57 protein-coding genes (1 of these 57 running past the window's edge) are annotated in these 57,671 nt (G+C 42.0%); 7 read left to right on the forward strand and 50 right to left on the reverse strand.

Annotated features, from left to right (window positions below; all coding sequences use genetic code 11):
* The first annotated feature begins 26 nt into the window (after nucleotides 1-26).
* Nucleotides 27-158 carry a hypothetical protein gene (locus AC0VX7_RS14990; RefSeq protein ID WP_285289116.1) on the forward strand — a complete coding sequence of 44 codons (132 nt, stop codon included), beginning with the start codon at nucleotides 27-29 and terminating at the stop codon, nucleotides 156-158.
* A 47-nt stretch (nucleotides 159-205) separates the two neighbouring features.
* Here AC0VX7_RS14990 and AC0VX7_RS14995 read toward each other — a convergent pair whose 3' ends face one another.
* Entirely contained in the window at nucleotides 206-976 is a 771-nt protein-coding gene (locus AC0VX7_RS14995; protein ID WP_475424888.1) for a sporulation protein, read from the reverse strand.
* A 166-nt stretch (nucleotides 977-1,142) separates the two neighbouring features.
* The gene (locus tag AC0VX7_RS15000) at nucleotides 1,143-1,316 is read right to left on the reverse strand and encodes a YozD family protein (RefSeq protein WP_023627690.1); all 174 of its coding nucleotides are present in this window, start codon (nucleotides 1,314-1,316) and stop codon (nucleotides 1,143-1,145) included.
* Between the two features lie 135 nt (nucleotides 1,317-1,451).
* On the opposite strand from AC0VX7_RS15000, the gene AC0VX7_RS15005 reads away from it, so the two are divergent.
* The gene (locus AC0VX7_RS15005) at nucleotides 1,452-1,622 is read left to right on the forward strand and encodes a hypothetical protein (RefSeq protein ID WP_215036489.1); all 171 of its coding nucleotides are present in this window, start codon (nucleotides 1,452-1,454) and stop codon (nucleotides 1,620-1,622) included.
* Here the strand turns inward: AC0VX7_RS15005 and AC0VX7_RS15010 are convergent.
* From AC0VX7_RS15010 to AC0VX7_RS15085, 16 genes are all read right to left on the reverse strand, one after another.
* On the reverse strand, nucleotides 1,619-2,317 hold the full coding sequence (locus AC0VX7_RS15010) for a hypothetical protein (protein WP_475424889.1): 699 nt from the start codon (nucleotides 2,315-2,317) through the stop codon (nucleotides 1,619-1,621). The genes AC0VX7_RS15005 and AC0VX7_RS15010 overlap by 4 nt on opposite strands.
* Before the next feature lie 181 nt (nucleotides 2,318-2,498).
* Complete coding sequence (locus AC0VX7_RS15015) at nucleotides 2,499-2,720, reverse strand: YozE family protein (RefSeq protein ID WP_215036487.1); 222 nt, start codon at nucleotides 2,718-2,720, stop codon at nucleotides 2,499-2,501.
* A gap of 192 nt (nucleotides 2,721-2,912) precedes the next feature.
* A complete protein-coding gene (locus AC0VX7_RS15020) occupies nucleotides 2,913-3,104 on the reverse strand; it encodes a hypothetical protein (protein WP_023627685.1) in 192 nt (63 codons plus the stop codon).
* Between the two features lie 130 nt (nucleotides 3,105-3,234).
* Complete coding sequence (locus AC0VX7_RS15025; RefSeq protein WP_475424890.1) at nucleotides 3,235-3,516, reverse strand: YokU family protein; 282 nt, start codon at nucleotides 3,514-3,516, stop codon at nucleotides 3,235-3,237.
* An 11-nt stretch (nucleotides 3,517-3,527) separates the two neighbouring features.
* A complete protein-coding gene (gene kamA / locus AC0VX7_RS15030; protein WP_475424891.1) occupies nucleotides 3,528-4,961 on the reverse strand; it encodes a lysine 2,3-aminomutase in 1,434 nt (477 codons plus the stop codon).
* Between the two features lie 174 nt (nucleotides 4,962-5,135).
* Nucleotides 5,136-6,530, reverse strand: coding sequence for a sigma-54 interaction domain-containing protein (locus AC0VX7_RS15035; RefSeq protein WP_475424892.1), 1,395 nt, complete (start codon nucleotides 6,528-6,530; stop codon nucleotides 5,136-5,138).
* 47 nt (nucleotides 6,531-6,577) lie between these two features.
* A complete protein-coding gene (ablB, locus tag AC0VX7_RS15040; RefSeq protein ID WP_475424893.1) occupies nucleotides 6,578-7,444 on the reverse strand; it encodes a putative beta-lysine N-acetyltransferase in 867 nt (288 codons plus the stop codon).
* A gap of 62 nt (nucleotides 7,445-7,506) precedes the next feature.
* Nucleotides 7,507-8,928 (reverse strand): aldehyde dehydrogenase family protein, encoded by a 1,422-nt coding sequence (locus AC0VX7_RS15045; RefSeq protein WP_475424894.1) that lies wholly within the window; start codon nucleotides 8,926-8,928, stop codon nucleotides 7,507-7,509.
* Nucleotides 8,929-8,940: 12 nt separating this feature from the next.
* Entirely contained in the window at nucleotides 8,941-10,224 is a 1,284-nt protein-coding gene (gabT, locus tag AC0VX7_RS15050) for a 4-aminobutyrate--2-oxoglutarate transaminase (RefSeq protein ID WP_475428164.1), read from the reverse strand.
* A 172-nt stretch (nucleotides 10,225-10,396) separates the two neighbouring features.
* Nucleotides 10,397-11,683 carry a peptidase gene (locus tag AC0VX7_RS15055; protein ID WP_475428165.1) on the reverse strand — a complete coding sequence of 429 codons (1,287 nt, stop codon included), beginning with the start codon at nucleotides 11,681-11,683 and terminating at the stop codon, nucleotides 10,397-10,399.
* Nucleotides 11,679-12,344, reverse strand: a complete 666-nt coding sequence (locus AC0VX7_RS15060) for a 3-oxoacid CoA-transferase subunit B (protein WP_475424895.1) — start codon at nucleotides 12,342-12,344, stop codon at nucleotides 11,679-11,681. The genes AC0VX7_RS15055 and AC0VX7_RS15060 overlap by 5 nt, the downstream gene beginning before the upstream one ends.
* On the reverse strand, nucleotides 12,329-13,021 hold the full coding sequence (locus tag AC0VX7_RS15065) for a CoA transferase subunit A (protein ID WP_475424896.1): 693 nt from the start codon (nucleotides 13,019-13,021) through the stop codon (nucleotides 12,329-12,331). The genes AC0VX7_RS15060 and AC0VX7_RS15065 overlap by 16 nt, the downstream gene beginning before the upstream one ends.
* Complete coding sequence (locus AC0VX7_RS15070) at nucleotides 13,022-14,383, reverse strand: aspartate aminotransferase family protein (protein WP_475424897.1); 1,362 nt, start codon at nucleotides 14,381-14,383, stop codon at nucleotides 13,022-13,024.
* Nucleotides 14,384-15,528: 1,145 nt separating this feature from the next.
* Nucleotides 15,529-16,509, reverse strand: a complete 981-nt coding sequence (locus tag AC0VX7_RS15075) for a S66 family peptidase (protein WP_475424898.1) — start codon at nucleotides 16,507-16,509, stop codon at nucleotides 15,529-15,531.
* Nucleotides 16,510-16,573: 64 nt separating this feature from the next.
* Nucleotides 16,574-18,040, reverse strand: a complete 1,467-nt coding sequence (locus tag AC0VX7_RS15080; RefSeq protein WP_475424899.1) for an NAD(P)/FAD-dependent oxidoreductase — start codon at nucleotides 18,038-18,040, stop codon at nucleotides 16,574-16,576.
* A gap of 191 nt (nucleotides 18,041-18,231) precedes the next feature.
* Nucleotides 18,232-18,372, reverse strand: coding sequence for a YjcZ family sporulation protein (locus AC0VX7_RS15085; protein WP_215036605.1), 141 nt, complete (start codon nucleotides 18,370-18,372; stop codon nucleotides 18,232-18,234).
* A 304-nt stretch (nucleotides 18,373-18,676) separates the two neighbouring features.
* Here AC0VX7_RS15085 and AC0VX7_RS15090 point away from each other — a divergent pair, with 304 nt between their 5' ends.
* Together AC0VX7_RS15090 and AC0VX7_RS15095 are read left to right on the forward strand one after the other, a co-directional pair.
* Nucleotides 18,677-19,771, forward strand: coding sequence for an SGNH/GDSL hydrolase family protein (locus AC0VX7_RS15090; protein WP_475424900.1), 1,095 nt, complete (start codon nucleotides 18,677-18,679; stop codon nucleotides 19,769-19,771).
* Between the two features lie 63 nt (nucleotides 19,772-19,834).
* Nucleotides 19,835-20,428 (forward strand): DUF502 domain-containing protein, encoded by a 594-nt coding sequence (locus tag AC0VX7_RS15095; RefSeq protein ID WP_475424901.1) that lies wholly within the window; start codon nucleotides 19,835-19,837, stop codon nucleotides 20,426-20,428.
* 268 nt (nucleotides 20,429-20,696) lie between these two features.
* Here the strand turns inward: AC0VX7_RS15095 and AC0VX7_RS15100 are convergent, their stop codons facing one another.
* The 4 genes from AC0VX7_RS15100 to rsgA form a co-directional block, all read right to left on the reverse strand.
* The gene (locus tag AC0VX7_RS15100; protein ID WP_475424902.1) at nucleotides 20,697-21,197 is read right to left on the reverse strand and encodes a PTS sugar transporter subunit IIA; all 501 of its coding nucleotides are present in this window, start codon (nucleotides 21,195-21,197) and stop codon (nucleotides 20,697-20,699) included.
* Between the two features lie 32 nt (nucleotides 21,198-21,229).
* Complete coding sequence (gene msrB, locus AC0VX7_RS15105) at nucleotides 21,230-21,664, reverse strand: peptide-methionine (R)-S-oxide reductase MsrB (RefSeq protein ID WP_475428166.1); 435 nt, start codon at nucleotides 21,662-21,664, stop codon at nucleotides 21,230-21,232.
* The gene (gene msrA, locus AC0VX7_RS15110; protein WP_475424903.1) at nucleotides 21,664-22,203 is read right to left on the reverse strand and encodes a peptide-methionine (S)-S-oxide reductase MsrA; all 540 of its coding nucleotides are present in this window, start codon (nucleotides 22,201-22,203) and stop codon (nucleotides 21,664-21,666) included. The genes msrB and msrA overlap by 1 nt, the downstream gene beginning before the upstream one ends.
* A 146-nt stretch (nucleotides 22,204-22,349) precedes the next feature.
* Nucleotides 22,350-23,396 (reverse strand): ribosome small subunit-dependent GTPase A, encoded by a 1,047-nt coding sequence (gene rsgA, locus AC0VX7_RS15115; protein ID WP_475428167.1) that lies wholly within the window; start codon nucleotides 23,394-23,396, stop codon nucleotides 22,350-22,352.
* Nucleotides 23,397-23,750: 354 nt separating this feature from the next.
* On the opposite strand from rsgA, the gene AC0VX7_RS15120 reads away from it, so the two are divergent.
* Nucleotides 23,751-24,512 (forward strand): DUF4397 domain-containing protein, encoded by a 762-nt coding sequence (locus AC0VX7_RS15120; protein ID WP_475424904.1) that lies wholly within the window; start codon nucleotides 23,751-23,753, stop codon nucleotides 24,510-24,512.
* A gap of 151 nt (nucleotides 24,513-24,663) precedes the next feature.
* Here the strand turns inward: AC0VX7_RS15120 and AC0VX7_RS15125 are convergent, their stop codons facing one another.
* The 10 genes from AC0VX7_RS15125 to ilvA form a co-directional block, all read right to left on the reverse strand.
* Nucleotides 24,664-25,248: a YpmS family protein gene (locus AC0VX7_RS15125; RefSeq protein ID WP_475424905.1), complete on the reverse strand. Its 585-nt coding sequence runs from the start codon at nucleotides 25,246-25,248 to the stop codon at nucleotides 24,664-24,666.
* A 35-nt stretch (nucleotides 25,249-25,283) separates the two neighbouring features.
* Nucleotides 25,284-26,096, reverse strand: coding sequence for an SGNH/GDSL hydrolase family protein (locus AC0VX7_RS15130; protein ID WP_475424906.1), 813 nt, complete (start codon nucleotides 26,094-26,096; stop codon nucleotides 25,284-25,286).
* A 175-nt stretch (nucleotides 26,097-26,271) separates the two neighbouring features.
* Entirely contained in the window at nucleotides 26,272-26,856 is a 585-nt protein-coding gene (locus AC0VX7_RS15135; protein ID WP_475424907.1) for an SCO family protein, read from the reverse strand.
* A gap of 98 nt (nucleotides 26,857-26,954) precedes the next feature.
* Nucleotides 26,955-27,926: a nucleoside hydrolase gene (locus AC0VX7_RS15140; RefSeq protein ID WP_475428168.1), complete on the reverse strand. Its 972-nt coding sequence runs from the start codon at nucleotides 27,924-27,926 to the stop codon at nucleotides 26,955-26,957.
* Between the two features lie 76 nt (nucleotides 27,927-28,002).
* Nucleotides 28,003-29,628, reverse strand: a complete 1,626-nt coding sequence (locus AC0VX7_RS15145; protein ID WP_475424908.1) for an ATP-binding protein — start codon at nucleotides 29,626-29,628, stop codon at nucleotides 28,003-28,005.
* A 162-nt stretch (nucleotides 29,629-29,790) separates the two neighbouring features.
* Complete coding sequence (locus AC0VX7_RS15150; RefSeq protein WP_475424909.1) at nucleotides 29,791-30,633, reverse strand: DegV family protein; 843 nt, start codon at nucleotides 30,631-30,633, stop codon at nucleotides 29,791-29,793.
* Nucleotides 30,634-30,841: 208 nt separating this feature from the next.
* Nucleotides 30,842-31,093: a DUF2535 family protein gene (locus AC0VX7_RS15155; RefSeq protein WP_215036563.1), complete on the reverse strand. Its 252-nt coding sequence runs from the start codon at nucleotides 31,091-31,093 to the stop codon at nucleotides 30,842-30,844.
* Nucleotides 31,094-31,348: 255 nt separating this feature from the next.
* The gene (gene tatC, locus AC0VX7_RS15160; protein ID WP_102263310.1) at nucleotides 31,349-32,122 is read right to left on the reverse strand and encodes a twin-arginine translocase subunit TatC; all 774 of its coding nucleotides are present in this window, start codon (nucleotides 32,120-32,122) and stop codon (nucleotides 31,349-31,351) included.
* 102 nt (nucleotides 32,123-32,224) lie between these two features.
* The gene (locus AC0VX7_RS15165; RefSeq protein WP_023627655.1) at nucleotides 32,225-32,428 is read right to left on the reverse strand and encodes a twin-arginine translocase TatA/TatE family subunit; all 204 of its coding nucleotides are present in this window, start codon (nucleotides 32,426-32,428) and stop codon (nucleotides 32,225-32,227) included.
* Nucleotides 32,429-32,600: 172 nt separating this feature from the next.
* Nucleotides 32,601-33,869 (reverse strand): threonine ammonia-lyase IlvA, encoded by a 1,269-nt coding sequence (ilvA, locus tag AC0VX7_RS15170; protein WP_475424910.1) that lies wholly within the window; start codon nucleotides 33,867-33,869, stop codon nucleotides 32,601-32,603.
* A 159-nt stretch (nucleotides 33,870-34,028) separates the two neighbouring features.
* Between ilvA and AC0VX7_RS15175 the strand changes: the two genes are divergently transcribed.
* Entirely contained in the window at nucleotides 34,029-34,250 is a 222-nt protein-coding gene (locus tag AC0VX7_RS15175; protein ID WP_215036566.1) for a hypothetical protein, read from the forward strand.
* Nucleotides 34,251-34,519: 269 nt separating this feature from the next.
* Here the strand turns inward: AC0VX7_RS15175 and AC0VX7_RS15180 are convergent, their stop codons facing one another.
* From AC0VX7_RS15180 to AC0VX7_RS15265, 18 genes are all read right to left on the reverse strand, one after another.
* Nucleotides 34,520-35,251, reverse strand: coding sequence for a lysophospholipid acyltransferase family protein (locus AC0VX7_RS15180; RefSeq protein ID WP_475424911.1), 732 nt, complete (start codon nucleotides 35,249-35,251; stop codon nucleotides 34,520-34,522).
* A gap of 183 nt (nucleotides 35,252-35,434) precedes the next feature.
* Nucleotides 35,435-35,923 carry a dihydrofolate reductase gene (locus tag AC0VX7_RS15185; protein WP_475424912.1) on the reverse strand — a complete coding sequence of 163 codons (489 nt, stop codon included), beginning with the start codon at nucleotides 35,921-35,923 and terminating at the stop codon, nucleotides 35,435-35,437.
* Nucleotides 35,920-36,714, reverse strand: a complete 795-nt coding sequence (locus AC0VX7_RS15190) for a thymidylate synthase (protein WP_475424913.1) — start codon at nucleotides 36,712-36,714, stop codon at nucleotides 35,920-35,922. Before AC0VX7_RS15190 ends, AC0VX7_RS15185 begins: the two co-directional genes overlap by 4 nt.
* 157 nt (nucleotides 36,715-36,871) lie before the next feature.
* Nucleotides 36,872-37,573: an anthrax toxin lethal factor-related metalloendopeptidase gene (locus AC0VX7_RS15195; RefSeq protein WP_215036570.1), complete on the reverse strand. Its 702-nt coding sequence runs from the start codon at nucleotides 37,571-37,573 to the stop codon at nucleotides 36,872-36,874.
* Nucleotides 37,574-37,796: 223 nt separating this feature from the next.
* Nucleotides 37,797-38,900 (reverse strand): toxic anion resistance protein, encoded by a 1,104-nt coding sequence (locus AC0VX7_RS15200; protein ID WP_475428169.1) that lies wholly within the window; start codon nucleotides 38,898-38,900, stop codon nucleotides 37,797-37,799.
* 4 nt (nucleotides 38,901-38,904) lie between these two features.
* A complete protein-coding gene (locus AC0VX7_RS15205) occupies nucleotides 38,905-40,542 on the reverse strand; it encodes a YceG family protein (protein ID WP_475424914.1) in 1,638 nt (545 codons plus the stop codon).
* A 541-nt stretch (nucleotides 40,543-41,083) separates the two neighbouring features.
* The gene (locus tag AC0VX7_RS15210) at nucleotides 41,084-41,872 is read right to left on the reverse strand and encodes a TerC family protein (RefSeq protein ID WP_475424915.1); all 789 of its coding nucleotides are present in this window, start codon (nucleotides 41,870-41,872) and stop codon (nucleotides 41,084-41,086) included.
* Between the two features lie 175 nt (nucleotides 41,873-42,047).
* Nucleotides 42,048-42,629: a YpjP family protein gene (locus tag AC0VX7_RS15215; protein WP_475424916.1), complete on the reverse strand. Its 582-nt coding sequence runs from the start codon at nucleotides 42,627-42,629 to the stop codon at nucleotides 42,048-42,050.
* Between the two features lie 422 nt (nucleotides 42,630-43,051).
* Nucleotides 43,052-43,828 (reverse strand): class I SAM-dependent methyltransferase, encoded by a 777-nt coding sequence (locus AC0VX7_RS15220; RefSeq protein ID WP_475424917.1) that lies wholly within the window; start codon nucleotides 43,826-43,828, stop codon nucleotides 43,052-43,054.
* 494 nt (nucleotides 43,829-44,322) lie between these two features.
* Nucleotides 44,323-44,757, reverse strand: a complete 435-nt coding sequence (locus AC0VX7_RS15225; protein ID WP_475424918.1) for a BrxA/BrxB family bacilliredoxin — start codon at nucleotides 44,755-44,757, stop codon at nucleotides 44,323-44,325.
* 82 nt (nucleotides 44,758-44,839) lie between these two features.
* Nucleotides 44,840-46,552, reverse strand: coding sequence for a dihydroxy-acid dehydratase (gene ilvD / locus AC0VX7_RS15230; RefSeq protein ID WP_475424919.1), 1,713 nt, complete (start codon nucleotides 46,550-46,552; stop codon nucleotides 44,840-44,842).
* 189 nt (nucleotides 46,553-46,741) lie between these two features.
* Nucleotides 46,742-47,869, reverse strand: a complete 1,128-nt coding sequence (locus tag AC0VX7_RS15235; protein WP_475424920.1) for a conserved virulence factor C family protein — start codon at nucleotides 47,867-47,869, stop codon at nucleotides 46,742-46,744.
* A 203-nt stretch (nucleotides 47,870-48,072) separates the two neighbouring features.
* Complete coding sequence (locus tag AC0VX7_RS15240; RefSeq protein ID WP_475424921.1) at nucleotides 48,073-50,838, reverse strand: tetratricopeptide repeat protein; 2,766 nt, start codon at nucleotides 50,836-50,838, stop codon at nucleotides 48,073-48,075.
* A gap of 318 nt (nucleotides 50,839-51,156) precedes the next feature.
* Nucleotides 51,157-53,040, reverse strand: a complete 1,884-nt coding sequence (locus AC0VX7_RS15245; protein WP_475424922.1) for an ABC-F family ATP-binding cassette domain-containing protein — start codon at nucleotides 53,038-53,040, stop codon at nucleotides 51,157-51,159.
* Nucleotides 53,037-53,681 carry an HD domain-containing protein gene (locus tag AC0VX7_RS15250; RefSeq protein WP_475424923.1) on the reverse strand — a complete coding sequence of 215 codons (645 nt, stop codon included), beginning with the start codon at nucleotides 53,679-53,681 and terminating at the stop codon, nucleotides 53,037-53,039. The genes AC0VX7_RS15245 and AC0VX7_RS15250 overlap by 4 nt, the downstream gene beginning before the upstream one ends.
* A gap of 309 nt (nucleotides 53,682-53,990) precedes the next feature.
* A complete protein-coding gene (locus AC0VX7_RS15255) occupies nucleotides 53,991-54,839 on the reverse strand; it encodes a DegV family protein (RefSeq protein ID WP_475424924.1) in 849 nt (282 codons plus the stop codon).
* 215 nt (nucleotides 54,840-55,054) lie between these two features.
* The gene (locus AC0VX7_RS15260; protein WP_475424925.1) at nucleotides 55,055-55,585 is read right to left on the reverse strand and encodes a hypothetical protein; all 531 of its coding nucleotides are present in this window, start codon (nucleotides 55,583-55,585) and stop codon (nucleotides 55,055-55,057) included.
* A gap of 151 nt (nucleotides 55,586-55,736) precedes the next feature.
* A complete protein-coding gene (locus tag AC0VX7_RS15265) occupies nucleotides 55,737-57,425 on the reverse strand; it encodes a formate--tetrahydrofolate ligase (RefSeq protein WP_475424926.1) in 1,689 nt (562 codons plus the stop codon).
* A 180-nt stretch (nucleotides 57,426-57,605) separates the two neighbouring features.
* On the opposite strand from AC0VX7_RS15265, the gene metA reads away from it, so the two are divergent.
* Nucleotides 57,606-57,671, forward strand: the beginning of a protein-coding gene (gene metA, locus AC0VX7_RS15270) for a homoserine O-acetyltransferase MetA (RefSeq protein ID WP_475424927.1). 843 nt of this gene lie beyond the right edge of the window; 66 of the gene's 909 nt are visible here — the first part of the coding sequence; the start codon lies at nucleotides 57,606-57,608; its stop codon lies off the right edge, out of view.

The raw sequence follows: 57,671 nt of genomic DNA on the forward strand, positions 1-57,671 counted from the left end.
AAAACGAAAGAGAAGGTGATGAAGCAATGGGCAAGAAACACCGCAACCGAATCAATTCACCAAAGAAAAACAATCATATACCTCCAGAAGCAATCGTTGCTGAACAGGAAGCCCACGGCAAAGAATTTTCTGCGACAGGAAGAAAGAAACAAGGATAATAAATAGCCGATGAAGCAGTTTGCTTCATCGGCTTTTTCCGTGCTTATTAGCAATAACTCTCAATCGTGTTCTGTAACTTCTGCTTCAAAGACGGAAGGTCAGAAGCATGGATATTCATCCTTACATAAGTTTCATCCGTCCCCATCGCTTCTGACAAGAAACCTCCAAGTCCCCTGGCCCTGCGGTCAACTTGCATCAAGACTTCCATTTCGTTCTCACTGTTTGGATAGAAAATTACCTCTAGTTCATCCAGTCGTCCTCTAAATGAACCTGATGTCGGCACGAATTCAAACTCCTGGACGAACGGCATATTTCTCCGGAGATGTCTTGGCGCTTGCTCACACTCAGCTTCCCTCAGCCGGAAGCCAAGGTCACTAATTGCGTTAAATACTCCATACATCAACTGATTGGGCACTACTGTCAAATAATCCTTATCGCTTGGATCAACGGCATTTTTGATATCAAGCCCTGTCGACACCCAAACCTTCGTCCTACCCATCGATAATGGCATTTCCAACGGAAGCCTGAAGGTAAAAGGAATTTCCTTTGTTTCATTCTCTTTGATTAAGAATGACTGTGTAAGTTTAAAACGATCAATTTGGGCTGTGGCAGTAAACTTTTTATCATCTGCTTCTCTTATGTAAGTTGTATGTAAACTCAAATAGATGTCATCGATATTCTGCTCTGTGCTTCCCCCGCGAATTTCCACAATCCCACGTACTTCTTCTCCTGGCATCACTCGGTCTTTTTCCAGCTTCGTATCAACCTTAGCTGCACCTATGCCGACACTGGCAAAAACCTTATTAAAAAATGACATACCATTTGCCTCCCTGATTTTACATTTTTCTTTCATATAAATATATACGATTATAAGTTGAGAGAGTTTCACTGAACAGAATGTTTTTTTAATGTACTTTTTAGCTCCTTACCAAAATATAAAAAGGCAGATTCATCAGAACCTGCCATTACAAAGTGCACCTTACCTAGTCTATATCTTCTTCCTCATCGATAATACATTTTTCGATCAGATATTCAAATGTGATATCTGCCATCTCTTCAAGTTCTTCCTCTGTGGGAACGTATCCCCTTTTTACAAGTTCATGAAAGAAAAATTCAGCAATCTCTTCTGTATCGATAACAACCTCAATCTCTTTCACAGATTCGCCCCCCTTTATTCCAAATGTATGTGAAGCACAGATGTTTAATGCCAAGCTAAACCAATTTTCTGAAAATTGTTCTATTGTTTTTGGACAAGCATAGAATGGAATAAATCAAATTAGGAGTGATCTGGTATGCAGCGACTTGGTATTCTTGCCGAAATGTTTGTTGAGGATGTGAACAAAGAAGATAGTATGGTTGTTGAATTGTTTGGCACCATAGTGAATTTCCTATTTAAAGTTTTCCAATTGGCGGGAATTCCTTTTCTTGTTTATGTGCTGCTTGAATTTGCAGGATTATTCTAAACGTGGCTTTTTCCATCATTATTAACAAGCATTGAAAGTTTGCGTAGAATGACTCTCATGACATGTGCGTATTCTTCATCTTTGAACCATTTATATAAAATTCGGTAATCATTATATAAATCGAGAAGATTATCGATCGTCATCCTCTTCTGATGAATTTTCCGCAACTCTTCTTTTTCACCTGCTCTTGGCTGATGAGACTTTTTCTCAAGGTTGACGGATGGCTTTACTTCTTTATTTGCCGAAAACAAAAGACCCAGCTTCTGGATAACTGTATCTGCACTGTCCGAGTCAGCAACAAGTGTTAGTTCTTCTTCCCCGGCTTCAAGCCATTCTCCATCTTTAATCCTAGAAAGTTCATAAATGACATCCTCCCAGGCATCTTCCTTATATCTCCAGATTTCTGTACGAAAACCGACAACCTTAAATAGATCTGAACCATATCCCTTTACCTGCACTAAGTCTCCGAAAAAATATTTATATTCGATGTCGATTTGCTCCTTTTCAAGCAGCTTCCCATCGTATTCAGAGAGCATCTGCAAACTGGTTTCCAAATACAAGCCCTCGCTCTTATTTATCTCGTATACATGAAGGCCGTCAAGCCATTTTATATTTGTCACTTTCCCCACAGTCCCATAAATAGTGATCACGACTGTATCACCGATGTTAAACTTAGGTTTTTTCCGTTTTTCCATTTCCTCCATCCTCTCAACGATGAGTCGTGAATTGTGATTACAACAGTATATGCACTTTTCTGAAAATCGCTACGCCTAGATGGGGAAGAAGCTTTTATTTCTTGCCGCGAGTCGGTTAAAAAAAACTGTCCTGTAAAAAAAGGCATAAAAAAGACTCCCGCGGGTAAGCCGCAAGAGCTTATTAGCTTTCTGTTATTAAATATTCCTCCCAGGCGTCGTCAAAAACAGCCATACTTTCTGGATAATGTCCGTTTAATTCCAGGTAAGAACTTATTTCATCGTAATCCTCCGAATTTTTAGGGAACGAGAGGTCATCATATGCGGAATTGGCAAACCTGCTGATTGCATCCTTCGGTTTGGTGGTCCGGTATTTCATGAGAAAATGGTAAAAGCTTTTATACATATATGAACGCCTTCCTATTGTTAAAATTAGTTTGTCCATACTATAACGGATTTGTTCAGGGTACGTCCACTTTAATGCAAAGAATAGAGCACCTTCCCGATTAGGTAAGGTGCCCCTTTTTTATACTAGGCTGTTGTGTTTCCTTCCAGGCGCTTCGCTTTCCGCGGGCTGAGCAAGGCGCTTGCGCTTTTCTTATTGCCATCTGGCTGATTTCGCCATCTCCAGCAATGCCCATATTATATTGAACATTAAGATCGCCACGGTGATTGGCACGGCATGGAGCCAGTTCATCCCGAATTTCTCAATGATCAGCCTTACATAATATCCGCAAAAGAATAAGACAACCATTGCCGCTACCAGCATGATAGATAAAGCGATAGACATTTACTCTCCCCATTTCCAAAATAAATACTCCCCACTCTATTATAAAGAGAAGGGAGTAACTGGATAAAAAGGAAGTGTGAAACTTTTGTGAACAGCATTCTAATTCAGGTTATTTATATCACACTAACTTTTAAGAGGAAAAATCAAAGTAATTTCGCTTCAACAATCTTGGCTGTGCCATCAGTTCCTCAAAGGTAACCAATTTACCGAGTTTTTTCGTATCGATTAAAAATAATTGATCTTCGATTTCCTTTGTGATCAACTCTGTCTGGTAGGTCATGTCGCAATCGAGACAATGGATGGCAGGTGTTTCATTAATTTGAATTGCTTTTGTTCCGTCCGGAAGCTCCCAATATACCTTGTCAGTTACAGCTTTGGTATTTTCACTGCTGCACCACTCGCATTTCCCCATCTTTCAACCTCCTATTCCTTTGTGGATGGGACTGCGCCTTGCCCATCAGCTGCTTCAGTTGTCGTTTTTTGCTGCTGTGCCACAAATTTCTTTTCCTTCAGCTCATCACGTTTTTCTCGCTTATCCTTCAGGGATGCATGTGCAGGGTCTTCCTCATACTTTTCCCTGCGGTCGATCCTGCCAAGTCCTTCAGGAATCAGGTTGAATTCACTGTCGTTCATAATTGCTGCGATTCCAGCGTTTGATTTTTTCTTTTCATAATCTGGGTAGACTTGTTTGAAGTAACCTTCCGCTCTGCCTGGAACATAATTTTCAGGTTCTGGGTAAGAGGTGATTACTCCCTCAAAGTTGCGGAGGACGACTTTTTCCGGGCTCTGGGATATCAGGTAATTTGGCTGCAAGGAGATTTTCCCGCCTCCGCCTGGCGCATCAACTACGAATGTCGGGACTGCGTAACCAGATGTATGTCCTCTTAAGCCTTCTATAATTTCAAGTCCCTTTGTGACCGGCGCACGGAAATGGCCAATTCCTTCTGACAGGTCACATTGGTAAATATAATAAGGGCGAACACGAATTTTCACGAGGTCATGCATGAGCTTCTTCATGATCGGGACACTGTCATTGATTCCTGCAAGAATGACGGATTGGTTTCCGACAGGAACTCCTGCGTTGGCAAGCATTTCACAAGCCCGCTTCGATTCTTCAGTAATTTCAATTGATGTATTGAAATGTGTATTAAGCCAGATTGGATGATATTTTTTGAGGATTGAACAAAGATTCTCGGTAATTCGCTGCGGGAAAACAACGGGTGCCCGGGTTCCAATCCTGATGATTTCAACATGGTCGATTTCTCTCAGGTTCTTTAATATATATTCGAGAATATTATCATTGATCAGCAGGCCATCACCGCCAGATATCAATACATCGCGGACCTCAGGAGTATTCCTTATATAGTTGATTGCGGCATCAAGCTGTTTCTTCGCAACACCCATACCGATTTGTCCGGAAAATCTTCTCCTTGTGCAATAGCGGCAATACATCGAGCATTGGTTGGTCACAAGGAAAAGCACCCTGTCAGGATATCTATGTGTTAAACCAGGTACTGGTGAATCCTCGTCTTCATGAAGTGGATCTTCAAGATCATATTTCGTTTTGTGTATTTCCTTGGAGATTGGCACTGACTGCATTCTGATTGGACAGCGCGGGTCGTCTGGATTCATTAATGAAGCGTAGTAAGGTGTTATATTGAGCGGGATTGTTTTCGTCGAGATCCGGACACCCTCTTCTTCTTCGGGTGTGAGATTAATAACTTTCTTTAAATCATCCAGTGTCCTGATTGTATTTGTAAGCTGCCACAGCCAGTCATTCCATTGTTCCTCTGTAACGTTCTTCCAAAGCTCAATATCCTGCCAATGTCTCGAAGGCTTATATAATGTCTGTTTCATCCCATTTCCCCCTAGCTATTTTATATCTATTTATAATGCAAGTTCCATGCCAAAAGTGACGGATTATTCTGAATTCGGTCAATCCAGCTTCCTGCAGGGGTTCGAGAAAGATCAGCGAATTATAATCGGCATAAAAAGAAAATAACCTGCTGAAAAATCGGCAGATTAGAAAATTTATATATTTAACTTTTTTATTTTATATTGAAGTGTTTGTCTTGGGATATCAAGCAGGACGGCTGCTTTCTGGACATTGCCTCCAGAAGCATTCAGCGCATCATTGATCAATTGGATTTCAAGCTCTTTTAGATTCTCTCTCAAAACAAAGGAAGTACGTGTTTCTTCACCGGGTTCTGGCTGGATGTTTTTCATCATCATTGGAAGGTCTTGTCCAGTCAGCATACTGCCTTCACACACATTCATCATGTATTCAATTGTGTGCTTCAGTTCCCTGACATTACCTGGCCATTGGTGTTTAAGAAAAATGGCTTTAACTTGATCATCCAGGCCAGAAACATGCTTTCTCAGCTGCTTGTTATATTGACTTATGAAGATATCGGACAAATAAAGGATGTCTTCTTTCCTATGTCTTAAGGGCATCAGTTCGAATGTCAATACATTCAGGCGGTAAAACAGATCCGTGCGGAGCTGGTTTGCTTCCATTGCCACAGTAGGGTAAACATTCATCGCAGAAATCACCCTGACGTTTACAGAAGTGACATTCGAACCGCCGATTCTTCTGACAGCACCATCCTCAATGACACGAAGAAGCTTGGCCTGAAGGTCGAACGGCATCGAATTCAGCTCATCAAGGAAAAGTGTCCCACCGTTTGCGAGCTCGAACAGTCCAGGCCTGTCCACTGCTCCCGTATAGCTTCCCTTTGATGTACCAAACAGGATGCTTTCAAGCAGGTTTTCCGGAATAGCCGCACAGTTTTGCGCAATAAAAGGTCCCGCTGCCCGACTGGAGGCGTTATGGATGGATTGGACGAAAAGCTCCTTGCCGGTCCCGCTTTCCCCATACACAAGAATCGGAGAATCAGATTTTGCCAGTTTCTCTGCCTTCTTTTTAACCGTCATGAAATGCTTATTGTTTGTAAGCAGGTCCCTGAACATATAGCCTGCTTGCTGTTTAACGGCTTTCCCGCCACGATGCTTAAGACTTTTTTGAATTTCGACCAGACGTTCAGAAAGCTGCTTAATCTGAGAATAATCCTTTGCAATTTCAACTGCTCCAATCAATTCTCCCTGTACGAAGATTGGCAGGGTGGTATTGACAGTGTCGATTTTCCGCCCATGCAAATTGACGAAGGACTGGGTTTCATTATAGATCGGCTTCTTCGTTTCGATTACTTTCAATAGAGTGCTGGACTGATTGTTCAGTGAAGGGAATACATTAAGGAGCGGTTTCCCAACCACTTCGCTGATTCCCAGTCCATCGTGCTTGGCAGCAACTTCATTATAAAAAATGGTAATGCCTTCTGTATTCACGACATGGATCGCCTCGTCGATGCATTTCAATATTGCGCTCAGGATTTCTTCCGTTACATTTGATACTGAATTCAATCTCATCACACTCCCATATTGAGTATATGACAGAGTGCCGAAAAACTGTCTTATCACTGCCCAAAATTTGGCGATTTTGCCAAATCTTTTACCCATACATTCATGTTTTCAATTTTATCATAGATATACACATTGTTCACCAGCCTGCCTCGGTATGCATAACCCAATTGATGCAGGGCTGCGTTCATCCCGAATGATAAAGCCCTGGCAATGGAGTATGAGCAATAAATGCCATTTTCAATTAGTTCATCCTCAAGGCGGGCCAATAGCACCTTCATCAAGCCGTGCTTCCTGTGCTCTTTTAATGTCGCGCAATCAGTCATCTCTGCATTTTTATAAAAAGAGTTCACTTCGGCTGATGCTGCGCTTACGATTTGACCATCATGGACAAAGCCGAAATACATACTTCCTTCTTGCATTGTTTTCACGATATACTCTGGATTATTCAAGGGTGTGGGGTAAATTTGGAAAACCGCTTTGTATAAATCAGATAAGCCTGCTGCATCTGTTTCGGTCATTTTTTTAAAAATATAATCCTTTGGAGGACTGATTTTCTGTGCCGGTTCTGCCAAATGGTAAACACTTTTGATGATTCCGTCCTCTTGCAGCCAATGCGGTGAAGTCTTTCTATCGTCGCTGAAAAACTTCGAAAAGAACATACAATCAGAGCCCAGGAAAAATCCATCAATACTTGCCTCAAAACTAAAACCTCGTTCAAGCAGCAGATTAAAATGTTCTCTTCTACCTTTGATAATCAATTTATCAGCATTTTCACTCTCTACAAGCTCTTCAGCTCGATCCAATACGTTTGATAAACTCCCTATATAGTCTTCTACTCTGACCCGCTTATTCTGTTTATCAAGATAAACGGTCATGTTATATTCCTTTTCCGATAAAACCATTGTTTTCCCTAAATGCATCTTCATGCCCCCTTTAAAATTCCCATCGTGTGAAAAGCCTGGCCTTAGGCCAGGCTGACAATTCAATCTAGTTTGATTGAAACAAGCTTCAGTTCGGTCATTTCTTCTAAAGCGTATTTAATCCCTTCTCTGCCGGTTCCACTCATTTTGACGCCGCCATATGGCATATGGTCTACTCGGAACGTCGGTATTTCATTGATCATTACCCCGCCAACATGAAGGTTTTTTGCCGCTTTCATCGCTTTTTGAAGATCATTTGTATAGACCCCTGCCTGCAGCCCGAACTTTGAGTCATTGACCTGATCGATTGCATCATCGAATTCCTTGAAGGTGTTGATATGGACCACCGGAGCGAATACTTCCTCACAGGAAATTTTATCAGTAAGCTGCGCATTTAGCAGCACAGTTGGCTTCAGAATTTGTCTTTCACTCTCTCCGCCATATACCAGCTCCGCTCCATTCTCTACCGCGTCCTGAATCCAGGCCTTTGCTCTTGTCACATCATTTCCGCTGATCATTGCAGCTAAATCTGTTTGCTCATCCAGTGGATCTCCCACTTTCAGTTTTCCAGCTTCTTCAACAAACAATGATACAAATTCATCAGATATCCTTTCGTGTACGAAAATTCTCTGGATAGAAATGCAAACCTGCCCCTGATTTGAAAAGGCTCCAGTAACGACTCTTGGCATCACTTTTTTTAGGTCGGTTCCTTCATCGACAATCAATGCTGAGTTAGATCCTAGTTCGAGTGTTACACGTTTTAATCCTGCATGTTCGCGGATCTGCTTCCCGACTTCAGGGCTGCCGGTAAAGGTGACCATTTTTACCCGCTCATCGTCAATGAGCACATCACCAACATTTTTTCCGCTGCCAGTCACTACATTTAGAGCACCCGCAGGGAGTCCTGCCTGATGGAAATAGGAAGCAATTTTATAGGCGGATAACGGTGTCTGGCTGGCTGGCTTAAGGACTACCGTATTTCCGGAAGCGATTGCAGGCCCGACCTTATGGGCCACAAGGTTCATCGGAAAGTTGAAAGGTGTGATTGCAGCGATTACTCCCAGCGGCTCCCTTACAGTATAGGCCACTCTTCCCTCGCCTCCAGGAGCTGCATCCATCGGGATTGTTTCACCATGGAGCCTCCTAGCCTCTTCTGAAGCAAATGTATAGGTCATGATGGTACGGTCTACTTCACCACGGGCAGCTTTTAATGGTTTGGAGGATTCCTCCGCGATCAGACGGGCACACTCTTCCCTGTCCTCCTGGATTAATTCAGCCACTCTCCGAAGAATATCTGAACGCTTATGGGCATCCATCTCTGCCATCTTCCTTGCTGCTCCAGCAGCTGAATCGATCGCTCTTATCACATCTTCCTTGCTTGCCTCAGCTACTTCGGCAATATTCTGTCCATTAAAAGGATTAGAAAGCGGACGATATTTTTCTGTTTCCACATTCTCTCCATTAATCCATAAACTCTGTTTCATTTTCTTTCCCCCCTACCTCTGGCAGCATTCAGTAATTACTGACTCAAGTACATTGAAGCCTTCCTCAATTTGATCATCTGTTATAACAAGAGGAGCTAAAAGCCTGATTACATTCCCATAAAGGCCAGCACTCATTAAAATTAATCCTCGTTGATGTGCTTTTGTAAGTATTTCCCGAACGATTTGTCCGTTAGGTTGATCATTATCATCGAAAAATTCGATCGCACACATAGCTCCCAAGGAACGGATATCACCAATCTCCGGGAAACGGTCTGTCAGTTTGCCGAACCTTTCCTGAAACTTCTCGCCGAACGAGTTCGCCTTATCAAGAAGTTTTTGCTCTTCTATCATTTTAACGACTTTTATTGCCGCTACACAACCGAGAGGACTTCCGCCAAAGGTTCCGCCAATTTCTCCTATACCTGCAGAATCCATAATTTCAGCCTTTCCTGTGACCGCACTGATTGGCAGCCCGGCAGCAATCGATTTGGACATTGTCATCAAATCAGGAACGACATCGTAATGCTCCATCGCAAACATCTTTCCTGTCCTGCCAAAACCGGTTTGGATTTCATCTGCAATAAAGAGAATGCCATACTGTTCACAGATCCTCTTCACACCTTGAACAAAGTTTTTGGATGGAATATTAAAACCGCCTTCACCCTGGATCGGTTCCATAATGACTGCAGCAATTTCAGTGCCTGGCACCTCGCTAAGGAAAAAAACCTCAAACTTTTTCAGCATAAATGCATCCAGTTCATCAGGTGCCATGCCTTTTTCTTGAGAATACACTGGGTATGGCCATTTATATGTTTCTGGTGCGAATGGCCCGAACTGGTACTTGTAGGGTTTCACTTTGCTGGTCAGGGACATTGCCATATAGGTCCTTCCATGAAAGCCTCGTTCAAATGAAATGATTCCTTTCCGTCCTGAATACTTCCTGGCTATTTTAATCGCATTTTCTACCGCTTCAGCTCCGCTGCTAAGGAAAAAAGTTTTTTTATCATGAGTCCCTGGTGTGATTTTATTGAGCAACTCCGACAGTTCTATATAAGGTTCATACATCATCACATGGAAGCACGGGTGAAGATAGCGGTCGATCTGCTCATGAAGTGCGTTCACAACCTCAGGTGGACAGTGACCTACATTCAGTGTGCCAATTGCACCCGCAAAATCGATGAATGTGTTTCCATCGACATCCGTCAATAATGCACCTTCGCCTCTTTCCGCAAACGACTTAATTGTGTTGAAAGGTCCAACAGGAACATTCTTTTCTTTTCTTTCCAGCAATTTCATTGCCTTTGGACCAGGAATGGACGTCCTAATCTTGATATCTCCCACTTTTCAACTCCCCCTCATCCTGATTGGCATGTTCAGGTCCACATTTGGGTATTTTGTGCTCTTTGAAGAATGGACTATTTAACTCTTAAAAACCCGGAATCTGTTTTTTTATATATGCAAAAATAGCTTATTCGCTGATTTCACACCACTTAAGCAGTGCCAATGCAATGATTTCCGCCGCTTCAAAGATATCTTCAAGCTTGATGTATTCATTCGCCTGATGCGCCGTTTCCGTTACCCCTGGCCCAAAAACCACTACTGGCACTCCGCCGACCTTTGAAAGGATACCACCGTCTGTAGCCCATGGAGATGCTTCGATTAATGGAGACTGTTCCTTAACCTCCTTATAGCTTTCAGTAAGGACATGAATCAGTTCGTGTTCAGGATCCAGGTCGCCTGGCAGCCAGCTTGCACCAAACCATTCAAGTTCAGGGTTATTTTCTTTTAACCATGGGTCATCGTTACAGACACCGACAATCGCTTCATGCATTTCTCGTTTTGCCTCTTCCTGTGTTTCATTTGGGGCGACCCCCATCCTGCCCTCAATTACCGCTAAATCAGGTACAGATGATGGCCAGTCTCCGGCATGGATTTTTCCGATATTGATAGGTATAGGAATGGGAATACTTTCAAAAAACGGATCTGTGATTCTTTCATTTCTCCAAGACTCCAAGCTCCTCAGTCTATCAATTACCAGCATCGCCTTTTCAATCGCATTGACACCTTCATACCTCGTTCCGCCATGCGCCCCTTTTCCTTTTACAGAAATCCTGAACCACATCGACCCTTGCTGCTTTGGAAAAAGCTTCATATTAGTAGGTTCAGGGATGATTGCAGCATCCGCTTTATAACCACGCAGGACTGTGGCAAGTGTGCCCGCTCCACCGCTTTCTTCTTCAATCACACTTTGAAAAATGACATCGCCCTTTAACTTTATTCCTGAATTTTTTATTGCCTCCATTGCCATAAGCAGTGAAGTTGTGCCACCCTTCATATCTGTTGAACCTCTGCCAAACAATTTGCCGCATTCAATATGTCCGCTAAACGCCTCCTTATCCCAATCACTTGCGTTGCCTGCGGGAACAACATCGATATGTCCATTAAGGATCATCGACCTGCCTCCACCTGTTCCCCTCATGATTCCTACAGCATTTGGGTTCCCATTGAAGTCTTTCCGATCAGAACAAAACGCCGGGTGAACAGTCAGTCCGCTATTCCCGATTTCCCAAATATCCATTTCCAGTCCCAGCTCACGACATTTTTCAATAATGACCGCCTGTGCACCACTTTCATTACCTCTTGTACTTGGTTCCTGGACTAATTTTTGCAAAAGCCGTGTCCCTCTTATTCTGCTTTCCTTAATGTAATTCCTCACCTTTTGCTCAGCAGATTGCACGATATCAGCCCCTTTAATATTCAATAATCCGGATATCCTCGACGATTGAAAAATCGCACGCGGTCTTAGCCATAACTTCAGTGACAGTATGTGGCGCAAAAAGTTCAGACAAAATCAACGAACCTTCATGTATATTAAAAACTGCAAGATCAGTGATAATAATCTCGACACAGTTTTCGGCGGTCAGAGGCAATGTGCACGATTCCACAATTTTAGGTACACCATTTTTGTCTGTATGGTTCATCAATACTGCTACTTTCCCTGCTTTTTGTGCCAGTTCCATCGCTCCGCCCATGCCCGGAACCTTTTTGCCGGGAACAATCCAGTTCGCCAAGTCTCCTTTTTGGCTAACCTGCAAGGAACCGAGAATGGTAAGGTCTACCCTGCCTCTCCGAATCATTCCAAACGCCACTGCACTATCACAATAAGAGGAACCTTCCATGATCGTAACCGGGAAACCACCAGCATTACACAGGTTCTCATCCTCCAGCCCCTTTTCAGGCGACTTCCCCATCCCAACAATTCCATTTTCGGCATGGAACATCACTCTCGTTTCTCTCGGAAGGTGGTTTGGTACTAGTGAAGGAATCCCTATTCCCAGGTTCACAACCATGCCCGGAGCGATTTCTTCGGCTGCTCGTCGGGCCATCCTATTTCTGACATCTATTCCCATGCCCATTGCCAATTCACCCCTCCAGAAGGAATTACCATATCCACGAATACACCGGGCGTCACGATTTCTTCTGGATCCAGGCTACCAAGAGGAACGATTTCCTCCGCCTCCGCTATCGTGAAATTTCCAGCCATCGCCACGAGCGGATTTGTATTCCGCGCACTTTTATCGAAGACAAGGTTTCCATAGGGGTCTGCCTTTTTGGCATAAACAATTGATACCTCTGCAGTCAATGCTGTCTCAATCAAATAATCCTTGCCGTTCAAGTTCATTCTTTTTTTGCCTTTTGCAACAAATTCATGATCAACGCCTACATCTGTCAAAATAGCACCAAGCCCCATTCCTCCAGCCCTGATGCGTTCCGTCAAAGTTCCCTGTGGAGAGAACTCGACCTCCATTTCGCCCCTGGTCATCAGTTCGCCGGCTACCGGATTCGACCCAATATGGGAGGCGATGACTTTTCTTGCCTTTCCCCGGCTGACAATTTTCCCGATGCCGATTTCAGGGAAACCTGTATCATTTCCAATCAGCACTAGATTTTTAATTTCTTTTTCAAGAATGCCATCAATCAGGTCAGGAGGAGATCCCACTCCACCAAAACCACCAAACATCAAGGTCATACCGTCATAAAAATGCTCCATTGCCTGCTCAAGCGTCGCTATTTTTCCGAATGGATTTTCCATCTATTTTTCAACTCCATTTTCATAAGGAAATCCCAGTATTCTATAAACTTCAATGAATGTTGCCTTCAGCAAGTTTATTAACTCGTCAATCTCACGCTTGGTGATAGTCAGCGGCGGGGAAATAATCACTGCGTCCCCTGACATTCCATCTAGGCCGGCTCCTGCAGGATACAGCAAGATTCCTTGTTCCCTGCCTGCTTTTACAACTAACTCAGTTAACTTCATACTTCGTTCGAACGGGATCTTCGCACCTTTCAATCTGACAAATTCAAGACCTAGCAGCAAACCTTTTCCCCGTACATCTCCTATAAAATCAAACTGTTTTTTTAGCTGCTCAAGTTTATTTCTAAGGTAAACCGACTTTGATTCCACATCACTTAAAATGTCATTGTTCTCGAGGTATTCCAATACCGCCAGTGCAGCCGCACATGATTGTGGATTCGCGCTAAGTGTATGACCGCTCATAATCGATTTAGAGCCGTGCAGGATTGGCTCCATGACGTGATCACTGACGACCGTCGCGGCAATCGGGGCATATCCAGCCCCCATTCCCTTACCGAGCGCGACAATATCAGGAATGACATTCCAGTGTTCAGATGCCAGCATCGGCCCTGTTCGGCCAAAGCCTGTCATCACCTCATCCGCAATGAATAATATATTGTTTTCGTCACATATCTTTTTAATAGCTTCGTAGTAACCTTCTGGGGGAGTGATCGCGCCTCCAGCAGCACCAATCACCGGTTCTGCAATAAATCCGGCAATATGGTCAGAACCAATCCGCTTTATCGCTCCATCAAGCTCCATCGCGCATAAATATCCGCACTCAGGTGCCGTGCTTTGATATGGACACCGATAGCAATATGGAGGTGAAATCGTTGGGAATTCCTCAAGCAATGGAACAAACCTTGCTCTTCTCCCTGGATGTCCTGACATTGAAAGAGCACCAAGAGTAATCCCATGGTAACTAATCCATCTTGATAGAATTTTTGTTTTTGACTTGATCCCTTTCTCTTGCCAGTACTGAATCGCAATTTTCAGCGCCGTTTCGGTTGCCTCGGAACCACTGTTCACAAAGAAACTCCAATTTAGATCCCCCGGCAAAGCATCAGCAAGTTTTTCTGCCAGCTTTTCTGCTGCCTCACTTGTGAATTGGGAGCGATAGACAAAAGACACCCGTTTGGACTGTTCATGCATTGCCAATATAATTTCTGGAACTCCGTGTCCAATATTTGCCGTGACAGCCCCAGATGCAGCATCAAGGTATTTCTTGCCATCTTTATCAAAAAGAAAGACACCTTTTCCATAGTCAATCTCTGGATAGCTTTCATCCAGGGCAGGTTTAATCAAGTAGGACGGCTTCATAAATTCACTCCATTCACCGCAATTAAAATCAAATGGACATTCTGTAAATTGTATGAATTGAAAAGGCGAATCTTTCGTGAAGTTGTAAAAAATAAGTGGTACTGGCTGGTTTTTTCAGGCAGGGAGAAGTTCGGAAAAATTTCTATTATTGAGGCCTGCCTACTTCGGACAAATTCTGTTCTTTCATCGGCTGTTTTATCCGAACCTGGGTGGACTTCGGACAAAATCTGTTCTTCCGGCGGCCGTTTTGGCCGAACCTGGGGGGACTTCAGACAAAACCTGCTCTTCCGCCGGCCGTTTTGGCCGAACCTAGGGGACTTCGGACAAATTCTGCTCTTCCATCGGCTGTTTTGTCTGAACCCGGGGTGACTTCAGACAAAACCTGCTCTTCCGCCGGCCGTTTTGGCCGAACCTGGGGGGACTTCGGACAAATTCTGCTCTTCCATCGGCTGTTTTGGCTGAACCTGAGGGGACTTCGGACAAATTCTGTTCTTTCACCGGCCGTTTTGTCTGAACCCAGGGGGACTTCGGACAAATTCTGTTCTTCCATCGGCTATTTTGTCCGAACCTGGGGTGACTTCGGACAAATTCTGCTCTTCCATCGGCTGTTTTGGCTGAACCTGAGGTGACTTCAGACAAAACCTGCTCTTTCACCAGCTGTTTTGGCTGAACCTGAGGTGACTTCAGACAAAACCTGCTCTTCCGCCGGCCGTTTTGGCTGAACCCGGGGGGACTTCGGACAAATTCTGCTCCTCCATCGGCTGTTTTGGCCGAACCTGGGGGGACTTCGGACAAATTCTCCTCTTCCATCGGCTGTTTTGTCTGAACCTGGGGGGACTTCAGACAAAACCTGCTCTTCCGCCGGCCGTTTTGGCTGAACCTGGGGTGACTTCGGACAAATTCTGCTCTTCCATCGGCCGTTTTGTCTGAACCCAGGGTGACTTCGGACAAATTCTGCTCTTCCATCGGCTGTTTTGTCTGAACCTGGGGGACTTCGGACAAATTCTGTTCTTCCATCGGCTGTTTTGGCCGAACCTGCACCTATTTCGGACAGCTATTCTCTCCGTTTTTTTCTTGATATAAAATCTGCAAATCTAGGCAGAAAAAAAGACACCCATAAAAGGTGTCATATAGTTTTTAAAACCCTATTCTTCTTGTTCAATAAATATTTCAGTTTGCCCATCCATTGCTTTTACTGTTGCGATTGTCCCGATTGGCAGCGTCGCAAATGGCTGGACATGGCCAAAGTTTACATTTGCGATGATTGGTATATTCCGCAGTTCTTCCTTACTGGAAATGATTTTCCTTAATGCCTCTTGCGTAATATTGGAGTTCTTTTGGAAACGGCCTATCAAAAGAGCTTTTATTGAATCAGCATCTGGAAGATGAAGCAGCGATTGCAGGTCCCTGTCAAAGCTCCTGGAATGGCTTTCTTCATCATCCTCAATGAACAGGATGCTATCCTTTAGGGAAGGCATGAATTCTGTACCCTGAAGCAGGTTCATCGTACAGAGATTGCCGCCAACCAGTTTCCCCTCGGCTTCACCTTCCTGGAGAATCAGGTAGCCATTTTGTTCGTGAAATGTCCGATTTTCCTGGTCGAGATACCAGGCATCGTCAGACCACGTTACAGATGGAACAACCTCATATGGAGCATCATTTGTGACTGCCTGCAGAAACGATTCCATCGTATATTCAAGTCCATGCTTCACGCCGAAGCTCGAGAAATGGGGCCCTGAATAGGTCACGAGACCAGTTTTCTTATAGATTGCCAGCTGCAACGCTGTAATGTCACTGTAACCGCAAAAAATCTTTGGATTAGCAGCAATCAGGTCGAAGTCTATATATTTTAGTAGCTGATTAGAATTATAGCCACCAATTGCAGTAAGAATCCCTTTTACATTCGGATCTGCAAAAGCGTCATGCAAGTCCTCGATTCTTTCTTCAATAGAAGAACTAAAAAACTCATCATGCGCATCTGCGTTCTTCCCGAATGTCACATTGAAGCCCAGATTATTCAATCTTTCAACAGCCAAATCGACCTGTGCTTCTTTTAAAATGATCATGCTCGTCGCCGGTGCGATTACTCTTATTTCATCCCCTGGCACTAATTTAGGTGCAAACATACTCTCCCCGCCTCTTCTGTATATAGGTTTATTTTATCAAAGAAATGGAAGAGTGTAAGCATCTTTAAACAAGTGCAGGCTCCGGTTTCCGGCCAGTCCTCGATTTTTCGATTATGTCGGTCGCAATCCATACTCCACATGCGCTCGCCTGAGCCAGTCCTCTCGTTATACCGGCACCATCCCCGCCAACATAGAGGCCGCTAATTTCTGATTCAAACCTGTCATTCAACTTCGGCCTTGCGGAATAGAATTTTGCCTCTACTCCATAGAACAAAGTATGGTCTGAAGCCAGGCCAGGAGTAACCTGGTTGAGCGCTTCCGTCATTTCGATCAAACTCTTAAGCGTGTTATATGGAAGCACGAGTCCCAAATCTCCAGGAACAGCTTCCTTCATAGTCGGTTCCAGGAATCCCTCTTTAATTCTTTTTTCCGTGGACCTTCGTCCTTTTAAAATATCACCGTATTTCTGCACGATCAGGCCGCCATTTGAAAGGCTGTTCGCCAGCCTGGAGATTTCATGGGCATATTCATTCGGCTTGTCGAATGGCTCAGAAAATGTATGTGAAACAAGCAAGGCAAAGTTAGTATTACTGCTTCCCAGATTAGGATCTTTGTAGGCATGGCCATTAGCGAGCATGATTCCAGAATGGTTCTCGACTACAACATGTCCAGATGGATTGCTGCAGAATGTTCTCACACTGGTCCCCACAGAAGTATTGAAAATAAATTTACCTTCATATAAATGTTCGTTTATTTCCTCCATGACGACATTGGAAGTTTCAACACGAACACCAATATCGACCTGGTTATTCATCATCTTTAGCCTTCTTTTTTTCATAAGCTGTGTCAGCCATTTGGAGCCATCACGACCAGGTGCAACGACAACTTTCTCAGCAGAAATTTTCTCGCCGTTCTTAAGCTCAACACCTGTGACTCTATGGCCTTCCGGCGTCTTTTCTGTAATCAAATCCTCGATTTCTGTCTTGAACGCCATATCGACCTTATCTTTTAAGTACTCGAAAATATCTTTTAAAATCTCAAGATTCTGTTCCGTGCCAAGATGGCGCACCTGCGCCCTCAGCAGCTTCAGTCCTGCGGCATATCCTCTTCTCTCAATTTCACGGACCTTATCTGTCATCGGGTCAGTTATGCTTTCAGTTGCACCATGCTTGAGATTGATTTCATCTACGTATTTAATTAATTCGACAACTTTTGAATCAGGTAGGTAATCCGTCATCCATCCGCCGAATTCACTTGTAATATTAAACTTCCCATCAGAATAGGCACCGGCACCGCCAAAGCCATTCGTAATCGAACATGCCGGCAGGCACCCTGCAAAATCCTTCTTCCCTGCTGCTGGCGGACATTTTTCAATCTTCTTTTGTAAAATCGGGCAGTTCCTCCGATAAATATCGTGACCTTTATCAACTAGCAAGACATTCGCATCAGGCATCTTCAACGATAATTCATAACAAGTAAAAATACCTGCCGGACCTGCTCCAACGACAATCACATCATAGTTAGTATTCATTCAGCATCCCCCGCCAATCTGTTTTTTGCTTAACCATTGGTAAATATAACAAAATATATCGAGTCGGTCAACTTTAATCACGAACTATATTTTATTTCAAACGATAAAATGTTCGTAATTTGGAATAACAAAATAAGAGGCTGCCTGTTGTCAGACAACCTCTCAAGGTATTTTATTTCAGCTCATTGTTTTTACCAGTTATAGCTGCAGCAAGCACCAATGATGATTAACAAAATGAACAATACAACGATCAATGCAAAACCGCCGGATCCGTAACCAGCACCCGCCACTCCTGCATAAGGATAACCTCCGCCACAGAAAGTGCCATGCATTGGTGCAGTTGCCATTGGTGCAGTTACAGGCATTGGGGCATTATCATATCCGTACATTAAAAACCACTCCTCGTTTGTTTTTGAATTGCTTTCCCTTTACGGTATGATATGGGTACTTGACCCGTTTGTGCATTAGCCTATTTTTTGAAATTTCCCGATTTTTAAAAATGCTCTTTGAATGCGGATGTGGATTTCCGCTATAGTCCTAATAACATCGCGAGAATGAAAATTTCATTTCAATGATTCAGAAAAAGCGTCTAAAATGGAAATAGAGATTTTATTTTCCGGAGGGATACCAACAAGAATGAAATTCAGCGCTAAAAAAATTTACAGTATAGTCTTCATTACCGCCGCCGTTATTTCTTTTTTAGCGATAAAGTCAGAACATTACCTTTCCAAGGATTTAACAGTATATGAAAAAATCGCCTCTGGTTCATCGTTTAATTATTTGATAATCGGCGACAGCATTGGCCGGGGTGCTGGCGCAGAGACTAAGGATTTGCGCTGGTACAGCCAGCTAGAGGTGCTTCTTAAGGATTTCAGCGGATCTCAGGCAAGAAGAAATATGCTCGTCCAGAGCGGAGCAACCTCCTTTGAAGGAATTTACAAACTGCAAAAATCGCCGAAATTCCGGGACATTGATCTCGTCTTTATTGTTTTTGGCGAAAATGACCGTAAATACATGAATCCCGAACAGTTTACTTTTTTTTACGAAAAATTGATCCGAGATGCAAAGGGGCGTTATCCTGGCTCAGAAATCATCACCATCATCGAAAGTCCTTTAAAACAAGAACAATTTGCTGATGCGATTAATAGAGTATCCACCCATTACGGAGCAAAAACCCTGGACATGCGCATTCCCTTCAAGGAATCAGGAATGCTGACAGAGCAGCTAACCACTGATATGGTACATCCAAATGGTAAGGGATATCAGTTGTACGCTGCCTCCATACTTGAACTGATCAAGAAAAATATCGAAATAGGCGCCGAGATTTCCAGTCTGCCAAAGCCCTTAACCAGGGAACAAACTTTAATTCTGTATGAAAAGAAGCTAGTAACTGCAAGCAATGGATTCCGGAGAGAAAATGGAATAAATATAAGCAAAAGACCTGGAGATTATCTAGAGTATGAATTCGAGGGCCCTATTCTTGGGGTAAATGCCATTCGAAGCCTGGATGGGGGAACGCTGAAGGTTTATATTGACGGGGAATATGTCAGGACACTTTCCACCTGGTGGCCTTTTACTCGAGAAAGGTATCTTTTTATCGCAAGCGGCTTGGATAAGGGACGTCACACTGTCCGGTTTGAAGCAGCAGAAACCCCCTCTCCAAACAACACGAGTGATAAGTCAGTCATCCAGATTTCATCGATTATCGTCGCTAAGGATAAGATAAATTAATCATAGAAAAATCCAGTTAAAAAGTGTATGATACTTCCATATGTTTTGAATAAGGAGTTTACTATGAAAAGTGTACTGAAGAATTTCATTAATGGGATCCTGACAATAGTCCCCATCATTCTTGTTATCTATGTCATTTATAAAACATTCATGTTTTTTGACAGCCTTCTGGGTAATGTTCTGAAGCCATATTTGCAAGAAAGGTACATTCCGGGTATCGGCCTTCTGACGACTCTTGTCCTTATCACCATTCTGGGATGGTTGTCCACCCGATTCATCACCGGAAGTATCATCAAGCTAATTGACAGGCTATTGGAAAAAACTCCTTTCGTAAAGACGGTTTATTCTGTTATAAAGGATACAGTCCATTCCTTTCTTGGCGAGAAAAAGTCGTTTTCCAAGGTCGCTTTGGTTACGATTCCTGGTACCAATATGAAGAGCCTCGGCTTCATAACTACAGAAAACCTGAAGGCATTCCATGAGCCATTATCAGAGCATGTTGCTGTCTACGTGCCTCAAACGTTCCAAGTAGCCGGGTTCACTTTCCTGATCCCCAAGACTGAGGTAGAAATCATTGATGTCAAACCAGAAGATGCGATGAAATTCATCCTCTCTGGCGGAATGACTTCGTCAAATGGACAAAAGTCTGTTAATTAAAGGCTGTTTTCGTAATCCTAAAGCCGATTTTAACGTAGTATATACCCATTTTGCAGGTCGGTATTAAATTTGCATGCTCTTTTCTCATAAGACAACTTTACGAAGGAATATAGGTATTTCAATCCAATTTTGAATTCAATAACAACAAAGTTTGAGAAAAGAGCCTAATGAAAACAGCCGCTGATTCAGCGGCTGTTTTCATTTTTGCCTTTATGGTTGTTTTCAGGTGATCTTCTTTCTGCCGAGCATCCCTAAAAAAGTGTCTCCACTATTCAAAAGTCACTTCAAGGATTGGTGTCGTACCCTTTTCTACATTGCCTTCTGTTAAAACCTTCAATGAAGCAGCTTGATCTGTGTTGGTGATAATGACTGGTGTTACCGTACTCTTTGCCTTTTCGCTGATGATTCCCATATCAAAGGTCACTAGCTTGTCCCCAGCCTTGACTGTATCACCTTGCTTCACATGCGTTTCGAAGCCTTCTCCTTTGAGGGAAACAGTCTCCAACCCAATATGAATCAGTATCTCTGCTCCGTTTTTTGCCCTGATTCCGACCGCGTGCTTAGTCGGGAACACCTGCATGATTTCACCATCAACCGGTGATACGACAACTCCCTCTGACGGTTCAATTGCCAATCCGTCCCCCATCATTTTTTCAGAAAAAACAGGATCCGGAACTGCACTTACATTCACTGCATTCCCCGTCATTGGTGCTAGCAGCTGGATTGTTTTTATAGGTTCTTCTTTTTTCCCGAATAGCTTTTTAAACATACGAATCATTCCTTCCATTCTAGGAGCTATGATTAATCTTGGAACAGCTTGAGGTATTCTCCATACCCTTCCTCTTCCATTTTTTCTTTCGGAATAAACCTTAGAGCCGCTGAATTAATGCAATATCGCAAACCGTTCTCTCCCGGTCCATCATCAAACACGTGGCCCAAATGAGAATCTGCTGTTTTGCTCCGCACTTCAGTTCTGACCATAAAATGGCTCATGTCTTGTTTTTCAATTATTTCTTCATCCATGATCGGCTTAGTGAAGCTCGGCCAGCCGCATCCGGCATCATATTTATCCCTGGAACTAAATAACGCCTTGCCTGAGACGACATCGACATATATTCCCTCTCTTAGGTCATTCCAATATTCATTCCTGAACGGTGGTTCTGTCCCGCTATTTTGCGTAACCTCATACTGCATGGGAGTCAGTTTTTTCCTTAACTCCTCTGGATCTTTTTTCATCATTTCTTTTCCCCCCAATGATTCTTGATAAAAGCTGAACGTCCTGAACCAACATGATAAGCATTATATCTTTCTGGATTTTTCTTATAATAACCCTGATGGTATGTCTCTGCTGGATAAAATGGTTTGGCCGGCAAAATTGGGGTTACGATTGGCTTCCTAAATACCCCGCTTTCCCCAAGCTTCTTTTTCGATTCTTCCGCTGACTGTCTTTGATCTTCATTATGATAAAAAATCGCCGTTTGGTATGACTGCCCCCTGTCGTAAAACTGACCTCCGGGATCGGTTGGATCTATTTGCTGCCAGTATAGCTGCAGCAGTTTTTCATAAGGAAAGATATCTGGATCGAATGTGATTTGTACTGCTTCATAATGACCGGTTGTCTCGCTGCAAACCTGCTCATATGTAGGATTCTCAGTCGTGCCTCCAGTGTAGCCGGAAACAACGCTGACAATCCCCGGCTGCTCATCAAACGGCTTGACCATGCACCAGAAACAACCTCCAGCAAATGTCGCCAGCTCATGATTACCTTTTTCCATCGTGACACCTCTTCTTTCATGCTTTGGATAAAATGAAAAACTCTACTCAAATACTTATTCCCTATTGTATAACTTTTAAAGCAAAAAACACATTGAGAACCCTTAAACAGCAACAGCCCCTTCCAGAGAGAAGGGGCTGTTCATTATTATCGTTTGTACTTTGCATTGTGGCGGATTTCTTTATTGATGTTTTTCCAGTGCTTTTTTTCTTCGGCTTGCGCCTTTTTATCCAGCTTCCTGTCAATATAGGCAAGCTCTTTTTGCAGCTTTTTATAACTCAAAAGCCTGTTTTCATCAAGAATGCCATTGGTGATCGCTGACCAAACTGCACAGCCTGGCTCGTTCTTATGACTGCAATCACGAAATTTGCATCCATCAGAATATTGCTCAATATCCGCGAAGCTCTCGATGATTCCTTCCTCACTTGACCAAAGCTGAATTTCCCTCATTCCCGGTGTGTCTATTAGTATCGCTCCTCCAGGAAGCAAAACCATTTCCCGATGAGTCGTAGTATGCTTACCCTTATCATCGCTTTCCCTAATCTCCTGGACCAGCTGCTTTTCAAATCCTGTGAAATAATTGACAAGACTAGACTTGCCGACTCCTGATGATCCAATTAAGGCCACTGTTTTACCTGATGCAAGATAGGGTTGAAGTTCCTCAGTCCCCGTTCCCTCTAGAACGCTCACTGCAATTACAGGTATCCCGATAGCAACTGATGAAACTTGATCCATCTTCGCTTTTAAATCTGTCACTAAGTCGGCTTTGCTCAGAATGATGACAGGGTTTGAACCACTTTCCCAGGCAAGCAGCAGGTATCGTTCAATTCTTCTCAGATTCAAATCATCATTAAGTGAATTTACGATGAACACTGTATCAACATTCGCTGCGACAATTTGCTCCTCGGTAACCTGCCCAGCAGCCTTTCTGGAAAACTTGCTTTTACGCGGCAATATTCCCTTGATTATTCCTCGCATTTCTCCTGGGGAAGTTTGTACGGCAACCCAGTCACCAACTGCCGGCAGGTCTTCACGACTGATTGCATCAAATGTTAATTTGCCAGCTAAAGTGCACAGGTATTCTCCATCTTCGAGCCATACCCTGTAACTATGCTTATGCTCTAACGCTACCCTGCCGAGCTTGAATCCATTAGGATAATATTCATTAAAATGGCTGCTCAATTCAGCCGTCATTCCGATATTTTCAAAGTTATTCAATTCATTTTTCCTCCATCATGCTTAAAATAAAAAACCACAGGCACGCACAGCCCGTGGTTCATAAGCATGGAGAAAAAAGACTAATAGTCGTTTGATCCGCTTAGGTTAAGGGGCCGTGCAACAAGTAATCGACATCATCAATACATTTAACATTCTGCTCATTGCACTCCACCTGCCTCTCGTTAAGTTAATTATAGTATATGGAAAAACATTCCTCATGTAAAGCTTAAATTCATTTTTTTAATATAACCACTGAAGCTGTCTCGCACCTATTGCGCCCAATTTGCATATTTTACATTTGAGCAACCAATAAAATTAGGAGTGAGGGGTATGTCCATTAGGAACCAGAATGATTACCTGCATAAAGCGGCCATGTATGATTTATTGGCTAATTATTATAAATACCTTGACCCAAATAGGCACGTCATGTATTACCACAAGCACCTGAGGAATTTAAATAAGGCAGTCCAGTTTATGCGCTCTTATACTGTACCGACCAGTCAATCCAACACATTACCATCCATGATGCGTTTTTTGCATGCTTCTCCGGAAGTGGAGGACGTCGATATTTATGTGAATGGAAACAGAGTGCTCCGTGACTTCAGTTATAAAACGAACAGCAGCCATATGCAACTACAGCCGGGGAAATATCAGGTCGACATCTATCCTGCAGGAGGTAGCGTTTCTACTGTAATCAGCAAAAAGATCACGGTCGAATCAGGGCGGATTTATACAGCTGCCATTGCCGGGCCAGCCAAAAAGCTAAGGCTGCTAACATTTGAAGACAACCCGCAAACACCGGTAGGAGAAACTAAAGCCAGGTTTATCCACCTTTCCCCGGACGCGCCTGCTGTAGATATCGCAGGAAAAAATGGAGATGTAATATTCCCGAACGTTTCATATAAACAGGCAACAACTTATTTGGCCCTGACCCCAATGACCGTTACGTTAGAAGCAAAAGTTGCCGGTACTAATAATACGGTTGTTACAATTCCTGATGTGAAATTGGAGCCTAACAATGCCTACACAATCGTCGCGGTGGGCACTGCAAAAGGCGAACCGCCAATTGAAGTAATTTTATTGCAAGGATAATGAGGCCGGTCGCCCGGCCTGACTTTTTTCTGCAAACTGGTCATTTTACGCTCTATTCTATCCTTTTCCAGCTAAACCTCCCTAACTGTAATAAAAGTTCCATACCTTCCCGAGCTAAAAATGAAAAGAAGGCACCCTAAAGAGTACCTTCTTAATCTGCTGGAACAAGCAGGGTAAATTTAATATTGTCCTTTTTCAAATCAAATTCATTTACACGGACCTTGATATCACTTTTCAGCTTCAGCCTCTGCATAGATACGTATACTCTTTCTTCCTTTGGCTGGATCTCCACTGCATCCGGCATATCATAACTGTCACGGACAAATTTAAGTACGGTTGATACAGGAAGATTTAGTTTCCCTACTGAAATTGATCTCTGGTTTAAAATTAAATCACCATTCTCCAAGGCCTGCGGTTCAAAGGTCAGCTTCAACTCCAGCTCTTGACTGAAGAGCGGAAGCGTCCCATATAATTCTACCTCATTTGTCAGCAAAACTTGATAATCCATCTGACTATTTTTTGCTTCCTCTTCTAAGTAATGGTTGATTACTCTGTTTAAATCACGTTTGTTTGTCGATACATTAAAAGCAACATCATCCGTTCCAGAGCCATCCGTCCCTGGCTCTAATTTTGTTTCCTCCACTGGTGAGGCTATGAGGATCCAAATGAACAGGATGGCTGCAGCCATGAGACCCAAAAGAATAAAGAATCCGATTTTCCATTTATTTTTTATCATTAATCTTTGTAACTCCTCTTCCCAATCTTATGACCTTAGTTAGACAGCGAGTCAATGACCTGTTCATCAAGGATTTCATAAATCCGATCAGCAATTAATTGGTATCCACGGTCATTTGGGTGAAAATAATCAGTATATAACAGATTTTCTTCATTATTAAGGAAAATATCATGAATGTCGACAAAGTATGCATTCCCGTCCTGCTCGACTATTGAAAGGCTTTGACCGTTCCACTCATCCACTATTAGATTCATTTCCTTAACATCAGCAAACCAATTAAAAAATGGATTGTAGAGCCCGACTAAAACGATCGGAGCTTCTTTATTTTGGTTGCGAATTGACAAGAAAATTTCCTGCAGCTGCTTTGCGAACAATTCTTGTTCTGTTTGAAAGTGATTTAGCTTAAGACTTGAAAAATTCTCTTTGACAACCTTCATTAAATCATTCCCGCCGATCGTTAATATGATCAGGTCGGCTTCTTCAAAAGAAGATTGGACATTTTTGTTTTTCAGTCTTTTCAAAAGCTGGTCAGTCCTATTTCCTCTTACACCAAAATTTTCGAAATTCGCATTTTTAATTGTTTTTTCATTTTCAAGTTGCTGTGCAAGGTATGGGATATATCCGCCTGTATTCGTACTGTCTCCTACACCCTGTGTGAGTGAGTCCCCCGCAGCAACAATATGCAAATCCTTCGGAAAGAAAGAAGTCGGCAATGCTTCCTTTATTTCCATTCCTGTTTCCTTGACCTTATTGAAGTTCCCTTTTTGAAAATTTTCAAACTGACTGCAGGATGCTAATACCATGATCATTGTCAGTGCTATATAAAGAAAGGTGAATTTCTTCAACAATATTAATCACCTACCTTTAAAAGTATAATCATTATAACATTTAATGCTTTTTCTGGCTTTAGTCACGCATTGCTTTCCTTCATTCCTTGGCGGCATTCTCAAGATTGTTAATTTAATTTGTACAAACTGATGACACTTATTCCCCAATCAAAAAAAAACAGGCCACATACGCGGCCTATTGGAGTGCTTTGATATCTTCAATTATTTGTTCAAAAGGAACTTCCTTCAATCCGGTATAATATTTCCTCATATCCCCGTTTTGATCGACAATATAAAAATCAGTACCATGAATGACCTGGTCTCCAGTCTCCGGTTTCTTCACAAGAGTCTTAAAGTTCTCAAGCGCGAATTTTTCTATTTCCTCTTGTGTATAACCTGTAAGGAATGACCAGTTCTTGAAATCAACATTGAACTTCTTGCCATACTCCCTTAGTGCTTCAGGATTGTCCACAGCAGGATCTACACTGAAAGAAACAATCTCCACGTCCTTAAGCCCTTCTTCTTTTATCATATCCTGAAGCTTCGACATATTGGCCGTCATTGGCGGGCACACATCAGCACAGTTCGTGAATATAAAACTCGCCATCCAGACTTTTCCTTCTAAATCCGCTTTACTTACTGATTCACCATCTTGATTCGTGAAAGTAAAATCCTCGATAGGATAGTTCTTCGCATCCTTTAGGCCGCTATTTCCACACCCCGCAGCGAAAATGATTACTGCTGCAAGCATGAGAAGCGTAAAAACCTTTTTCAAAATCATCACCTGCAATCTTTCGAATAATGTCCATAGACAATTCTAGCAGACGCATTTGAGAGAAGAAAGAAAAAGGTATGAAAGAAGTGTGAAATTTTCATCATTTACCCTGTGCCATTGTGGACTTGTGAATTTTTCATCGTAGCGAAGAAATCTTTAATGAACTCTGTATAACTGAAGTTAACAGCTACTTTATGAACTGGATATTCGGCTTTATCAATTGAATTCCTGAAATCCCCGATGCTCTGTCCAAATGCCTCACCTATATTCACGACAATTTTAACCGGGATTTCGCGGGAAACCACATGGTCTTCTTTTACCAACGCCCATAATGTAAGAACATCGTGAAGAGGGGCACCCGTCAATTCAGGATTCCGCTCCTTATAAAACTTGTAGTAATAATCGAACATTGGCTTCACCAGTTTCCCTACTTCACTACCAATAGTATGGTAATGCTCATCTAACTCATTGATCAATGCCGGTGTCACGATCGCTCCACTTGTCACATCAAGCGGAATGATTTTCACAGGTGGTTTCGCTTGTGTCAATACAATATTCGCTGCATATGGATCTCCATAAAAATTCGCTTCAGCCACTGGGGTAACATTTCCAGGTACGTTGAATGCACCGCCCATAATGTAAAAATCCTTTACTTTTTTCATGGTTTCAGGATAGAGAATGAAAGCAGCAGCAAGCGATGAAAGCCTGCCTACATTCACTATAATGATTTCATCCGGGTTTTTTTCGATGATTTCCTGGATGCCATGAAAGTTTTCAAGAGTGTAATCCACATCAATATCAGGGATGATTGGCCCGAGTCCTTCAATGCCGTGGACGTCAGGTACATATTCAGGCGGATCTCCTGTCAATGGCAGTTCTGCACCTGCAAAAGCTGGAACATCAGGTCTCCCTGTAAGCTTTTGCAAATAAGCGGCATTTCGAAGGGCATCTTGTTTTGAAACATTGCCGTAATCGGCAACTACACCGACCAAATCTATTTCCTTGTTAAAAAACGCATATAATACAGCAATATTGTCATCTATCCCAAAATCACTAAAGAAAAGCACTTTTTTCATCAAGTCCGTGCACCTCCTTTTTAAATTATATTGAGGCCTTTGAAAATAATGGCAATAAAATAAAAAGCCCTGAATTTTACTCAGGACTTTCTGTAAATATTGGGACCATTATCTCAAAGGTGGTGCCTTCACCTTTTTTACTTGATACCTTTATCTGTCCTTTCATCCTTTCAACAATCTGGTAGCAAACCATCAGCCCCATGCCTGTTCCGCGTTCCTTCAACGAATAAAAAGCCGTTCCAAGTCTTGAAAGCTCCTCCGCGGTCATCCCTATGCCCGTATCCTTGATGACAAATACACCGAAATCTCCTTGCTTCTCAAGTGTCATGCTAAGCTTTCCACCATCACCCATCGCCTCGATGCCATTTTTCAAGATATTGATGAGCACTTGTTTTAATTCACTTTTATTGCCCCTTATTTTTACCTGATTCTTGATTTCAGTGTGCATAGAAATGTTTTTTGACATCATAGCGTAAGAACTCATTAAATCCATTACCTGCTCCGTCATCTCACTGCCATCGATGATTACAAGCTTTCCAATATCCGGCTTGGCTAGACTCAAGTAGTCATTTATGATTGTCTCCGCCCTGTTCAACTCTTCAATCATAAGTTTTAAATACATATGATCTTCTTCAGACATTTCTTTAGAAAGGAAAATTTGCAGAAAACCTTTCACAACAGTCATAGGATTTCTGATTTCATGGGCAACAGAGGCAGCCAGCTGGCCTATCGCATTCATTTTCTCGGCACGCTGAAGCTCCTGCTGAAGTTTTGTACGTTCAAATATATCCTCCATTGTGTTGATCGCTTCCTCTAATAAAAGCGACTCCTTATCCTCCAGGGATGTTTGACCCAGTTGCTTTGATGCGGCTGATACCCTCTCAAATAGTTGGGAGAGCTGGGAAGCCATCTCATTGAATTTTTCGCTCAATAAACTTAACTCTGATTGATCATGCACAGGCAGCTTGACGGTGAAATTTCCGGAACTGATTTCCTTTATGCCAAAAAACAAGTCATCTACTGGTTTCATGACCTTCCTAAGGCCCCAATGCAGGATTACATACACAACAGCCAGGATGGCCGCCATCTCCATTAATAACAGCAAGAGTATTTCCATCTGATTTTCCTTGATGATGGATGCCTTTGCATCTATCCCAAGAATGGCCACCACATTTCCACTGTTATCTGTAATTGGAGCGAAGGATGAAATCCAAGACCCGTATTGATCAGTGAATACATCTGTACTCGTTATAGTCTTATTTTCCCTTGTATTCCGATATGCACTTATAAATTCTTCACCTGCATCATAAAACATTAGGGAATCGAATGAGTAATCCCTATAAATATCAGATGCTGAAAGGATGTAAACTTTCTGATTTGGATATTCTTCAGGCAGCATAACATAAGCCCCAAGGAATGACGCACTTTTGTCTCCCACCATAGTCAAAAGCTTCTCAAGGCGGAGGATTGAAGGGTTTGACTTATCCCGGGATTCATCAGCCTTTCTAATATCCTCAGGATCAAGGGTAGATGACCAAATTCCTGCAACTCCTTCAACCTTATCAGCCATTTGAGTTTTCAATTGTTTTGACTGCAGGTAGAAGCTCGTACCCATTGTCGATACGACTACGACCGTTGTGATCATAAATGAGAACATTAGTATCTTTTTGAATAATGGCAGGTTCTTTACATTTAGCTTCATATTTTCATTGTCACATTCCGTTCTATGCTAAAGTGAATAATTGAAAATATTCGACATAAACCTTTAAATATCCTGTATTTTTAAAAAACTTTGGTTAGTTAAAAAGAACGAAAAAAGTCCTGAAATTTTACAATTCAGGACTTGAATGATATTTCATATTAACTATTCAAAGTAATACATGAACCCAATAGCGCCCGGGCCCGTGTGAGTACTTACAATTGGAGTCGTATCTTCGATAGTGAAGTCATCATATCCGGAAGTTTCAAAGACGGCTTCCTTTATTTTCTCAGCGAGACCTTTTCCCTCTGCATGGGTAAGCCCTATCCCTTTTATGGTTTTGCCCTCTGTATCTGCAGCAAATTGATTTCTAAGGTACTTTACGACTTGCGAATGACTTCTTGCTTTAGAGACAGGAGTATATTCTCCACCTTCGAGAGATGCAATCGGTTTTATATTCAATAATGAGCCGATCATCGCTTTTCCTTTGCCAATCCGTCCTCCCTTGACCAGATTCTCAAGGGTATCTACGACGACAAAAAGGCGGGTCTGTTCTCTTATCTCATCTAGCCTTGTTATTATTTCATCAGATGGTTTACCTTCAGCAGCCATCTGGGCAGCCTCAAGAACCTGGAACGCCAAACCCTTCGAAATAAAGCGGGAATCAACCACATTCACCTTTGCTCTTGTCATCTGGGCGGCACTTTCAGCAGAACGCACTGTACCGCTCATACCGCCTGTCATATGTATCGATATGATTTCATAACCATCCGCGGCCAGCGCGTCATATACCTTCAAGAATTCCCCGGCAGGCGGCTGCGAGCTCTTTGGCAATTCTGAAGAAGCTTTCATCTTTTCCATGAATTCTTTTGGACTGATATCCACTCTATCTAAATAATTTTCACCATTAATAGAAATAGATAAAGGGACAACGATAATCCCCCACTTTTCAATGAGCTCATCATTCAAATCACAAGTAGAATCAGTTACAATCTTGATTTTAGCCATAAATTCACATCCCTATCAAAACACTAGATTATGACTATTATACCTATTCTGAAATGCAAATAAAAATATTTTCATTCATTCTTGTAATTTGTCTTAGAATGCTAGTATTTTAGTAACTATAGAAATACATCCGGATTGGCTAGGCTATAAATTAACTCCGTAAAAAAGAACAAAAGCGCCCTTTTCGAGGCGCTTCAAAAATGAATCATCAGGCGTTATTTTTCAACTCAGCCGATTTGAATAACTGCTCATAATCCGGCCACTTCATAACTCTTTTTAAATAGTCTTTAAACGAATAAAACTTTTTTGCGTTTCTTTCCTGATAGATCGCTGTTATAAAAGTTTGCAAACGGACTTGGATCATAAAATAATAGGTGCTCTCTTCTTCCAACACAGGAATATCCACGACTTTAACCTTCTGTCCAACAACATTTTTGAACTCTAGGCTTTTGAATAACAAAATATCAATCCTCTTTTATACCCGTTTGAATATATTATACCCTAAATCCTGGTCGAAATGTGTCTGTTTACGGAGATAATAATATTTTTTTTATGATTTTTTTTGATTCCAGATAACGTATTAATCTTCATGATTTTCAAATATTCAATAGGGCTTAAAGAAATGATTCTGTTTTGATTACAAAAAAACGTGTGGAAATTCCACACGTTTGAATGACTGTTTATACTTGTTTTGAATCTTGATCCATATCCTTTATTACAAGGATGATTCCTCTTCGCTATCCTCGTCCATATCCCCGTATTGCTCTTGCCATTCTTTTTCCTTCTTGAGCTTCCGTTTGTAAACAAATTTGGACAAGTTTACGCTGATTTCATACAAAACCAGAAGCGGAATCGTAACCAGGATATCTGACATGAAATCAGGCGGTGAAATGATGACTGAAATCACAATCAATATAAAGTAAGCATACTTTCTGACCTTAACCAGGACGTAAGGATTAATGACTCCCAGCGAAGTCAAAAACATGACGACAACCGGCAATTCGAACAGTACTCCAAATGGAAGGGTCATATTCATGATGAACTTGAAATACTTTTCCGCCGTAAAGTTCGTTACAAGCATATCCCCGCTAAGTTCCACGAGGAAATTCAGAACCGTCGGAAAAATCACAAAGTAGCCAAAAGCAAGACCAACGATGAATAGTATGAATAACGCCGGGATATACGAAAGTGATATTTTCCTTTCAATCGGCCTGAGTGCTGGTTTGACAAAAAGCCAAATCTGTGTGGCCAATACAGGAATCGTACCAGCAATCGCGATGATGGTGGCAAGCATGAAGTAAATCCATACGATATCACTTGGACCTAAGACTATTAACTTTACGTCCAAATCCCGGACAAAAAAGTTATATATATCTTTAACATAGAAGAAGCCTATGCCAAAGAAAATAATGAAAGCTACAGCCGAGATGATCAGCCTGTTCCGCAGCTCATCGAGATGATCCACCAGATTTAATTCTTTATCGTCCATATAACAATCCCCTGCCAATTCCGTTTGGTGCATTTCTTGAATAAAGCCTGTCATTTACAAGCCTTTTAAGAAAAAAGGTGTAAGACAAAAGCATCTTACACCTTATTTAGTAACTTTCGTAATTTCCTTCTTTTCTTCTTCAAAATCTTCCATGACGTCGCTTGTCAATTCACGAGTTGATTTCTTGAATTCACGAAGCGTCTGTCCAAATGCACGTCCGATCTCTGGAAGCTTCTTTGGTCCAAAGATAATTAGGGCTAAGACAAGGATTAAGATTAATCCAGGAACTCCGATGTTTGATAACATATCAACATCTCCTTTTTCAAATTGTAAATCTACTATGATTATAGTACTTTTACTCCCCTAAGTGGAGGAATCCCGTGAAAGTTCATAAGAAATTCACAAAGGTCTACGTAATCTAACTAAGTGTGACATTTCTTATTCTATAACATCTATCCTTAATTATCTATTATTAATATTATACCAGTAAATTAAACAACTGATTGTCCTTATTCAATTCCATGAAGGCGAAACCCTTATTCTCCATACTGGCGATCAGTCTCTGGTAATCATGCTTACTCTTTAATTCAATTCCGACAAGAGCGGGCCCGCTTTCTTTATTATTTTTCTTTGTGTACTCAAACCTGGTGATGTCATCCCCAGGCCCAAGTACATCATCAAGGAATTCACGCAACGCCCCTGCACGCTGTGGAAAATTGACAATAAAGTAATGCAGCAAACCTTCATGGAGCAGCGACCTTTCCTTAATCTCCTGCATCCTGCTGATATCATTGTTGCCTCCGCTTACGACACATACAACTGACTTTCCTTTTATCTCATCACCGAGAAGGTCCAGGGCAGCAATCGGCAAGGCTCCTGCCGGCTCAGTTACAATTGCATGCTCATTATACAGTTCAAGAATAGATGAACACACTTTCCCTTCTGGAACGGCAACTAGTCTATCTACATTATCCTTGCAAATTTCATATGTCTTACTGCCAACACATTTTACAGCTGCTCCATCTACGAATGTATCGATTTCCTTTAGGGGAATAACACTATTATGGTCAAAAGCAGCCCTCATGGAGGCTGCACCGCTAGGCTCAACTCCAACTAGCCTGGTGGTCGGTGATACGCTTTTTATATATGTACTCAACCCTGCCATCAAGCCACCGCCACCAATACTAGCGATGATATAGTCAACAGAATCCTGACAATCATTCAAGATCTCCACCGCAACGGTTCCCTGTCCGGCAATAACTTTTTCATCATCGAATGGGTGGATGAATTCCCTTCCTTCTTTTTCAGCACATTCCCGCGCCTCCCGGTAAGAATCATCGAAGGTATCACCGACCAGGATGATGTCGACGAACTCTCTCCCGAACATTTCGACCTGGCTGATTTTTTGGCCAGGCGTTGTCGCCGGCATAAAAATTTTTCCGTTCACTCCAAGCTGCCGGCAAGCATATGCTACACCTTGAGCATGATTGCCGGCACTCGCGCAAACCACTCCATTATCAAGCCCTTCTTCCCACAATAACTTCATTGAATAATAAGCGCCCCTCAGCTTGAAAGAGCGGACATGCTGTAGATCCTCACGCTTCAAATAAATATCAGCTTCATATTTTTCAGATAATCGCTGGTTCAATTGCAATGGAGTGTGGGCAACAATCTCTTTAAGATGCCGATAAGCAATAAGGATATCCTCTACACTCACCCATTTTTTCTTCACTGTTTTTTGTTCCATTTTTGTCACCCTCACTTTGCAAAATATTAATTTTTCCATTATAGCATGAAATATCATTATGTATTGAATTTTTTAAATATTTAAAATTTTAGGCTTTCATGTTGAATAGAATGGTAGTAAAATAACATATAATAACGAAAATACGCTGGAGGGAATGAAATGGAATTTTCATTAAACAGTTATGACGGAGCTTTACCGGTAGAGGTCACACTTGATGAGGATAACGGCCGCTACATGATTCGCAAAAGTGATACAAGCGGAGAGTACTTCAATAGTCCGCTGGAAATGGTAAAGTGGATTCGCGACAACTTAAAACCAGATGATTTTTGCATACCCGCAGAATTCACCCAAATGATGAAAAGCCTGGCACAATTCGAATAACCACTCCATAACCTCATCCAGCCATTTTCTAAAAATGAACAGCCCCTGCGACAAGCAGGGGCTGTTGACATTTTAATGAAGGCTGTTTTCGTAAAGATTGTTGTTAAAATCCTAAAGCCGATTTTAACTTAATATTAGGCATTTTGCAGGTCGGTATTAAATTTGCATACTTCTTTCATAAAAGAGTCAACTTTACGAAACAATAGGTCATTCAATCCTAATTTGTAGTCAATAGCAACAAAGTTTGAGAAAAGAGCCTTAAAGGATGATTATGAAGCTATCCTTTTTTCATTACGGGATTGAAGGATCGTATCCCTTATTTCTTCAGCAAGGAAAATCAATTCTTTATCCTTATATTGCCGGCTGTATACCGGGGGACTTATGATCACTTGTATTTTAGCAGGTTTGACAAGACGGCCATTTTTTTCAAATACATCAGCCGTGCCTTGGATTGAAATCGGCACGATCGGAACACCAGAATCTTTCGCAAGACGGAAGCCTCCTGCTTTAAAAAGGCCTACAGGACCACCTTTGCTTCTCGTTCCTTCCGGAAAAATCACAAGTGAATTCCCTTTCTTTAAAAGCTCCACTCCTGACATAATTGATCCAGCAGCTTTGTCACGATTCTTCCGGTCAATAAAGACGCAATCAATGGCTTCCATCCAGGAAGATAAAACCGGGACCTTCTTCACTTCAATTTTTGAAATGAACCCAAAAGGTTTTTCAATGGCACTTATAAGTACAGGTATGTCAAAGTTACCCTCATGGTTACTGGCAAACAGCACCGGACCTTCAGGTATATGATGAAGTCCTTCTACCTCTACCTGCGATCCTGTCAGTGCCATGAATGTTTTCGCCCACTTTTTTGGTGTATCATGAATCAGTTGCTTTTTAATATCTGGTTTTAAATCTTCAGGCAATCTTTTTAATCTGGATAGTCTGGGTATGGTGTAAACAAGATAGCCACCCATGTACAAAAAACACGCAATCAATCGAAGCATTGGATCCTCCTAATGTTATTCTGTTGTCATTATAAGGGATTAGATCAATTAAGACTATATTCTTCAATTAATTTATTGAGGATCACTTCGGAAAATTTATTTATATCAGGTCTCGAATGTCGAAATTCAACAAATGTGAAAACAGCATCATAGAAAAAGCAGTCCAATTCTGGACTGCTTTCATTACTTCCTCTTATAAATCAAAAACTCATAATCATAGGGATTTTTTCCATCCTTGAGTCCGATTTCCCTTGACTCAAGCCCCCATTTATCAATGTCGAACACTGGGAAAAACGTATCTCCTTCAAACTGATGATGGATCATCGTAAGGTACAGCTTGTCTGCATGCTGAAGGACTTCTTTGAATATTTCCGCACCGCCTATGACGAAAATTTCTTCAGATTTGTTCTCAGCGGCATAGGCTAACATTTCCTCAATTGAATGCATCACTGTACAGCCCTCTGGATCGTAATTATCATCACGAGTAATAACGATATTTTCTCTACCTGGGAGAGGTTTTCCAATCGATTCATATGTTTTCCTTCCCATGACAATCGGATGTCCCATCGTCACACGCTTAAAGAACTTCAGGTCCTCTGGAAGCCTCCAGGGGAGCTGGTTATGGTATCCGATGACTCGGTTTTCATCCATTGCCCAAATTAGTGATATCATACACTGACAACCCCTTTGATATGCGGATGCGCTTCATAATTAACCAACTCGAAGTCTTCATATTTAAAATCAAATATTGATTTGACTTCAGGGTTGATTTTCAATTGTGGCAATGCCTTAGGATCCCGGGTAAGCTGCAGTTTAACCTGCTCCACGTGGTTCGAGTAAATATGAGTATCCCCGAAAGTATGAACGAACTCACCAGGCTCAAGATCGCAGACATGAGCGACCATTAAGGTCAGTAAAGCATAGGAAGCGATGTTGAATGGCACGCCTAGGAACACATCAGCCGATCTTTGGTACAGCTGGCAGGAAAGCTTGCCATCAGCTACATAAAACTGAAACATGCAATGACATGGAGGCAAGGCCATTTTATCGATTTCAGCCACATTCCAGGCATTGACAATCATCCTTCTCGAATCAGGATTAGTTTTGATTGTATGGATCAACTCTGAAATCTGGTCTACCGTTTCTCCATTTGCACCTGTCCATGAACGCCACTGGCTGCCATAGACCGGGCCCAATTCTCCATTTTCATCTGCCCATTCATTCCAGATGCGCACCCCATTTTCCTGCAGGTATTTCACATTTGTATCGCCATTCAGGAACCATAGAAGTTCATGGATGATTGATTTTAAGTGGAGTTTTTTGGTTGTTAGCAGCGGAAATCCATCCTGGAGATTAAAGCGCATTTGATAGCCGAAAGTACTGATGGTGCCAGTACCTGTCCGATCCTCTTTTTTTACACCAGTATTCAAGACATGTTCGCAAAGTTCTAGATATTGTTTCATGAATTTCCCTGCCCTTCAAAACGTTCGATTTCTTTTTCTTATTTTAGCAAATAAATCAATAATGGTGGAAGGATATACCCTTATTTTGAATTCTCTTATTACTTTGCTATGGGATTCCGTATTTCCTGCCATGATACACTAGAATAGCAAAAAAGGCCTACTTAAGGCCTTCGATATATTGATAGGTTTGCGGCGCAGCTTCCTTAAGCAGTTTTGCCGACAGTCCGCCAATATAGAACATCGCAAAGCTTTCGGCAAAGTATTCCTCAGGATAATCAAGGAAATAGGCACGGCCTGGGAAGAGCAGCCTGCTTTCATGCTTCCAGATTTTCAAGAATCTTTCTTCATGCCTGATTCCGTCATAAACATGGCGGTCAAGAGAATGTGCGAGTTCATGCAATTCCAGGTTTACAGATCCATGGCCCTTCCCTTTCTCACTGCTGCCAATTTTCACAAGAACGGTCCTTGAACCTCCAATCCCTGGGACCTGATCCCACGTCTTTTCAGATGTATATCCTCGCGGAACAATCCCCTTCAAGTGGCTGGCACTTGGATTATCCGTCAATCTGCCTTCAAATAACTTCACTTTAATATTGCTGTCTACCGCTTTAAGTATCATGCTTTCAGGAAGGAGCATAAGCCTGTTAATAATCTGCGCTGCTTCTCCTTGATCAAAGTCCTTTTCTGGGAGGACAATCAACTTACCGGCAAGAAGGACGTTTTCCGGCTGCAGGGATTCATATAATAAGGATTGTTTAGGATATTCATATAGAAAAATGCCGTCCATATTGGCATTGGAACTGCCAAGCAGTGATAAGGAAAGTACGATAACAACGAATATTTGAAAAATCCTTCGCATTTATTATCCCCTTTCCTGAAGTGTATTTTCGAAGATATATCAAAAGTTGATGGAATGTAATTTCGAGGGAAATTGTCTATAGTATTCTATTAAATTATAACATATGATCGCTTGCCTGCTGGCTGAGAAATTCAGGAAGGTGGCAAAGAATTCCCCTGCATTGTGGGGATTAAAAAAACTCATCCATTCAATATTTGGATGAGTCACTCTGGTTTTGACACAGCTATTGCTGCTTACTATTCTTATATTTTTTTTGCAGGTCTTGCAAACATTGCTTGCCTTCTTCACGCAGGCGCTTGTTTTCTTCCTCAATGGCCTTAGTTTCCTTCATCCCCTTAAGGATAATTTGAAAGGATTCTTCAATCGTCTCAATCTTGATGCCTGGTGTACCTGATAGCCGGGCAATATCAACACTTTGACCGGCAATACTCCTGGCATTCCTGATCATCACTTCATTGGTACGCCGGTCGAGCTCTTTCATTGATTCTGCCACCAGCTTTTGTCTCTTTGCTGCAACAGCCTGTATTAAGCCATTCTTAAAAATTGGTATGGTCGTGACAAATGCCGAGTTTATTTTGCCAATCAGCCTGGCATTCCCTCGCTGAAGCAGCTTTATTTGAGGTCCAGTCTGCAATGCAACCACTTTCGCCATTCCAAGGTCATAGATTCTTTGTTCAAGAAGCTCAACTGCATTGCGAAGTGAATCTAGTTCCATTGATGACATTTGATCACCATTCAAAGCGTCTTGTTCAAGTTGCGAAAGCTTTGTTGTTTTCAATTCATTCAGCTTCATTTCTGCAGCCACCACATATTTTTCAAGTGTCAGGTAATATTGATGGTTCTGTTCATACATGCGTTCAAGCATGGACGTCATTTCTGTCATCTCACTCTGGTATTTTGAGATTTTCACATATACCTGTTCTATCTCTTTTCCCATAGACTGGTATTTGCTATAGAGCCTATCAAGCATATTTTCGCTTCTCTTGAATAGCCTGCTAATCAGTCCACCAGAAGCTTTTTCAAAATCCTTTTTGTCAAACCGATCCATGATCTTGCCAAGCTGCTTGAGTAACTGTCCTGAATCCTCTACATTGTTCGTCCGCATTACGCCAAGGATTTGATCAGAGAAGAGGGAAACTTCAACAGCTGGTTCCTTTCCGTATTCGAGAATTTTGATGATATCGTGTTCATCAATGCTCCGTGCCAGACTCTGCACCTCAGGCTCATTCCTCAATGCCAACTTTATATCGGAAACCGTCGCTTTACTCAACTGTTCCTTCAAATTTTCAATTGAAGAGCTGGCATTTTGACCATGAATAGGATTTATCAACTTAATCTCTCCTTAGGATTTTTAAGAAGCCCTGAAAAATCACTTTTTTTAATGCGGAAGGTTCCTTTAGCTCTTGTTCAAATACAACATCCTCCAGCCAGTGGGATACGAATGCGCCTTTATCGATGTATTTTTCTATGTCATTGTGACCAGCTGGGTTATAAATCACCAAATCAACACCTAATTGATTTAATAGCAGCAGTAACGCAGCATCTGGCCTGGTCAGCGATCCATTGAGTTGATTATTAAAAACGATCAACTTAGGCACGTTCTGGGAGTAATCAAATTTCTGAAGCATTTTTAAAATAAATTCCGGAATCTGCATCGCCTGGTTGAACAAATATACCTTTACATCGTCCTCTTTCTCACTATTCCGAGGCTTCAGTTTCGGTGTAGCACATATATTTCTGATTGCTGAAGCAAGGCCTTTCTGCAGGCCAGAAGGCAAGTGGTTATACTTCCAATAATGGGCACCTGTCATTTTTTCCGGATTGAGCAGCCCGTCATTGTCCAAAGACTTACGATAATGAAATCGGAAGTCATTGTTAGTACCAGGAGAAAATGGCAAACTTTTAACGAGATAGGTATTTTCCTGCATAATTAATCCATGGAGGCGGTTCCAATACTCACGACGATTACTTGTGACGCCATTAATTTTTGCAAACAAGGCAGGAATCTTAACCGTTCTGTTCTCCACTTCAAAATATGGTCTGATCATCGCCTTTTCCCTGGAAACGATAAACAATTCGTCATATGTTGTCTTCAAGGTAATGGCTTTAGGTGCGTAATCTCTCAACTGCCATGGTTTATAAAAAACCGTTCCCTCATAGTTTAGGATATTTTCAATTTCCTTAGATGCCCGGTATGCCACTGTAGTGGTCTGCATACTCTTTTCAAGTGGAAATGGCATTGGAACGCCTGTCTCCGGAAAGATATGGACAAATGTTTTCACCCTATCAAGCACGGTTATGGCTAATACGTCATTTCCCGCCGGTGTGAAAGTAACCAGATCACACCCAAGTTCAATCAGAAAGTATAACAGATACTGATGGCTTTTCCTGTAGTTTCCGTACCATAGAAAGGCAGGCATACCCTCCTCAGGATTCGCTTTCTTTAAATGGTGATTCAGGTGGTGGAAGATCCAACCTATAACATCGTTAAGAACAGAGATGAACTCCTTGCTCGCCAGTCCACCTTTCTCATTTCTTAAATACAGTTCGATCATTTTAATTAATGCTTCCTTTATCTGTCTATTTATCAGGAAGTTTTCTGATGTGGGCAGTAAATTTTCTTGATGCAGGAGTGCCACAAATTGTTTTGTTGACAACTGTTGTTTATCGCTAATTTCGGTTATTTTCTGGTTTGATTTTACATGTGCGTGGTCAATTGATTTATTCAGTAAAAGATCACTCAACAAGATTAGTCCATTGGAGTGAACATAGTCATACAATTGGTTATAATACTCACCTTCATCATGAGGAATGCCAATAAAACTGGCATTGACTTGGCCGATATGCAGGATAGTACCATCTTTTTTGTAGAATGGTCTCTCACTTGCCGGAGTAGTTAACAGCTCCAACCAGTTGTCATATGTAACAGGCAATGGATATATTATTAATTTGTTCATTGGCGAATACATAGAATCACTTCCCGCTGAAGACGATAAACTAAAATGAATGATTTAAATTGTCTGATTATACTAATTATCATAACATATATAATGAAACATCTTTTAGGCTTGTAATAGCAGTACGGACCACATTATCAAAAGTTTCAAGAAAGTTCATAAATCCTGAATTTCACCTTTATCCATGTCCATGCATATAGATGAATACTTAAACCTGGAAGGTGAATTCACATGCGATTTATTTTTAAAAGAGAGCCTATTGAGGATTTGCGGTTGGAGTTGCGGAAGGTCATCCAGGCAATGTGTTCAGGTCATCTTGTTTTAGTTGATCTATTATTCTATTCACTTATTTTCACCGTCTTAATCATTCCGGCAGCCTCTCCTTTACTCCACTTCACAGGCACCTTTTTACTCATATATGTATCATTTGCCTGCATATTCTTGTTTGTCAGGAGGTCAGTAAGAGAAAGCACCGATTATCACGATAAGTAGACTTTATGTTCAATTAGGAAAATAAAAAAAGGAACAGACCTGTATCCGTTCCTGGGTTCCTTTATTGGACATTCTTTTGCTGCTCACTTGCACCAGCTTTTTTCTTGTTCTTGTAGTGGACGACAAACGTTGCCGTAAAAGTAATCAGCAACAGAATAAAGAAATGGGCATGTTCTATATGGATGCCAAAGACGCCAGCCAACATTTTTGTTGATATGATAAAAATCAGGATATAGGCAGTCGTCTCAAGTTCAGGGATCTTTTCAATCAATCTAAGGAATATCCCCGCAACTCCTCGCATCATCAGAACACCCAGCATACCGCCAAGAAGCAGGACCCACACTTCCTCGCTGATGCCCAAAGCCGCAAGGACACTGTCCACTGAGAACGCAATATCCATTAATTCCACTGCGGCAACCGTACCCCAGAATGTACCAAACAACCGGATCAGCAGGCCGCTCTGGTTGATTCCTGCTACTTCCTCGTTATCTTGACTCTCCCCTTTTTTCTTCTCGATAAAGTATTTAATTGCCAGCCAGGCCAGATAACCAGCACCGAGTACTTTCACCCACCAGAACTCAATTAAATAAACACCTATCCCAATTGCGATGAACCTGAACGCATATGCGCCCAGTAATCCATAGAACAACGCTCTTTTCCTCTGTTTATCCGGCAAGTGTTTTACCATCACTGCCAGCACCAGGGCGTTATCAGCAGATAAAAGCCCTTCGAGGATGACGAGCGTTCCGATGAGACCCCAACTGACAGGATCCGTTAAAACCTCGACCCACATATCCCAATTGAAAAACTGGACATAAGTATCAACAAACCCTTGTAGTATGTCTGCCATTCTAGATGTTCCTCCCATTTTTTTGGTTCTTAGGAATTGTATAGAAAAACCCAGCATAAGCCGGGCTTCTATAAAAACTTATTTCGTTTTCCTCAATTTAAGTCCTAAATCAGCCAAAATAAATGAGATTCATGCTTGTTTTATTGTTCAACACAGCAGTTTCTGAGGGTAATCCTCAACTTTTCCATTTAGGCGGAGTATTTTTCGCCCAGAAAATTCTCCCGAGCTTATAATGTGTCTGGAAGTTATCATGATAAGTGTGATAATGGAAATTAAACCAGAAACCATCCTTCGGCGGCTGGTCCCTTCTGACGTGAAACCGGATAATATCCTTCCCATTATCCCCGATTATGTGGAATATCTTTTCAGACTCCCCACCACCAGGTATTTCCGTGATCCGGAGAGAATTCAGCTTTTCTCCGGGATACTGGAAAGCTACCATTTCGATCGCCTTTTCAATGTTTGGCAAAATAGTTTGCCTGAATTCATCCTCAATCACAGGACCAATTTTTGCACCGAACTTCTGGAAAGATTGTTGTTCGGCTTCCATCATTGTCCTGTGTACGAACATCTCCCTTTCCGCTTCCTCATCTAAGGGAACATCGAGCGAATCAACGAAACTTGTTTCAGCAGCGGTCGATTTTTCAGATCTTTCTGTTGTAGTTGTCAGAAACCCATTCACCTGAGCAGGAGACACCATTCCAAAGGTAACCATGGAGATCACGACAACAAGCGATTTGCGCAGCCATGCGGGCATGTGGATCACATCCTTATGTAAATAGGAATAATTATCTGTGAAAATATCAATCTGTCTAAGTTAAATATATACATGTGTAGTAATAACCTGAATTGGTCATAATAAAATTAATATACTTAGTATTATTATAACTTGTTTATACGTAAAATTGGGCAAAGGGTTTCAGATTTTTCAAAAATGGTAATAAGGAAATATTAGAGGCTTTAATTGAAGTTAAAAAGGGAGGTCATAAGTATGGAGTGGGTCGCTGTTACAGTCAGCCTAATTACGCTTGCTTATTTTGTCTATTTGGCAATTGCGGATTAAATAGGAAATGAATGAACGGACAGTAATCATCTCTTTTTTCCGTCACGAAAAATATTTCTCCTGACTATTTCAATAATAGGCGAGTTTGTTACATAGAAAAAGGATGAGGGCTGGCCTCATTCTTTTTCTATGACACCAAAATGGAATTTTGAAGTTTTTCTTCTGTATACTTCGAAGCCAAAATTATCAAATCGGCTGCTTCTGAAATGGTCTTTCAGCACTACTCGCTTCCTGGCAACACGGTATGCATGTTCAATGACCTCTTGCGAGAGTCCATCGTATACAGCGAAGTGGGTCAGTCCCCTGATTCCATCTGACTCTAATATCGATTCATCGAACATCGGGTCAAAATAAACACAATCTACGCTGTTATCTTCATGCGACTTGAGGAACTCCACTGAATACCCTTGCAGCACTTGTATTTTTTCCATAGCCTTATCAATGGCTTCAAATCCTGAATCCCATGCTTTGAGTCCTGTTTTGACTAAATATGCGAGTTCCGGCTTTGCTTCTATTCCTGTGACAGAACCTGACTCACCTACGACAAAGCTTGCTACGATACTATCTGATCCAAGACCGAGGGAACAGTCAAGAAAACTCATCCCTTCCTCCAATTTTGCTGCACCTATGAGAGGATCACTTTCCCCTTTCATTAATCTTTTGATTCGGAACATAGCGGAATTCGGGTGAAAAAAGAAAGGTTCTGAAGCTCCCAGCGGAAAAAGCTCAAGCCGGTCTTTGCCAACTACCAGGCAGTCATCCTTCACGATTTCCTGAATTGCCGCTACTGACCTCTTTTTCCTTGGTACGAAATCCACTTTGAGTTCAAAGGCTATACCTCTTGCTTTAGTTGTCATATTCTCATTTGTCCTGCCTGCTGTGGTCACAAACAAACCTAACACCCCTGACACTGTTTCGGATAGAACAAAAAGCGCAAGCGCCTTGTTTAGCCCCGACAAGCGCTGCCCGACTATAACGCCACATCCTGTGGCAGTCGGGTCTGCACGTCCTGTGCCTCAGAGGTCCTGCCAGTGAAGTCGTTCTTTGACTTCATTGGCAGGACTGAAATCGAAAAGTATAGCCGACTGCCCAGAAACGCAGAAACTGGAGACTCCGACAAAGAAGCGCTTTTTGCTTCTGCCGGCGGAGTTGAAGTTTCGGAGTTTCTAGGAGGCGACACTAGACAAGCGACTCGAGGGGCTAGGCGCTGGAGCTAGATTAAGAATACTACATGTATTTATCCAAAACCAAATAATTTTTATAGCTTCCTGAACGACAAAGAAAAGGACGCCCGTAGACATCCTTTTCGAACTTTTGCTTTTTGTTATAAATATAATACACTTAAAAGTTGTCCATTAATCTTCCCTTTGTTGAAACCAACAAGTGACTAGCAATGTGAATCAAAGGCGGATGTTAAGTTATCCATGATTGCTTCCATTGGCTGTCCTTCGATATCATGCCGAGGAATGAAATGAACAACTTCTTTGCCTTTCAATAAAGCCATTGAAGGTGAAGATGGCTCAAGATCTGTAAAGTACTCACGCATTTTTGCAGTTGCTTCCTTTTCCTGGCCAGCAAACACAGTCACAAGATGATCTGGTTTCTTCTCATTTCTTAAAATTGCTTGAGTCGCTGACGGACGAGCGAGACCAGCAGCACAACCACAAACTGAGTTTACTACGACAAGCGTTGTTCCTTCTGCATTTTCCATGTAAGCTTCAACTTCATCCGCGGTAAGCAATTCCTTGAAACCGGCACGTGTCAATTCCTCACGCATCGGCTTTACCATTTGTCTCATATATTCTTCATATGCCATTGACATAAATAATTCCCTCCCAAACGATAGTTTGCAGTGTTAGCATACTATATTATTTATACCAAACGCAATAAAAGAACGTCTTACTCTAGGAGTGTACAGACTCCTGGACTGTTTTCCCTACGAAAAAATCCGTTACAGCGCCTTTGGACGAGCAGGATACAAGTCTGGCGTATTTCGCCAGTGCTCCTCTTGTAGGAAGTGATGGCGGTGTCCATTTTTGTTTGCGGGCAGCCAGCTCTTCCTCACTTAAGGCAACCGAGATCAGCCGCTGTTCACTATCAACAGTGATCATATCCCCATCTTTTATCAGGGCTATTGGACCGCCAACCTGTGCTTCAGGGGCAATGTGGCCAATAACCAGACCGTGGCTCCCCCCGGAGAATCTTCCATCTGTCAGCAATGCGACACTTTCTCCAAGACCTTTACCAACAAGTATCGCTGATAAGCTCAGCATTTCTGGCATTCCTGGTCCGCCTTTTGGTCCCTCATAACGGATCACCAATACATCTCCAGCGACAATTTCATCAGACATTACTGCTTTGGACGCCGACTCCTCATCATTAAAAACCTTTGCAGGACCCGTCATGGTTTTGACCTTCAAGCCCGAAACTTTCGCTACGGCGCCGTCTGGTGCAAGATTTCCTTTTAAGACAACTAGTGGGCCGTCCTTTCTAAAAGGCTGATGTGCAGGTCGGATTACTTTTTGGCCAGGTTTTAAGTCAGGAAAATCCATAAGGTTCTCTTCTATTGTTTTTCCCGTAACTGTGAGGCAATTACCGTGAAGCATTCCCTCTTTTAAAAGCAGTTTCATGACTGCCGGAACCCCGCCAGCCTCAAAAAGGTCTTGCATGACATATTTACCGCTTGGCTTTAAGTCAGCGAGATGAGGTACCCTTTCCTGGATTCTGTTGAAATCATCCAGTGTCAGGTCGACTTCAGCAGCATGGGCGATAGCCATTAAATGCAGGACCGCATTTGTGGAACCGCCAAGAGCCATAACGACCGTAATCGCATTTTCAAAAGCCTCCTTCGTTAAAATCTGTCTTGGGCGGATGTCTTGCTCCAGCATCTGATAGACCACTTCTCCCGCCTTATAGCAATCCTCTCGCTTTTCGTCTGTTTCTGCTGGATGTGATGAACTTCCCGGCATGCTCATTCCGAGCGCCTCGATTGCGCTGGCCATTGTATTGGCTGTGTACATCCCTCCACAGGAACCGGATCCTGGGCAAGCATGACATTCAATCTTATGAAGCTGTTCATCTCCGATTGCACCCTTATTATACTGGCCAACCCCTTCGAACGCTGATACTATGTCAATATCCTTGTCATCAAGCTTGCCAGGCTTGATTGTACCTCCATAAACAAAAACAGAAGGAAGGTCCATTCTGGCAATTGCCATCATACAGCCAGGCATATTTTTATCACAGCCGCCAATTGCGACGAACCCATCAAGACTTTCCCCCTGGACCACTGTTTCTATTGAATCAGCGATTAAGTCGCGGCTCGGAAGTGAATAGCGCATTCCGTCTGTTCCCATCGATATTCCATCTGATACAGTGATCGTGTTGAAAATCAGGGGAGCGCCACCTGCCGCCCGAGCACCCTCTTTCGCTTTCACTGCCAGCTTATCTATATGTATATTACAAGGCGTCACCTCACTCCAGGTACTCGCAATCCCAATCATCGGCTTTCTGAAATCATCGTCACTGAATCCAACCGCCCGAAGCATGGCCCTGTTCGGCGCCTTTCTGGCATCATCGCTGAATACATGGCTCTTGATTCTTAAATCTTTCTCCATTCAATATCCCTCCCGATTTTTTATTCACTACAATAACTCTTTTTCGGGACAAATACAATCATTATCTAAATATTTTAATTATTACAAATAAGTAAGCGGATACATTTTCAAATTACCAAGTGAACATCATTTTATTAAAAAAACACTCTGGACGTATAACTTAAGATCCAGAGTGTCTTGATAATTTTTTTATTGTTTTCTGGCTTCCGTCATCTGTTTCCAGACAGAGCCTTTTGCTTCCTCGCCATGCTCAATACGGGCAATCGCCAGTTTCACCTGCATGCTAACTTCGAATTCAGAATCATCTTGCGCGTCCTTTAATGAAGGCAGTGCTCTTTCATCCCCAATTTCGTACAGGAACATAGCGGCCCTCCAGCGGACAAGCTTACTTGAGTCCTTAAGCGCCTCCATCATTTCATCCATTGCTTCTGAAAAACCAAGGTCAGATAAGCAGTCACCTGCTGTCCTGCGAACAGTAACCGTTTTGTCATTCAAAGCTTTGTACAGCAATGGCAGTACCTCTTTGTCCTCAATCATTCCCAAATATACAGTGGCCAAGCGGCGAATGGAAGCTTTCTCATCTTGTAAAGCTTTTTCAAGCACCGGCAAGTCTTCAATAGTTGGATCTTCCATTTGCTCAAGCAACTGGTACCTTATCCGCCAATCCGGATTCTCCAAGTCGGCTTCTGTTACCCTGATTTTTTTCTTTGCTGCTTTGATCTGTGCTTCCTGACCAGGATTCTTAGCAAGCTTCACAAGCTCCTCCAGCCTCTCAGGAGGATATGCCGCTAAAAGCTCTTCCACTACATCATTTCCTACCTGTTCGAAATCTCCGTAACGGACTCCGAGTTCCTTCCACCGGCGGACCATCACAACATTATCCTCCGGAGTCTGTACCTCACCTACTTTTGTCACGAATGATTCTGGCAGTCCAAACCGCTTCTCTTCGGTGCCGTCGGTAAGTTTCACCTGCATAGGAATTCCTTTATAAACTTGCACAAGAACTTTTACTTCCCCAAAATGCTCATTGATTTCAGGTGCATCATCTGGTTCTTCTGCATCTTCTCCGAACGCCTTCCTCACCTCAGGAAGGATTACTTTCCAGTCATATTTTGCATTTCTTTCAACTGCAAGGAAATCAGCAACATGGTAAACCCCTTTTACACCTTCAATATCCAGTATGTTTAACACGACTTCAGGTGCCCCGGCCGCTGAGTCCTTTTTATAATTATTACTCTTGCCCATAGGAAGTTCTTCATCCAGATTGATCTTCATCGTATTCGGGCTTGGCGTTGGTTCAATTGATACAATTTTCACATTCCCACCCCTTTATATTTTTCAGGAATGATGCCATTTTAACATAGTGGAGAATAGATAGCATTTCGAAGCCACTAAATACATTCCCTTAAGCTTGACTGAAGTTCTAATAGGTTTTTCAGCTTATATGGCAAGGAATTTATACTCGCGAATAAAAAAGCAGTTTATATTCAGCAAAGAAAGAAACCACTATAACAAATGTTTTAGTGGCTGGTTAATTCAATATTTTTAATAGCTTTGTTGAGTTTATCGATTTTAGAAAGTGCGGTCTTAGAATTGGGCGATTTTTTCAGGCTCGACTGGAAACATGTTATTGCCTTATGGTAACTTTCTATTGCCTGTTTTTGATCACCTGTTTCCATAAAGAAATCACCCATTTCAGTTTGAATTTTACCTCTGCTGTTAAAAGCATAAATATATTCAGGTGAATGGACAAACACCTCATCACTTTTTTGCAATGCGGTTTGGTATGCTTCCAATGCCAATGAATAATTTTTTTGTTTTCTGTGCAATTTTCCCAGAGTCCTAAATGCAGATGCGATTCTATTTCGTGAACCTCCTTGTTTTTCAGACAGCTCAAGAACTTTTTCAAACGAACGGATTGCGAGATTGAATGATTCCATAGCTTCATCGAACAAGCCCATATCTATATTTAGATCAAGCAAATCTACAGCTGCATGTCCGAGCATTTCATGGACATCAACAAAATCCGGGGCAGTTTGGACAACATTCTTATAAATATTTATAGCTCTTGTGAAGTTTGTCAGTTTTTCATTTGCCATATCCATTAGCGGCAAAGCCTCAGCGAGTCGCTTATAAGCAAGTCCCTGATTGGCAAGCACCCTGAGATACTGTTCCATTTCTTTATCCTTTAATGCAAGGTCATATGCTGAAATTGACTCATGGAAATGAGAATAATCATGGTTTTCTTGTTCAACTTCATCATGTTCTAGTTCACCTAGCTTTTCATGAATCTGACCCTTAACAGCATAAATAGATGAGGTACCACGGCCTAAACTGATTACTTTTACGCATTTCTCTAATGCCAATTCATAATATAGCTTTGCTTTATCATAACGTGATAATAATTTATACAATTTACCCAGACGTGTATAAATCAGAGCGGTTTCCTCAAATACCTCTGTTTCATCCGGATATCTCTTTTCGAGGATTTCGGAGGCTTCCAGATAGGCGCTGATCGCTTTATTGTACTCATTTGTATTTCTGTATAAATCAGCTAGATTATGTTTAATATCAGCTATAGATCGATAAATATCACTATGGATATCCAGTTTTCCAGAAAGTATCCCAGTTTCATAAAGAATTAAAGCACGCTTACTGTGCTCTTCTGCTAAAGTATACTGTCCCTTTAAGGTGTATAATTCTCCAAGTATATGGTTCAATAACGCACCACTTTTATAACCTGTGGTCTCGTCTTCTAAAAGAGATGAAAGCTCTTGTATAATAACTGACCATTCACCCTCATTTATTAATAGAGATGAATAATTCGATATCCACTCGAATAACTCTGCTTCCTCCAGGATGTTTTTTCCATGATATAGACCTTCCGCAAAAGCCCTGCTAAATTCAACAGCACTATGTTCCTTGTTTAACCACTTAGTGTAATACTGAAATAAAAATCTATGTACCCGATCGAAGAGGGTTGGGGATGTACTCAGCACTTGATCGCAAAGTCCTTCCCTCATCAACTTATGCATCGACCAATATCCATCTTGTTCTGATTCGCTGATAAATGAAAAATTGCAAAGTTCCTGGTATGCGGTGGTCGGATAAAAAGTTTGGAATTCCTCAATTAACTCACAGAACAAATCTTCAGACCAGAATCTAGTGATCGATAGCACCTTTAATGTTTCTTTCTCAGACCTGTCCAAATACTTTAAGAAACGTTGCAATACCTGATCTGGTCTTTTCGAAAAATCATTTATTGCAGGAGTTCTTTTTCTAGAGACAAGTTGATATGTATCGACCATTAAATCAAGGTAATACGGCAAGCCTTCACTACCCTGAATAATTTTTTGTTGGATGCTTTGATCAGTGATTCCGCAAGAATTCAAGAAGCTCATACAATCCGTTGGAGATAACTCTCCCATCAAATGTTGTTCGACAATACTCTCCCATTCAGGATCCAGCTTATCCCACGTAATTTTCTCCCGTCCACAGATTACGTTCAGCACTGCAACTTCTTCAAATTGGAGGATAAACTCTCTTATCCATTCATCCTTGTCGTTAACCGACCCAATTGTCCGCTCACTTTCCCATAGAGCCTCATACGTATCCAGATAGAATACAGCTTTTCGTCCAGTTTGTTTCAACCATTCTATTAGGTCACTCGCCCAATAGACTAATAGCATTTCCTCGATATCCTTTGGATGCATATCCTTTAAATCGCCGAGAATATCTTTTCCTGATTTAGTCCACCATTGCAGGATTTCCTTGTATTGTGCTAATCCATCAATTAGCTTGATAGTTTTTGGAATCCATTGTACAACCGGAATATTTTCCAACTGAGTAATCAGTTCGCCAACAAAATTCCCTTCTTCTAAAAAAGGGATTGTTTTTCGTTCGGATTTCAAGGATTGCTGCGGCCTCATTCTGCTCCAATACACGGCATAGGCTAGGTCAAAGGTAGTGAACTTGATCCCGTATTCATTTACAAGCTGTTGTCGGAACCATATAAGTGCTTCTGCTGGTTCCCTATGCTTCACTTCCCTAAAATCGATTGAAGCCTTTATTGCACCCCCATCTATAGTGTTTGTGAGTGATACCAGTTCTTTTAAGAGTCTTGTTTTTCCTATGCCTCCAACTCCGTAGAAGACAAGTACTTTATATTGGCTTTCGGTTAGTGAATCAATCGCCTTTCTAAATGATAGCTTCGGCTCCTCCCTATCTGTAAATTGTCGTGAAGCTGTTTCTTTCAACTGCCTGATTGAACGTTTTGGTTTTAACATTTTTCCCCCATCAATGAAGATTGATTTTTTTTATATACTATTCTATAAATAGTTCTTATTTCCTCTTTCGATACTCCTATTCCCGGAACATAGTTAAGGGTCGTTATTAGCCCCAGAACAAAAAGCGTAAGCCCTCGTTCAGCTCCGACAAGCGCTGGAGGGCCGACCAGTGAAGTCGTTCTTCGACTTCATGGGGCGGACCGAAGCGAGTCGAGGGGCTAGGCGCTGGAGCTGGATTAAGAAAACCCATATAGTTATCCACATTGATATTATTTTATACGCTAGTAAATAAAAAAATAAGACCTGGAATCCCAGGTCTTATTCGTTTTCGGCGAGCTCGGATAAATAGCTCCACCTTTCAATTAGATACTCTAGCTGCTCATTCAACTCTTTCTCTTCATTTACCAGAGCCTCACCCTTTTCAAAATCACTCCCGATACTGGCCATTTCCCCCTGCACTTCCTCAAGGCGGGCTTCTGTACCAGCAATCTTATCTTCAATTTCTGCCCATTCTTTTTGCTCCTTGAAGCTCAGTTTCTTTTTCTTCGGTTTTTCTGTCTGCACTACCTTTTCCTTCTTTGGCACCGAAGGAGCAGATTCAAGTTTCGGCCGCTTTTCAAGGTACTCTGAGTAATTGCCGTAATGCAGGTCTGTCTGTCCATTGCCTTCCAGTACAAGCAGCAAATCGACGACCTTATCAAGGAAGTAACGGTCATGGGATACCGAGATGACGACACCAGGGAAGTCTTCCAGGTAATCTTCCAATACAGTTAATGTCTGTGTATCCAAATCATTGGTTGGCTCATCCAGCAGCAGGACGTTTGGTTCTTCCATTAACAGCTTTAACAAATAGAGTCTGCGCTTTTCGCCTCCGGAAAGCTTCCTGATTGGAGTTCCATGTGCATAAGGCGGGAACAGGAATCTCTCGAGCATTTGTGCAGCCGAAATTGTCTTGCCATCAGTAGTTTGGACGATTTCTGCCGTTTCTTTCAGGTATTCAATCACCCGCTTACTTTCGTCCATATCTTCATTTTCTTGAGTATAGTAAGCGATTTTCACGGTTTGTCCGGTGATGATTTCACCGTCATCAAGCATGATCCTGCCTGCGAGAATATTCAGCAAAGTCGATTTCCCTGTCCCATTTCGACCGATGATTCCCAGCCTGTCCCCAGGTTTCACAAGAAGATTGAAGTGATCCAGAATCACTTTATCTTCGTATTTTTTGGTTGCATCCTTTAATTCAAGCACCTGTTTGCCCAGCCTGCTGCCACTCAAAGAGATGTCGAGTTTTTCAGAAGACTTCACATTTGACACTTCATCATCCAGTTTGTCAAAACGCTGGATACGTGCCTTCTGCTTAGTTGTCCTCGCCTTAGCCCCGCGCCTGATCCACTCGAGTTCCTGTCTGAACAAATTCTTCTTCTTTTCAAGTGTTGCGGCTTCGTTCTCCTCTCGCATCGCCTTGGCTTCGAGGAAACTGGCATAGTTGCCTTTATAGCTATAAAGATTTCCACCATCAAGTTCAAAAATCCTGTTCGTTACTCTGTCAAGGAAATAACGGTCATGGGTAACGAGCAGAAGTGATCCCGAATATCTGGATAGATAATCTTCAAGCCATTTTACTGTCTCATAATCAAGATGGTTCGTGGGCTCATCAAGAATCAGCAAATCTGGGGATTCAATCAAAACCTGAGCGAGTGCGACACGTTTTTTCTGGCCGCCGGATAGCTCCCCCATTTTTTTTGTGAAGTCAGAAATCCCAAGCTGCATGAGTATGGATTTGGCGGCAGTATTCGCATCCCAGCCATCAGAACTATCCATTCTCCGCTGCAAGTCATAAAATCTTTCCTGAAGTCCTGGATCATCAGGGTTTTTGCCCAATTCAGAGAGAATAATCTCATAATCTCTCATCAGCTTCAAGATAGGAGCGTCACCGCTGAAAACCTGATCAAGAACCGTTTTGTCATGTTCCATTTCAGGCTGTTGGGATAAAAATGAAATTTTATAGTCTTTCGCAAAGATAATATCCCCTGAATCAGCCTGGTCGATGCCTGCCACAATTTTAAGCAAAGAAGATTTTCCTGTTCCATTTACACCGAGTAAACCGACTCTTTCACGCTCGCCGATTGTAAAAGAAATCCCATTAAAAAGCTCTTTTTCTCCGTATGTTTTCGTCACGTTTTCAATCGTGATCATTTTCATGCCTTACCATTCCATTCACTGTAAAATTGATCTAGGAAAGTCTCCATGAAATTGTGTCTTTCCTCAGCAAGTTGTCTCGCTTGCTCCGTATTCATTTTATCTTTAAGCTTCAATAGCTTCTCGTAGAAATGATTGACCGAAGAACTGTCGCCATTCCTGTATTCTTCTAGCGTCATTTTTCCCCTGACATTAAGGTCAGGCTCGTAAATCGGATGGCCTTTCTTTCCGCCGAAGGCAAACGTCCTTGCAATCCCGATCGCACCAAGGGCATCCAGGCGGTCAGCATCCTGGACAATTTCTGCTTCAATACTTTCAAGCTCAATCACCCTGCCGCCTTTAAAGGAAACTGTTTCGATACAACCCTTTATCCTTGATGAGATTTCGCTATCTAACTGTATGCTTTGTAAAAATGAATCTAGTTTCATCCATCCGGCTTCTTCCGATTCATTCAATTTATCATCTGGAATGTCGTGGAGCAAGGCGGCCATTTCAATGATGAACCAGTCACCCTGCTGAACTTTGCTCCATATCAGTCTGGCGTTCTTCCTGACTCTGTCAATATGGTGCCAGTCATGTCCCGAAGAATCCTTGCCATGCTCAGTTTTAACAAACTCCTCAGCCATTGCTATTTTATCTCTCATATCATGCACCTACTTTCCTACCGAACTCATTTTACCATATATAGTGATGAGAGATAGCTGGATAAATATTAGGAAGCGTAAAATGCAGTTTGTACTATTACGTTTGTTTAATAACAGCCTGTCTAACGGACACTTTCTCCAGATTCCGCTCTCTGTTTGTCCGTTAGAGACCTTCTATCGGACACTCTCCTAGATTCTGCTTTTGGTTGTCCGTTAGAGGCTTACTATCCAAACATTCTCTATAAATTACCGAAGTAAGTCGATTGGATCTTTTTTACCGGACCAAAAGAAAAAGTGCCAAATTGGCACTTATGCATCTGCATTATTCCAGCTAATCCCTATTGTATGTTCACCAGCATGTACTCCGATTACAGCTCCAATAGGACAGCTGAGGAAACGGATATCCGGAAATCTTGCTTCGAGCTGGCTTTGCCATTCGTCTGCAGCCTCTTTATGCAGGCCGTAAAGAATGTACACTTCCTTAACTTCATATTTCTCGTGAGATTGGTTCAAATAATTGAATATTTTCTCGCGGGCTTTATTATCACTGCGGACCTTTTCCTTTGTATTCAAAACGCCATCTTCAATACTGATGATAGGTTTGATATTTAGCATGCTTCCGAGATAGAATTGCATGCCTGACATACGGCCGCTTCGATGCAGCTGCTCAAGGCTCCCGATCATGACATAGGTTTCATTTGATTCACGGATGATTTCCAGCTTCTCCTTGATTTCATCGACTGATGCTCCCTGTTCAGCTAATGCTATTCCTTTTTTTAATAGGGACGTCAATGGATAGGTGAGAATTTTAGAATCAAAGGTAATGACAGGAATGTTAACATCTTGTTCAGCCTGTACACTTGAGGCGACAGTTCCACTTAGTTTGGATGAGATCAGGACTGAGAATACGAGGTCATACTCTTTTTCAAGTTTTTTATAAAGTTCCATAAAGACTCCCACAGGCGGCTGTGAGGTTTTAGGAGGTGTTTTGACCGATTTTAATCTTTTATATAGCTCTTCTGCAGTCAGATCTTTTCCATCAAGGTATTCTACATCATCCAAAACAATGGTCATTGGTACTTGATATACATCAGGATGGTTCTTTAACTCTTCATCCAGATAGGCTGTACTATCAGTAACCCAGGCGATTTTCTTCAAACAATCTCCCCCTATTTCACTTTTTCAGTTCTATTGAATACGTGGTTTTTAGTTATCCGCCAATTCCCATTTAATAAGTGACAGAAATGCTTGTACAAATCATGCGATACCTTCACCACAATTAGAACTTTTATATTATATGTTTAAATCTATCCGTTAATAGACTATTCTGAAAACACCACAGAAATTCCTGCCTCGGAGACAGGAATTATTATTCACTCAATAATTTTTTTGATTTTTTCCAGTGAAGCTATCATATAATCCACCATTTCTGATAAATCGTCAATCTGTTCTTCATACACAAGACGGTTGAAGGAAACCTGCACACGGCTTTTGATAGTTGGTTTATCTCCCAATGGGTCAAGCAAGGCGGTTTGCACTATCGCCCGATCTCTTCCCCATATTTCTTCAAGTCCTTTATGAACTTCCTTAAAAACAACCATTTCATTTTTATGATGAATTGAGAAAGAGATATTCACTTTACACCCTGCAAGCTGTTTGGCTTTCACACTTTCCAATAGCTCCGCAGAGAGGTTCTCCAATCCGGCCTCAATCGTCATCATTGCCGATAAAAGATCCGGTTCATAACCTGTTTTAGTGAATGAAATTTCATATTTACGCGACAGCTTGGCGGCATTAATCCAGTCATTGCGGTCAATCACAATAATTTCTCCGCTTAAATCCCTGTCATATATATCGCCTTCGATTACGACTTTGATGTTTTCATAAGCGGTCGGGTCAAACAAAAGTTACCACTCCTTTCACCAGCCATAATCATGCCTTTTTACCAAATTAAAATATGGTCAGCCCAATGTTCTGCACAACGTCGCACCTGATAAAAAAAACAATCTCACGTCGACACTATGCCTGGCAGGACTGACCAAGATTTTGTATTACTTAGAACAATCCAACAGCGTTGCCCTCTTCATCAACATCCATATTCAATGCTGCAGGAAGCTTCGGTAAGCCAGGCATTGTCATGACTTCGCCTGTCAATGCAACGATGAATCCTGCACCTACTGATGGCTTCAGTTCCCTTACTGTGATGGTAAAGCCTGATGGCCTGCCAAGTTTTTGCGGATCATCTGATAAAGAATATTGAGTTTTTGCCATACAAACTGGCAGCACACCCCAGCCATATCCATCAAAATCAACAAGCTGTTTCTTAGCCTTCGGTGAAAATTCGACTCCGTCAGCACCATAAACCTGTGTGGCAATCGTCTTGATTTTGTCTTCAAGTGAATCAGACAGGTCATATAGGTGGGCAAAGGTGTTTTCACTTTTTTCAATTACATCAAGAAGTTTCTCTGCTAGCTCTACTCCTCCGTTGCCGCCCTTTTCCCATACTTCAGTCAAGGCAACCGGGATTCCTGCATCCTCACACATCTCTTTCAATGTATTGGTTTCAAGCTCTGTATCTGTAATGAATCGATTAATCGCAACTACATATGGCAAGCCAAAGCTTGCAATCGTCTCGACATGCTTTTTCAAGTTTGTGAAACCATCTCTTAAAGCTTTAACATCCTCGTTGACCAATTCCGTTTTCTTCATGCCACCATGCATTTTCAGAGCGCGGATGGTTGCCACAATCACCACAGCTGAAGGATCAATTCCTGCAGTTCTTGCTTTGATGTTCAAGAACTTTTCAGCGCCAAGATCAGCACCGAACCCTGCTTCCGTAACGACAAAGTCAGCAAGCTTTGACGCAGCCTCTGTCGCGATGACACTGTTGCATCCGTGTGCGATATTAGCAAATGGACCACCATGGATCAATGCTGGAGTGTGTTCGATTGTCTGGACAAGATTTGGCTTGACCGCTTCCTTTAATAAAAGAGTCAAAGCCCCTTCTACCCCTAGGTCGCCCACCGTAACAGGCTGCTTGTCATAATTATAAGCAACAACCATCTTTGAAAGACGCAGTTTCAAATCCTTCAGGTCACTCGCAAGGCAAAGGACAGCCATAATCTCAGACGCAACCGTAATATCGAAGCCATCCTCACGAGGAACTCCCTGCATTGGCCCGCCAAGTCCAACGATCACTTTTCTTAATGCACGGTCATTCAGGTCTAGCGCACGCTTCCAGACAATCCTGCGCTGGTCAATGTTCAGCTTGTTTCCTTGCTGCAGATGATTATCAATCAAAGCAGCCAGCGCATTATTCGCTGTAGTAATTGCGTGCAGGTCACCTGTGAAGTGAAGGTTGATATCCTCCATCGGAAGCACCTGTGCAAAACCTCCGCCTGTTGCGCCTCCTTTGATCCCCATAGTTGGTCCAAGAGATGGCTCACGCATAGCAATCATTGTTTTTTTACCAAGCTTGTTCAATGCATCTGCAAGTCCGACCGTTACTGTAGATTTCCCTTCCCCGGCAGGAGTAGGATTAATCGCAGTTACAAGTACCACCTTGCCGCTTTCTTTTGTTTTCAATTTAGCCAAAGCTTCTGAAGACAGCTTCGCTTTATACTTACCAAACAGCTCAATTTCATCGCCATCCAGGCCAATGCTTGCTGCAATATCAACAATCGGCTTCATTTTACTTTCACGAGCAATTTCAATATCTGACTTAACTTGAATATTTGTTCCCATTTCCAATCCCCCCAGATATTCTCTATATGCTTACCAACTTATATTTTACCATCAGAGAAATACTATCAGGTAAAAAATATTCATTTGTCATAAAATTTCCTCTTTAGCCAATTGCTCCGCAAAAGAATTCAGACTATAATAAAAATTATTGATTTTAGTTTAATAAAGGGAGGTTACACATTGCCAATAAAAATCCCGCTGCATCTGCCAGCGAAAGAAATACTTGAAAAAGAAAATATTTTTATA

The organism is Mesobacillus sp. QJM3NY_10 (assembly GCF_056173465.1).

Excerpts from the sequence above, each read along its gene's own strand:
- AC0VX7_RS14990 (WP_285289116.1), top strand. The coding sequence starts at position 27 with ATGGGCAAGAAACACCGCAACCGAATCAATTCACCAAAGAAAAACAAT.
- AC0VX7_RS14995 (WP_475424888.1), bottom strand. The coding sequence starts at position 976 with ATGTCATTTTTTAATAAGGTTTTTGCCAGTGTCGGCATAGGTGCAGCT.
- AC0VX7_RS15005 (WP_215036489.1), top strand. The coding sequence starts at position 1,452 with ATGCAGCGACTTGGTATTCTTGCCGAAATGTTTGTTGAGGATGTGAAC.
- AC0VX7_RS15010 (WP_475424889.1), bottom strand. The coding sequence starts at position 2,317 with ATGGAAAAACGGAAAAAACCTAAGTTTAACATCGGTGATACAGTCGTG.
- AC0VX7_RS15015 (WP_215036487.1), bottom strand. The coding sequence starts at position 2,720 with ATGTATAAAAGCTTTTACCATTTTCTCATGAAATACCGGACCACCAAA.
- AC0VX7_RS15020 (WP_023627685.1), bottom strand. The coding sequence starts at position 3,104 with ATGTCTATCGCTTTATCTATCATGCTGGTAGCGGCAATGGTTGTCTTA.
- AC0VX7_RS15025 (WP_475424890.1), bottom strand. The coding sequence starts at position 3,516 with ATGGGGAAATGCGAGTGGTGCAGCAGTGAAAATACCAAAGCTGTAACT.
- kamA (WP_475424891.1), bottom strand. The coding sequence starts at position 4,961 with ATGAAACAGACATTATATAAGCCTTCGAGACATTGGCAGGATATTGAG.
- AC0VX7_RS15035 (WP_475424892.1), bottom strand. The coding sequence starts at position 6,530 with ATGAGATTGAATTCAGTATCAAATGTAACGGAAGAAATCCTGAGCGCA.
- ablB (WP_475424893.1), bottom strand. The coding sequence starts at position 7,444 with ATGCATTTAGGGAAAACAATGGTTTTATCGGAAAAGGAATATAACATG.
- AC0VX7_RS15045 (WP_475424894.1), bottom strand. The coding sequence starts at position 8,928 with ATGAAACAGAGTTTATGGATTAATGGAGAGAATGTGGAAACAGAAAAA.
- gabT (WP_475428164.1), bottom strand. The coding sequence starts at position 10,224 with ATGAAATTGCTGGAAAGAAAAGAAAAGAATGTTCCTGTTGGACCTTTC.
- AC0VX7_RS15060 (WP_475424895.1), bottom strand. The coding sequence starts at position 12,344 with ATGGGCATGGGAATAGATGTCAGAAATAGGATGGCCCGACGAGCAGCC.
- AC0VX7_RS15065 (WP_475424896.1), bottom strand. The coding sequence starts at position 13,021 with ATGGAAAATCCATTCGGAAAAATAGCGACGCTTGAGCAGGCAATGGAG.
- AC0VX7_RS15070 (WP_475424897.1), bottom strand. The coding sequence starts at position 14,383 with ATGAAGCCGTCCTACTTGATTAAACCTGCCCTGGATGAAAGCTATCCA.
- AC0VX7_RS15075 (WP_475424898.1), bottom strand. The coding sequence starts at position 16,509 with ATGTTTGCACCTAAATTAGTGCCAGGGGATGAAATAAGAGTAATCGCA.
- AC0VX7_RS15080 (WP_475424899.1), bottom strand. The coding sequence starts at position 18,040 with ATGAATACTAACTATGATGTGATTGTCGTTGGAGCAGGTCCGGCAGGT.
- AC0VX7_RS15085 (WP_215036605.1), bottom strand. The coding sequence starts at position 18,372 with ATGCATGGCACTTTCTGTGGCGGAGGTTATCCTTATGCAGGAGTGGCG.
- AC0VX7_RS15090 (WP_475424900.1), top strand. The coding sequence starts at position 18,677 with ATGAAATTCAGCGCTAAAAAAATTTACAGTATAGTCTTCATTACCGCC.
- AC0VX7_RS15095 (WP_475424901.1), top strand. The coding sequence starts at position 19,835 with ATGAAAAGTGTACTGAAGAATTTCATTAATGGGATCCTGACAATAGTC.
- AC0VX7_RS15100 (WP_475424902.1), bottom strand. The coding sequence starts at position 21,197 with ATGTTTAAAAAGCTATTCGGGAAAAAAGAAGAACCTATAAAAACAATC.
- msrB (WP_475428166.1), bottom strand. The coding sequence starts at position 21,664 with ATGAAAAAAGATCCAGAGGAGTTAAGGAAAAAACTGACTCCCATGCAG.
- msrA (WP_475424903.1), bottom strand. The coding sequence starts at position 22,203 with ATGGAAAAAGGTAATCATGAGCTGGCGACATTTGCTGGAGGTTGTTTC.
- rsgA (WP_475428167.1), bottom strand. The coding sequence starts at position 23,396 with ATGACGGCTGAATTGAGCAGCCATTTTAATGAATATTATCCTAATGGA.
- AC0VX7_RS15120 (WP_475424904.1), top strand. The coding sequence starts at position 23,751 with ATGTCCATTAGGAACCAGAATGATTACCTGCATAAAGCGGCCATGTAT.
- AC0VX7_RS15125 (WP_475424905.1), bottom strand. The coding sequence starts at position 25,248 with ATGATAAAAAATAAATGGAAAATCGGATTCTTTATTCTTTTGGGTCTC.
- AC0VX7_RS15135 (WP_475424907.1), bottom strand. The coding sequence starts at position 26,856 with ATGATTTTGAAAAAGGTTTTTACGCTTCTCATGCTTGCAGCAGTAATC.
- AC0VX7_RS15140 (WP_475428168.1), bottom strand. The coding sequence starts at position 27,926 with ATGAAAAAAGTGCTTTTCTTTAGTGATTTTGGGATAGATGACAATATT.
- AC0VX7_RS15145 (WP_475424908.1), bottom strand. The coding sequence starts at position 29,628 with ATGAAGCTAAATGTAAAGAACCTGCCATTATTCAAAAAGATACTAATG.
- AC0VX7_RS15150 (WP_475424909.1), bottom strand. The coding sequence starts at position 30,633 with ATGGCTAAAATCAAGATTGTAACTGATTCTACTTGTGATTTGAATGAT.
- tatC (WP_102263310.1), bottom strand. The coding sequence starts at position 32,122 with ATGGACGATAAAGAATTAAATCTGGTGGATCATCTCGATGAGCTGCGG.
- AC0VX7_RS15165 (WP_023627655.1), bottom strand. The coding sequence starts at position 32,428 with ATGTTATCAAACATCGGAGTTCCTGGATTAATCTTAATCCTTGTCTTA.
- ilvA (WP_475424910.1), bottom strand. The coding sequence starts at position 33,869 with ATGGAACAAAAAACAGTGAAGAAAAAATGGGTGAGTGTAGAGGATATC.
- AC0VX7_RS15175 (WP_215036566.1), top strand. The coding sequence starts at position 34,029 with ATGGAATTTTCATTAAACAGTTATGACGGAGCTTTACCGGTAGAGGTC.
- AC0VX7_RS15180 (WP_475424911.1), bottom strand. The coding sequence starts at position 35,251 with ATGCTTCGATTGATTGCGTGTTTTTTGTACATGGGTGGCTATCTTGTT.
- AC0VX7_RS15185 (WP_475424912.1), bottom strand. The coding sequence starts at position 35,923 with ATGATATCACTAATTTGGGCAATGGATGAAAACCGAGTCATCGGATAC.
- AC0VX7_RS15190 (WP_475424913.1), bottom strand. The coding sequence starts at position 36,714 with ATGAAACAATATCTAGAACTTTGCGAACATGTCTTGAATACTGGTGTA.
- AC0VX7_RS15195 (WP_215036570.1), bottom strand. The coding sequence starts at position 37,573 with ATGCGAAGGATTTTTCAAATATTCGTTGTTATCGTACTTTCCTTATCA.
- AC0VX7_RS15205 (WP_475424914.1), bottom strand. The coding sequence starts at position 40,542 with ATGTATTCGCCAATGAACAAATTAATAATATATCCATTGCCTGTTACA.
- AC0VX7_RS15210 (WP_475424915.1), bottom strand. The coding sequence starts at position 41,872 with ATGGCAGACATACTACAAGGGTTTGTTGATACTTATGTCCAGTTTTTC.
- AC0VX7_RS15215 (WP_475424916.1), bottom strand. The coding sequence starts at position 42,629 with ATGCCCGCATGGCTGCGCAAATCGCTTGTTGTCGTGATCTCCATGGTT.
- AC0VX7_RS15225 (WP_475424918.1), bottom strand. The coding sequence starts at position 44,757 with ATGTCAATGGCATATGAAGAATATATGAGACAAATGGTAAAGCCGATG.
- ilvD (WP_475424919.1), bottom strand. The coding sequence starts at position 46,552 with ATGGAGAAAGATTTAAGAATCAAGAGCCATGTATTCAGCGATGATGCC.
- AC0VX7_RS15240 (WP_475424921.1), bottom strand. The coding sequence starts at position 50,838 with ATGTTAAAACCAAAACGTTCAATCAGGCAGTTGAAAGAAACAGCTTCA.
- AC0VX7_RS15245 (WP_475424922.1), bottom strand. The coding sequence starts at position 53,040 with ATGAAAATGATCACGATTGAAAACGTGACGAAAACATACGGAGAAAAA.
- AC0VX7_RS15250 (WP_475424923.1), bottom strand. The coding sequence starts at position 53,681 with ATGAGAGATAAAATAGCAATGGCTGAGGAGTTTGTTAAAACTGAGCAT.
- AC0VX7_RS15265 (WP_475424926.1), bottom strand. The coding sequence starts at position 57,425 with ATGGGAACAAATATTCAAGTTAAGTCAGATATTGAAATTGCTCGTGAA.